General features: G+C 66.6%; 51 protein-coding genes and 1 other RNA gene (2 of these 52 cut by a window edge). 12 read left to right on the plus strand and 40 right to left on the minus strand.

Going from position 1 to position 56,841, the window contains the following annotated elements:
- The 3 genes from LGM89_RS19555 to LGM89_RS19565 all read right to left on the minus strand — a co-directional run.
- On the minus strand, positions 1-493 hold the beginning of the coding sequence (locus LGM89_RS19555; RefSeq protein WP_089494978.1) for a PHA/PHB synthase family protein. Its footprint begins 1,373 nt before the window's first position; 493 of the gene's 1,866 nt are visible here — the first part of the coding sequence; it begins with the start codon at positions 491-493; its stop codon lies off the left edge, out of view.
- Between the two features lie 360 nt (positions 494-853).
- Positions 854-1,693, minus strand: a complete 840-nt coding sequence (pgeF, locus tag LGM89_RS19560) for a peptidoglycan editing factor PgeF (RefSeq protein ID WP_089495299.1) — start codon at positions 1,691-1,693, stop codon at positions 854-856.
- Between the two features lie 6 nt (positions 1,694-1,699).
- Positions 1,700-2,908, minus strand: a complete 1,209-nt coding sequence (locus LGM89_RS19565) for an RluA family pseudouridine synthase (protein WP_089494979.1) — start codon at positions 2,906-2,908, stop codon at positions 1,700-1,702.
- Between the two features lie 41 nt (positions 2,909-2,949).
- Between LGM89_RS19565 and LGM89_RS19570 the strand changes: the two genes are divergently transcribed.
- The gene (locus LGM89_RS19570; protein ID WP_011549700.1) at positions 2,950-3,774 is read left to right on the plus strand and encodes an outer membrane protein assembly factor BamD; all 825 of its coding nucleotides are present in this window, start codon (positions 2,950-2,952) and stop codon (positions 3,772-3,774) included.
- A gap of 121 nt (positions 3,775-3,895) precedes the next feature.
- Here LGM89_RS19570 and LGM89_RS19575 read toward each other — a convergent pair whose 3' ends face one another.
- The 3 genes from LGM89_RS19575 to LGM89_RS19585 form a co-directional block, all read right to left on the minus strand.
- On the minus strand, positions 3,896-6,145 hold the full coding sequence (locus LGM89_RS19575; protein ID WP_226207692.1) for an ATP-dependent DNA helicase: 2,250 nt from the start codon (positions 6,143-6,145) through the stop codon (positions 3,896-3,898).
- A 55-nt stretch (positions 6,146-6,200) separates the two neighbouring features.
- Positions 6,201-6,416: a YdcH family protein gene (locus LGM89_RS19580; RefSeq protein WP_006478692.1), complete on the minus strand. Its 216-nt coding sequence runs from the start codon at positions 6,414-6,416 to the stop codon at positions 6,201-6,203.
- 76 nt (positions 6,417-6,492) lie between these two features.
- Positions 6,493-7,245 (minus strand): hypothetical protein, encoded by a 753-nt coding sequence (locus LGM89_RS19585; RefSeq protein ID WP_226273708.1) that lies wholly within the window; start codon positions 7,243-7,245, stop codon positions 6,493-6,495.
- Between the two features lie 160 nt (positions 7,246-7,405).
- Between LGM89_RS19585 and LGM89_RS19590 the strand changes: the two genes are divergently transcribed.
- Entirely contained in the window at positions 7,406-9,730 is a 2,325-nt protein-coding gene (locus LGM89_RS19590) for a Tex family protein (protein ID WP_226273709.1), read from the plus strand.
- A 100-nt stretch (positions 9,731-9,830) separates the two neighbouring features.
- Here the strand turns inward: LGM89_RS19590 and LGM89_RS19595 are convergent, their stop codons facing one another.
- The 17 genes from LGM89_RS19595 to ndk form a co-directional block, all read right to left on the minus strand.
- Positions 9,831-11,747: a potassium transporter Kup gene (locus LGM89_RS19595; protein ID WP_069248096.1), complete on the minus strand. Its 1,917-nt coding sequence runs from the start codon at positions 11,745-11,747 to the stop codon at positions 9,831-9,833.
- A gap of 276 nt (positions 11,748-12,023) precedes the next feature.
- Complete coding sequence (locus tag LGM89_RS19600; RefSeq protein WP_011352251.1) at positions 12,024-12,620, minus strand: phosphoribosyltransferase; 597 nt, start codon at positions 12,618-12,620, stop codon at positions 12,024-12,026.
- Between the two features lie 7 nt (positions 12,621-12,627).
- Complete coding sequence (locus tag LGM89_RS19605; protein WP_011352252.1) at positions 12,628-13,974, minus strand: adenylosuccinate synthase; 1,347 nt, start codon at positions 13,972-13,974, stop codon at positions 12,628-12,630.
- A gap of 113 nt (positions 13,975-14,087) precedes the next feature.
- Complete coding sequence (locus LGM89_RS19610) at positions 14,088-15,236, minus strand: ATP phosphoribosyltransferase regulatory subunit (RefSeq protein ID WP_089472995.1); 1,149 nt, start codon at positions 15,234-15,236, stop codon at positions 14,088-14,090.
- A gap of 114 nt (positions 15,237-15,350) precedes the next feature.
- Complete coding sequence (locus tag LGM89_RS19615; protein WP_011352254.1) at positions 15,351-15,542, minus strand: DUF2065 domain-containing protein; 192 nt, start codon at positions 15,540-15,542, stop codon at positions 15,351-15,353.
- Positions 15,543-15,578: 36 nt separating this feature from the next.
- Positions 15,579-16,478, minus strand: coding sequence for a protease modulator HflC (hflC, locus tag LGM89_RS19620; RefSeq protein WP_089431157.1), 900 nt, complete (start codon positions 16,476-16,478; stop codon positions 15,579-15,581).
- Positions 16,479-16,493: 15 nt separating this feature from the next.
- Complete coding sequence (gene hflK / locus LGM89_RS19625; protein ID WP_089494983.1) at positions 16,494-17,834, minus strand: FtsH protease activity modulator HflK; 1,341 nt, start codon at positions 17,832-17,834, stop codon at positions 16,494-16,496.
- 47 nt (positions 17,835-17,881) lie between these two features.
- Positions 17,882-19,057, minus strand: coding sequence for a GTPase HflX (gene hflX / locus LGM89_RS19630; protein ID WP_226273710.1), 1,176 nt, complete (start codon positions 19,055-19,057; stop codon positions 17,882-17,884).
- Positions 19,058-19,129: 72 nt separating this feature from the next.
- Positions 19,130-19,369 carry an RNA chaperone Hfq gene (gene hfq / locus LGM89_RS19635; RefSeq protein ID WP_006399927.1) on the minus strand — a complete coding sequence of 80 codons (240 nt, stop codon included), beginning with the start codon at positions 19,367-19,369 and terminating at the stop codon, positions 19,130-19,132.
- Between the two features lie 154 nt (positions 19,370-19,523).
- Complete coding sequence (der, locus tag LGM89_RS19640; RefSeq protein ID WP_046545849.1) at positions 19,524-20,861, minus strand: ribosome biogenesis GTPase Der; 1,338 nt, start codon at positions 20,859-20,861, stop codon at positions 19,524-19,526.
- Between the two features lie 247 nt (positions 20,862-21,108).
- Positions 21,109-22,254 carry an outer membrane protein assembly factor BamB gene (gene bamB, locus LGM89_RS19645; protein WP_089425558.1) on the minus strand — a complete coding sequence of 382 codons (1,146 nt, stop codon included), beginning with the start codon at positions 22,252-22,254 and terminating at the stop codon, positions 21,109-21,111.
- 41 nt (positions 22,255-22,295) lie between these two features.
- Entirely contained in the window at positions 22,296-22,925 is a 630-nt protein-coding gene (locus LGM89_RS19650) for a tetratricopeptide repeat protein (protein ID WP_039360256.1), read from the minus strand.
- Positions 22,926-22,980: 55 nt separating this feature from the next.
- Positions 22,981-24,321 (minus strand): histidine--tRNA ligase, encoded by a 1,341-nt coding sequence (gene hisS, locus LGM89_RS19655; RefSeq protein WP_039360260.1) that lies wholly within the window; start codon positions 24,319-24,321, stop codon positions 22,981-22,983.
- 16 nt (positions 24,322-24,337) lie between these two features.
- On the minus strand, positions 24,338-25,642 hold the full coding sequence (ispG, locus tag LGM89_RS19660) for a flavodoxin-dependent (E)-4-hydroxy-3-methylbut-2-enyl-diphosphate synthase (protein WP_089494984.1): 1,305 nt from the start codon (positions 25,640-25,642) through the stop codon (positions 24,338-24,340).
- Positions 25,643-25,754: 112 nt separating this feature from the next.
- Positions 25,755-26,780, minus strand: coding sequence for a helix-turn-helix domain-containing protein (locus tag LGM89_RS19665; protein WP_089494985.1), 1,026 nt, complete (start codon positions 26,778-26,780; stop codon positions 25,755-25,757).
- 164 nt (positions 26,781-26,944) lie between these two features.
- The gene (gene rlmN, locus LGM89_RS19670) at positions 26,945-28,084 is read right to left on the minus strand and encodes a 23S rRNA (adenine(2503)-C(2))-methyltransferase RlmN (RefSeq protein ID WP_069248105.1); all 1,140 of its coding nucleotides are present in this window, start codon (positions 28,082-28,084) and stop codon (positions 26,945-26,947) included.
- Between the two features lie 55 nt (positions 28,085-28,139).
- The gene (gene ndk / locus LGM89_RS19675) at positions 28,140-28,565 is read right to left on the minus strand and encodes a nucleoside-diphosphate kinase (RefSeq protein ID WP_006478674.1); all 426 of its coding nucleotides are present in this window, start codon (positions 28,563-28,565) and stop codon (positions 28,140-28,142) included.
- Between the two features lie 249 nt (positions 28,566-28,814).
- Between ndk and LGM89_RS19680 the strand changes: the two genes are divergently transcribed.
- The gene (locus LGM89_RS19680) at positions 28,815-29,513 is read left to right on the plus strand and encodes a Bax inhibitor-1/YccA family protein (protein WP_006761414.1); all 699 of its coding nucleotides are present in this window, start codon (positions 28,815-28,817) and stop codon (positions 29,511-29,513) included.
- 63 nt (positions 29,514-29,576) lie between these two features.
- On the opposite strand, the gene rlmD is transcribed toward LGM89_RS19680, so the two are convergent.
- Positions 29,577-31,031: a 23S rRNA (uracil(1939)-C(5))-methyltransferase RlmD gene (gene rlmD, locus LGM89_RS19685; RefSeq protein WP_264171036.1), complete on the minus strand. Its 1,455-nt coding sequence runs from the start codon at positions 31,029-31,031 to the stop codon at positions 29,577-29,579.
- A gap of 165 nt (positions 31,032-31,196) precedes the next feature.
- Between rlmD and LGM89_RS19690 the strand changes: the two genes are divergently transcribed.
- A complete protein-coding gene (locus tag LGM89_RS19690) occupies positions 31,197-32,051 on the plus strand; it encodes an endonuclease/exonuclease/phosphatase family protein (RefSeq protein WP_226273855.1) in 855 nt (284 codons plus the stop codon).
- A 32-nt stretch (positions 32,052-32,083) separates the two neighbouring features.
- On the opposite strand, the gene LGM89_RS19695 is transcribed toward LGM89_RS19690, so the two are convergent.
- The 10 genes from LGM89_RS19695 to ffs all read right to left on the minus strand — a co-directional run bounded on the left by LGM89_RS19695 (position 32,084) and on the right by ffs (position 41,749).
- Positions 32,084-32,860 carry a 3'-5' exonuclease gene (locus tag LGM89_RS19695; RefSeq protein ID WP_039360281.1) on the minus strand — a complete coding sequence of 259 codons (777 nt, stop codon included), beginning with the start codon at positions 32,858-32,860 and terminating at the stop codon, positions 32,084-32,086.
- Positions 32,861-32,863: 3 nt separating this feature from the next.
- Positions 32,864-33,952, minus strand: coding sequence for an RNA polymerase sigma factor RpoS (rpoS, locus tag LGM89_RS19700; protein WP_089494987.1), 1,089 nt, complete (start codon positions 33,950-33,952; stop codon positions 32,864-32,866).
- An 11-nt stretch (positions 33,953-33,963) separates the two neighbouring features.
- Positions 33,964-34,851: a peptidoglycan DD-metalloendopeptidase family protein gene (locus LGM89_RS19705; protein ID WP_089494988.1), complete on the minus strand. Its 888-nt coding sequence runs from the start codon at positions 34,849-34,851 to the stop codon at positions 33,964-33,966.
- A gap of 5 nt (positions 34,852-34,856) precedes the next feature.
- The gene (locus LGM89_RS19710; RefSeq protein ID WP_089494989.1) at positions 34,857-35,789 is read right to left on the minus strand and encodes a protein-L-isoaspartate(D-aspartate) O-methyltransferase; all 933 of its coding nucleotides are present in this window, start codon (positions 35,787-35,789) and stop codon (positions 34,857-34,859) included.
- Positions 35,786-36,547 (minus strand): 5'/3'-nucleotidase SurE, encoded by a 762-nt coding sequence (gene surE / locus LGM89_RS19715; RefSeq protein ID WP_089494990.1) that lies wholly within the window; start codon positions 36,545-36,547, stop codon positions 35,786-35,788. The genes LGM89_RS19710 and surE overlap by 4 nt, the downstream gene beginning before the upstream one ends.
- A gap of 222 nt (positions 36,548-36,769) precedes the next feature.
- Positions 36,770-37,975, minus strand: a complete 1,206-nt coding sequence (locus LGM89_RS19720) for a CaiB/BaiF CoA transferase family protein (protein ID WP_089425563.1) — start codon at positions 37,973-37,975, stop codon at positions 36,770-36,772.
- A 136-nt stretch (positions 37,976-38,111) separates the two neighbouring features.
- The gene (recR, locus tag LGM89_RS19725; protein ID WP_006478665.1) at positions 38,112-38,708 is read right to left on the minus strand and encodes a recombination mediator RecR; all 597 of its coding nucleotides are present in this window, start codon (positions 38,706-38,708) and stop codon (positions 38,112-38,114) included.
- Between the two features lie 31 nt (positions 38,709-38,739).
- A complete protein-coding gene (locus LGM89_RS19730) occupies positions 38,740-39,066 on the minus strand; it encodes a YbaB/EbfC family nucleoid-associated protein (RefSeq protein ID WP_006482124.1) in 327 nt (108 codons plus the stop codon).
- A gap of 92 nt (positions 39,067-39,158) precedes the next feature.
- Positions 39,159-41,522, minus strand: coding sequence for a DNA polymerase III subunit gamma/tau (locus LGM89_RS19735; RefSeq protein WP_226273711.1), 2,364 nt, complete (start codon positions 41,520-41,522; stop codon positions 39,159-39,161).
- Positions 41,523-41,650: 128 nt separating this feature from the next.
- Positions 41,651-41,749: signal recognition particle sRNA small type (gene ffs, locus LGM89_RS19740), an RNA gene on the minus strand.
- Positions 41,750-42,153: 404 nt separating this feature from the next.
- Here ffs and trxA point away from each other — a divergent pair.
- From trxA to LGM89_RS19780, 8 genes are all read left to right on the plus strand, one after another.
- Positions 42,154-42,480: a thioredoxin TrxA gene (gene trxA, locus LGM89_RS19745; protein WP_006402348.1), complete on the plus strand. Its 327-nt coding sequence runs from the start codon at positions 42,154-42,156 to the stop codon at positions 42,478-42,480.
- A 193-nt stretch (positions 42,481-42,673) separates the two neighbouring features.
- Positions 42,674-43,936: a transcription termination factor Rho gene (rho, locus tag LGM89_RS19750; protein WP_006478662.1), complete on the plus strand. Its 1,263-nt coding sequence runs from the start codon at positions 42,674-42,676 to the stop codon at positions 43,934-43,936.
- 133 nt (positions 43,937-44,069) lie between these two features.
- Positions 44,070-44,570 (plus strand): MerR family transcriptional regulator, encoded by a 501-nt coding sequence (locus LGM89_RS19755; protein WP_226207698.1) that lies wholly within the window; start codon positions 44,070-44,072, stop codon positions 44,568-44,570.
- Positions 44,567-46,123: an MFS transporter gene (locus LGM89_RS19760; protein WP_226273712.1), complete on the plus strand. Its 1,557-nt coding sequence runs from the start codon at positions 44,567-44,569 to the stop codon at positions 46,121-46,123. Before LGM89_RS19755 ends, LGM89_RS19760 begins: the two co-directional genes overlap by 4 nt.
- A gap of 38 nt (positions 46,124-46,161) precedes the next feature.
- Positions 46,162-46,995 carry a zinc-dependent peptidase gene (locus tag LGM89_RS19765; RefSeq protein WP_226273713.1) on the plus strand — a complete coding sequence of 278 codons (834 nt, stop codon included), beginning with the start codon at positions 46,162-46,164 and terminating at the stop codon, positions 46,993-46,995.
- A gap of 157 nt (positions 46,996-47,152) precedes the next feature.
- On the plus strand, positions 47,153-47,413 hold the full coding sequence (locus LGM89_RS19770) for a type B 50S ribosomal protein L31 (RefSeq protein WP_006753671.1): 261 nt from the start codon (positions 47,153-47,155) through the stop codon (positions 47,411-47,413).
- A 144-nt stretch (positions 47,414-47,557) separates the two neighbouring features.
- The gene (locus tag LGM89_RS19775) at positions 47,558-49,390 is read left to right on the plus strand and encodes an ArnT family glycosyltransferase (protein WP_089425568.1); all 1,833 of its coding nucleotides are present in this window, start codon (positions 47,558-47,560) and stop codon (positions 49,388-49,390) included.
- A 2-nt stretch (positions 49,391-49,392) separates the two neighbouring features.
- Complete coding sequence (locus tag LGM89_RS19780; RefSeq protein WP_226273714.1) at positions 49,393-50,754, plus strand: MATE family efflux transporter; 1,362 nt, start codon at positions 49,393-49,395, stop codon at positions 50,752-50,754.
- 11 nt (positions 50,755-50,765) lie between these two features.
- Here the strand turns inward: LGM89_RS19780 and lipA are convergent, their stop codons facing one another.
- The 6 genes from lipA to LGM89_RS19810 all read right to left on the minus strand — a co-directional run.
- Positions 50,766-51,731, minus strand: coding sequence for a lipoyl synthase (gene lipA, locus LGM89_RS19785; protein ID WP_226273715.1), 966 nt, complete (start codon positions 51,729-51,731; stop codon positions 50,766-50,768).
- 2 nt (positions 51,732-51,733) lie between these two features.
- The gene (locus tag LGM89_RS19790; RefSeq protein ID WP_226273716.1) at positions 51,734-52,849 is read right to left on the minus strand and encodes an acetoin dehydrogenase dihydrolipoyllysine-residue acetyltransferase subunit; all 1,116 of its coding nucleotides are present in this window, start codon (positions 52,847-52,849) and stop codon (positions 51,734-51,736) included.
- Between the two features lie 4 nt (positions 52,850-52,853).
- Positions 52,854-53,858: an alpha-ketoacid dehydrogenase subunit beta gene (locus tag LGM89_RS19795; protein ID WP_089440244.1), complete on the minus strand. Its 1,005-nt coding sequence runs from the start codon at positions 53,856-53,858 to the stop codon at positions 52,854-52,856.
- 54 nt (positions 53,859-53,912) lie between these two features.
- On the minus strand, positions 53,913-54,896 hold the full coding sequence (locus LGM89_RS19800) for a thiamine pyrophosphate-dependent dehydrogenase E1 component subunit alpha (protein ID WP_089440245.1): 984 nt from the start codon (positions 54,894-54,896) through the stop codon (positions 53,913-53,915).
- Positions 54,897-54,973: 77 nt separating this feature from the next.
- Positions 54,974-55,750 carry an SDR family NAD(P)-dependent oxidoreductase gene (locus tag LGM89_RS19805; RefSeq protein WP_089456336.1) on the minus strand — a complete coding sequence of 259 codons (777 nt, stop codon included), beginning with the start codon at positions 55,748-55,750 and terminating at the stop codon, positions 54,974-54,976.
- Between the two features lie 58 nt (positions 55,751-55,808).
- On the minus strand, positions 55,809-56,841 hold the 3' portion of the coding sequence (locus tag LGM89_RS19810; protein WP_226207704.1) for an ATP-NAD kinase family protein. It continues 26 nt past the right edge of the window; 1,033 of the gene's 1,059 nt are visible here — the last part of the coding sequence; its start codon lies beyond the right edge, outside the window; the stop codon is at positions 55,809-55,811.

The following is a 56,841-nucleotide window of genomic DNA, read 5'->3' on the forward strand; positions in this document are numbered from 1 at the left end:
GCGCATCGGCCAGTTCCTGCAGATAGCGCGCGTTGAGCAGATACCAGGCCGCCGCGAACGCATGCGCCGGCGACGCCTTCCACGCATCGCCGCTGAAACGGCGGTCCTTCAGCTCGGGCGACTCCAGCTTCGCCGCGGCCGCCTGCTGCATCAGCGCCATGCAATCGCGCGCGTAGTCGGCCTGCAACGCCTGCAGCCGCTCGGGCGGAATCGCGGCGGCCGGCAGCTTCAACCCGGCGAACGGCGACGCCATCGCGCCGAAATCGGGCATCGACGGCATCTGGAACGGGAACGATGTCGGAAACTGGAATGTGGCGAACGGATTCACGGTGGCCGACGCAGTCGCGGCGCGTGCCGGATCCGCAAAACCGCGCCACGCGTTCAACCACGACTCGAACATCTGCTGCATCGGCTGGGCGGCCGGATCGAAACCAATGCTGCCCGGGGAAGTGCCCGCCTGAGCGGACGTCGACGATTTTTTCGATGCTGTCATTACCTGCCTTACCGGTGATTCGTGAGCGTCTATCGTGAAATCCTGCTCGCGCGCGGCATGCCGGCTGCGAGCCGGGCCGTCATGCTCTGGAGAGGCGTCTCCAGATTCTGCCGCAGTGCGGTATTTTTATCATTATCGTTTTCCCCATGTGAAGCGCCATGTCAAACCACTGAACATTTCCGTACGGAGATAATCCTCGCACAACAGACGGGACAAGGGTTCCGGCGAAACATAAAACATTTTGGTTGACTTGACTTCGGGATTTTTCATTCAATCGCGCATGCAGCGCGGCATCGCGGCCGAAATATCGAGATAACCCGATTTTGCGGCGCAATAAACTCCACGCGCATGCGCATGCCGTCAATCGGCCAGCCAGATCGCAGCTGCCATGCGGCCCGTCACGCGATCGCGCCGGTACGAATAGAACCGTGTCTGTTCGGTGACCGTGCAGGCCGTCCCACCGCTCACGTGCGCAACGCCAGCACGAGCGAGACGCAGGCGCGCGAGCGCATAAAGATCGGCGAGAAACTTGCCGGGCGCGCCATCGATCGCGACGAACGCAAGCCGGGTTTCATCATGCTCCGACTGCGGGGCCGTGTCGAGAAACGCGTCACGCACGTCAGCGCCGACCTCGAACGCCCGCGGGCCGATCGCCGGCCCGAGGTATGCATGAAGCGTGTCCGTCGCACCGCCCGCGAGTGCCGCGACACGCGCCGCGGCCTGCTCGACGATGCCGGCCGCCAGCCCGCGCCAGCCCGCATGGGCGGCGCCGACGGCGCGGCCCTGCGTGTCGCACAGCAGCACGGGCAGGCAATCCGCGACCATCACGACACAGACGGCACCCGCCCGGTCGGTGACGCTCGCGTCGGCCTGCACCGGCGCCGTCGCCATCGGCGCCGTCGCGATCACCTCGTCCGCACGCACGATCTTCGCGCCGTGAACCTGCTCGAGCCACGCAGCGCTCGACTGGCCTGCCAGCGCCAGCAAGCGTACGCGATTCCCTGCCACATGGGCCGGGTCGTCACCGGTATGCAGACCGAGATTCATCCCGCCCGGCAGCGCGTCTCCGCGCTGCCAACGCCCGTACGGGCCTTCGCTCACCCCGCCGTCGCGCGTCGTGATCAGCGCGCGCACGCGCGGCGACACCTGCCAGTCGGGCTGTATGCAGTCCTGCCACGTCAACGGCGCCAGGTTCGTCATCGGCACTCACTCCTCCTCATCGTCCAGGTCCGGCTCGTCGTCGTGATACTCGCCGCCGAAATCGTCATCGTCGTAGACACCGTCATCGTCGTCGAATTCCTCGTCGCCCTGCCCGAAGCCGAGCGCCGCGACGAGTGTGTTCAGGTCGTCCGGCAGCGGGCAACGCCACTGCATCGCCTTGCCCGTGACCGGATGCACGAGGCCGAGCCGCCACGCATGCAGCGCCTGTCGCGCGAACCCGTCCGGCAGCGGCGTGACCGAGCGCTTGCCGCGCGCACGTCCGTACACGGGATCGCCGAGCAGCGGATGCCCGGCGTGCGCGCAGTGCACGCGGATCTGGTGCGTGCGACCGGTCTCGAGATCGCACTGGATCGCTGAAACCGGCTGACGTTGCCACAGGCATGTGTCAACCGTGCGGAAATGCGTGCGCGCGGGCTTGCCCGATGCGCCCGTGACGACGGCCATGCGCGTGCGTTCGCGCGGATCGCGGCCGATAGGCGCGTCGATCGTGCCTTCCTCGGGCATCGTGCCCCACACGAGCGCGAAATAGCGGCGCTTCACCGTGCGCGCCTGCAACTGGCGTACGAGGTCCGTCTGCGCGGCCAGCGTGCGCGCCACCACCATCAGGCCCGACGTTTCCTTGTCGAGCCGGTGGACGATCCCCGCGCGCGGCAGGCCGGCCGCCGCGTCGCCGTAGCGATGCAGCAGCCCGTTGAGGATCGTGCCGCTCCAGTTGCCGGCGGCCGGATGCACGACGAGGCCGGCCGGCTTGTTGATGACGACGAGCGCGTCGTCCTCGTAGATCACGTCGAGCGGCACCGGCTCCGGCGTAAAGGCGAGCTGCTCGGGGAGCAGATCGGGCACGAGCTCGATCTTCGCGCCGAGCGGCACCGGCTGGCGGATCTTCGCCGGCGCGCCGTCGACGAGCACGCGCTTCGCCTCGATCCAGCTCTGCAGGCGGCTGCGCGAGAATTCGGGGAACAGTTGGGCGAGCGCCTTGTCGAGGCGTTCGCCCGCGAGCGACATCGGCACTTCGACGATGCGCGGCGCTTCATCGACCGCCGCGGACGGCACGACGGGCGGCTGCATTGCGTCGCCGGTCAGATCGTCATCGAGGGAATCCCCCGAGGCGGCGTCGGCGGGCCGATCGCTTGGGCTATAATCTTCGCGATTTGGTGTGCCCGGCTGGGCATTCTGCGAACTTGAACGGGTCATTTAGACTGGGTCACCGAGACTTGAAGCTAGGACATGCGAGCATGATGAATTCGACCAAACGCACGGCCAGAACCGTCGCCGCCCGGGCTGCGGCGGTAGCGGCCGCGGCCCTCATCGCCGGCTGCCACGGCTTGCCGCAGAAGCAGGACGAGACGGCTACCTGGTCGAACAACAAATTATACTCAGAGGCCCAGGACGCACTGTCCGGCGGCGACTGGGGCAAGTGCGCGAAATATTTCGAATCGCTGCAAGGTCGCGATCCGTTCGGCCATTTCGCGCAGCAGGCGCAGATCAACGTTGCATACTGCAACTGGAAGGATAACGAAGCGGCCGCCGCCGACCAGGCCGTCGACCGCTTCATCCAGCTCCACCCCGATCATCCGGATATCCCGTACGCGTACTACCTGAAGGGGATGATCCACTTCAACGACGATCTTGGCCTGTTCGGCCGCTTCTCTGGCCAGGACATGAGCGAGCGCGATCCGCAGGCACTGCGCGAATCGTACGATGCGTTCAAGGTCGTCGTCGACCGCTTCCCGAAGAGCAAGTACGCGCCCGACGCCGCCGCGCGGATGCGCTACATCGTCAACGCGCTCGCATCGCACGAAGTGCACGCGGCCGACTACTACTACCGGCGCGGCGCCTACGTCGCGGCCATCAACCGTGCGCAGCTCGCGATCAAGGACTACAAGGGCGCCCCGGCGATCGAGGACGCACTGCACATCATGATCCTGTCGTACGGCAAGCTGAACCAGCCGGAACTCGCCGAGGACACGAAGCGCGTGCTCGCCGGCACGTTCCCCGACAGCCCGTACGTCACGGGCCACTCGCGCCCCGGCGCGAAGAAGTCGTGGTGGCAGTTCTGACGACAGCACCGTGCGGCACGCGCTGCACGCACAAAAAACCCGGCCATCGAGCCGGGTTTTTTTATGGGCGCCACATTCAGGCGGCGCCGGTGCGATCGCGCGACGATCGCCGCACGCACCGTCACGTGCGCTTTGCCGAACGGTGCTCGTCGAAGAAGTCCTGGACGACCGCGATCTCGCGGGTCCGCTTGAACGGCGGCAGGCTCTGCCAGATCCGGCGCCCGTAGGGCTTGTCGACGAGCCGCGTGTCGCAGATCATCAGCACGCCGCGATCCGTCTCCGCACGAATCAGCCGGCCCGCGCCCTGCTTCAGCGTGATCACGGCCTGCGGCAACTGGTGCACGGCGAACGGGCTCAGCCCCTTCTTCGTCAGCGCGTCGAGCCGCGCGGCCAGCACCGGATCGTCCGGCGGCGCGAACGGCAGCTTGTCGATCACGACGAGCGACAGCGCGTCACCGCGCACGTCGACGCCTTCCCAGAAACTCTGGCTGCCGACCAGGATCGCGTTGCCATACGCACGGAAACGGTCGAGCAGTTCGGTGCGGCTTGCATCGCCCTGCACGAGCAGCGGCATGTTCCAGCCGCGCGATTCGATCACGTCGCGCAGCTTCGACGCGATCCGGTCGACCGCGCGCAGCGTCGTGCACAGCATGAACACGCCGCCGCCGGACGCCTCGATCGCCGGCAGCGCGGCATCGAAGACGGCATCGGTAAACGCCGGCGAAGACGGTTGCGGCAGGTTGCGCGGCACGTACAGCAGCCCTTGCGACTGGTAATCGAACGGGCTCGCGAGCGTCATCGAGCGACGCGAGCTGAGGCCCATTTGCGCCGCATAGTGCGTGAAGTCGCCGCGCACCGACAGCGTGGCCGACGTGAACACCCAGGCACGCGGCACGCCCGCGCGCTGCTTGGCAAAGATCGGCGCGACCGACAGCGGCGTTTCGTGCAGCTGGACCGTATGCGCGAACACTTCGACCCAGCGCACCTTCTCGTTCGGATCGCCGTCGGCGGCCGCCTTGTCGCCGGCCGCCGTTGCGTCGGCCTTCGCCGCCGCTTCCGTCGCGCCGGGTGCGACCCAGCCGGCCAGCAGGTCCTGCAGCTCGCGTGCGCGCCGCAGGCATGCGCCGAGCGATTCCGCCCGTTCGGCCTGGCTGGCAAGCGCCGACGCCAGCGCGTCGAGCGCAGCCTCGAGCGCGTCGAGCGCACCGAACATCGGGTGATCGTCGCCGAGCTGGGCGAGCGACATGCGGACGATCTGGTCGTTCGCGAACGCCAGGCGCAAGTCGCGCGCCGCGCGCTCGAGATCGCCGCCGAGCTTCACCCACTCGACCGCGTCGCGTGCATGGCTCAGGCCTTCCGCCACCGTGTCGCGGGCGAGCTCGAGAATCTGCGTCGTCGACAGCGTTTCGCCGAAGAACAGCGTCGCCGTTTCCGGCAACTGATGCGCTTCGTCGAAGATGACCGTGTTCGCGTTCGGCAGCAGCTCGGCCATCCCCGTATCGCGCAGCATGATGTCCGCGAAGAACAGGTGGTGGTTGACGACGACGACGTCGGCCTGCTGCGCCTCGCGCCGCGCCTGCATCACGAAGCAATCCTTGTAATGCGGGCATTCCTGGCCGAGGCAGTTGTCGCGCGTCGACGTGACCATCGACCACACGGGTGCCGTTTCCGGCACGCTCGCGAGCTCGGCCTTGTCGCCGCTCTTCGTGATCTTCGCGAAGCGGACGATTTCCTGCAGATACGCCGTATCCTGCCGCGACGGCAACCGGCCGTTGTCGGCCGTGCGCTGCAGGTAGTAGTGGCACAGGTAGTTGGCGCGGCCCTTCAGCATCGCGACCGACACCGGCACCGCCAGCGCGTTGCGCACGGTCGGGATGTCGCGCGCGAACAATTGGTCCTGCAGGTGTTTCGTGCCGGTCGACACGATCACTTTGCCGCCCCACAGCATCGCAGGCACGAGGTACGCATAGGTCTTGCCGGTACCCGTACCGGCCTCGACGATCAGCGTGTTGTCGCCGGCATCGCCGTCGACTTCGGCTGCCGCGGCGGCGTCCGCGCCCGTTTCGGCCGCCTTGTCGCCGTCGCCGAGGCGACGCGCCGGCCGCTTGCGGGTTTCGAAGATCTCGGGTTCGGGCATCCGGCGCGCGGACGCTTCCATCGCGGACGCGACGGCACGTGCCATCTCGATCTGCGACTGTCGCGGCCGATAGCCGTCGAGCGCACGCGCCAGCAACCCGCCTTCGCCGAAGATCGTGTCGAGTTCGTCGACGCGCTTGCGGCTCAGCTCAAAGGTGCCTTCGGGCGCACGAGCGCGCCCGGCGGGCGACACGTCGCGCCGGGCATCGGGGGTGGCTTCAAGCGGTGAATTCAAGGCAAGCGTTCCTGTGTCCAGCGCCCGGGCGGCGCCGGCGCTTGCCAGGCCGCGCTCAGGCGCGCTTATCCGGTTCCAGCTGCGATTGCAGCAAAATGATTTTGTCCTTGGCCGCCAGCTTTTCCTTCTTCAGCCGGTGCAGCGTGATGTCGTCGATGTCGGAGTGCCCTTCCTTCAGCTCGATCTCCCGAGCGAGCTGCTGGTGCTGCTCCTGCAATGCAGCCAAACGGTTGTGCAACTCCTGCTGCTGTTCCGTGTGACGGTTTTGCATACTTGCCTCCTCATCGAAGCAGCGCGCCGACTGGCGTGCCAGCGCGCCCGAGACTGATCTCGATCAATCCAACACGTTACTGCCCCTGCTGTTGCTTCTGCCGCGCCTTCTCGGCCGCTTCCTTCTGACGCTGCTCGACATCGGCCTTGTGCTGCACGGCTTCCTTCTGCTTCTGCTCGTAGCGCGCGGCGTTGTCCGCCCGCTCCTGCGCCTTCTGCGCGGCCTGCTGATGCGCCTGGTCGAGCTTGCGCTGGAAGTCGCCCTGCTTCTGGTCGTATGCCTGCTTGTTCGCCGCGCGCTGTGGCCCTTCCGCACCACGCTGCGCCTGCTTCAGCGCATTCTGCTCCTGCTTGTCGCGGAACGCAGCCGCGTTTGCCGCGTCGTTCGCCGCGCGCTGCGGTGCTTCCGCCGCGTTCTGCGCCGCCTTCAGCGCCTGCTGCTGGTCGCGCTGCTGCGCATGCACCGCCCGCTGCTCGTCGTTGAGCGCGAGTTGCTCCTGGCGGATGCTCGCCCGCTCGTCGCGCATCTGTTCACGCGCCTTGCCGAGACAGTGATTGACGAAGAACTTGCTGTAGCAATCGTGCTCGGCCACCGCATAACGATAATCGTTTTCTGCGGAGCGTTGATTGAGCACTTTTTGACGGGCGTCGAAATCCGGTGCGGCCGTGGCCGTCACGGGCGCAGCCGCGGCGGCGGCCGGCGCGGTGGCGTCCGACGCTTGCGCGAACGCGCCGGAAGGCCCTGCAGACAAAGCCGCGGCGAGCGCTGCGCCGAGCGCGACGAGAGAAATTCGGGAAGTTGGCAACGTCGTAGGAAAGCTGCGGGACATGTGTCAAATTCTATCACCCCCGGCTGGGCGCTCCGCCATTTATGGCAAAATGCCCCGCTTCACTCACCCGCGGCATCCGGCCCGTCGGGCCCGCCACGCAGCCCGCCGCCTCGGGCCTGCCGGCCCCCGCCGCGATTTCAGCAGGCAGATCATCCACGACATGACGGAAACCGTAGCACTCAAGATCGTACAGCGCATCGCCACCGAACTGTCCGTCCAGCCGCGCCAGGTCGCGGCGGCCGTGCAACTCCTCGACGAAGGCTCGACCGTTCCGTTCATTGCCCGGTACCGCAAGGAAGTGACCGGCAACCTGGACGACACGCAGTTGCGCCAGCTCGAGGAACGCCTCCTGTATCTGCGCGAACTCGAGGATCGCCGTGCGTCGATCCTGTCGAGCATCGACGAACAGGGCAAGCTGACCGACGAACTGCGCGCCGCGATCGACGCGGCCGACAGCAAGCAGGTGCTCGAAGACCTTTATCTGCCGTACAAGCCGAAGCGCCGCACGCGTGCGCAGATCGCCCGCGAAGCCGGCCTGGAGCCGCTTGCCCAGGCGCTCCTCGCGAACCCGCTGCTCGACCCGCAGGCCGAGGCAGCCGCGTACGTCGACGCCGAGAAGGGCGTGGCCGACGTAAGGGCCGCGCTCGACGGCGCGCGCGACATCCTGTCCGAGCAGTTCGGCGAGACGGCCGAGCTGCTCGGCAAGCTGCGCGACTATCTGCACAACCAGGGCGTCGTGTCGTCGGCCGTCGTCGAGGGCAAGGAAAACGAGGAAGGCGAGAAATTCCGCGACTATTACGACTACGCGGAAACGATCAAGACCGTGCCGTCGCACCGCGCCCTCGCGCTGTTCCGCGGCCGCAACGCGGGCGTGCTGACGATCAAGCTCGGCCTCGGCGAAGAACTCGACGCGCAGGTGCCGCATCCCGGCGAGGCGATGATCGCGCGCCATTTCGGCATCGCGAACCAGAACCGCCCGGCCGACAAGTGGCTGTCCGACGTATGCCGCTGGTGCTGGCGCGTGAAGGTGCAGCCGCACATCGAAAACGAGCTGCTCACGCAATTGCGCGAAACGGCCGAAACGGAAGCGATCCGCGTGTTCGCGCGCAACCTGAACGACCTGCTGCTGGCCGCGCCGGCCGGCCCGAAGGCCGTGATCGGTCTCGACCCCGGCCTGCGCACGGGTGTGAAGGTCGCGGTCGTCGACCGCACCGGCAAGGTGCTCGCGACCGACACGATCTACCCGCACGAGCCGCGCCGCGACTGGGATGGCTCGATCGCGAAACTCGCACGCATCGCCGCACAGACGCAGGCCGAGCTGATCAGCATCGGCAACGGCACGGCGTCACGTGAAACCGACAAGCTCGCGGGCGAACTGATCGCGAAGCACCCGGAGCTGCGCCTGCAGAAGATCGTCGTGTCGGAAGCCGGCGCTTCGGTCTATTCGGCATCCGAGCTGGCCGCGAAGGAATTCCCGGAGCTCGACGTGTCGCTGCGCGGTGCCGTCTCGATTGCACGCCGGCTGCAGGATCCGCTCGCCGAGCTCGTGAAGATCGAGCCTAAAGCCATCGGCGTCGGCCAGTACCAGCACGACGTGAACCAGCGCGAACTCGCCCGCTCGCTCGACGCGGTCGTCGAGGACTGCGTGAACGCGGTCGGCGTCGACGCGAACACCGCGTCGGCCCCGCTGCTCGCCCGCGTATCGGGCCTGAACGCGACGCTCGCGCGCAACATCGTCGACTACCGCGATGCGAACGGCCCGTTCCCGTCGCGCGAGCACCTGCGCAAGGTGCCGCGCCTCGGTGACAAGACCTTCGAACAGGCCGCGGGCTTCCTGCGCATCAACGGCGGCGAGAATCCGCTCGACCGCTCGTCGGTGCACCCGGAAGCGTATCCGGTCGTCGAGCGGATGCTCGCGAAGATCAGCAAGCGCATCGACGACGTGCTCGGCAACCGGGAAGCGCTGTCGGGCCTGTCCCCGACGGAATTTGTTGACGAACGTTTCGGCCTGCCCACCGTGCGCGACATCCTGTCCGAACTGGAGAAGCCGGGCCGCGATCCGCGCCCCGAATTCAAGACCGCGACGTTCCGCGAAGGCGTCGAGAAAGTGTCGGATCTCGTGCCCGGCATGACGCTCGAAGGCGTCGTGACGAACGTCGCCGCGTTCGGCGCGTTCGTGGACATCGGCGTCCACCAGGACGGCCTCGTCCACGTATCCGCGATGTCGACCAAGTTCATCAAGGATCCGCACGAAGTCGTGAAGGCCGGCCAGGTCGTCAAGGTGAAGGTGCTCGACGTCGACGTGAAGCGCCAGCGCATTGCGCTGACGATGCGCCTCGACGACGACGCGGCGGCACCCGGCACGTCGTCGCGCGGCGGCCAGGATCGCGGCAGCGCGGCGCGCGGCGCGGCCCGCCCGCAACGTTCGCGCGAGCCGGAACCGGCAGGCGCGATGGCCGCGGCGTTCGCGAAGCTGAAGCGCTGAGCACCCGCAAGCTTTCGTGACAGACAAAAAAGCCCGCCGAAAGGCGGGCTTTTTAACGACTACAGCAAACAGGCGCGCAGCCCGCGCGCCACACCTTGTGTCAGATCTCGATCTTCGTCCCGAGCTCGACCACGCGGTTTGCGGGAATCGAGAAGAAGTCGGTCGGCTTCGCGGCATTCTGGTGCATCCATGCGAACACACGCTCGCGCCAGATCGACATCCCGGGCAGATGCGTCGGCACGACCGTTTCGCGCGCGAGGAAGAACGACGTATCCATCAGCTCGAACGTCATGTCGTGCGTGCGGCCGAATTCCTCGAGCACGGCCTTCACGTCCGGCGTCTCGTTGAAGCCGTACTCGGCCTTGACGATATACAGCCCGCCGCCCGCATCACGCGAGGACTGACGCTTGTCGTCGCGCACGTAAGGAAAGTCGCGCGTGACGAACGTGAGGAAAATGGTGCGCTCGTGCAGCACCTTGTTGTGCTTCAGGTTGTGCAGCAGGCTGACGGGCACGAGCTTGTCGTTGCCGGTCAGGTAGATCGCGGTACCCGACACGCGATGCGGCGGATGCGCGAGCAGCCCCTGCAGGAACGGCTCGAGCGGGATACCGTCGGCCGCCGTGCGCTCCTTGACGATGTGACGCCCCTTGTACCAGGTCATCAGCAGGAAGAACAGCAGCGCGCCGATGCCGAGCGGCAACCAGCCGCCCTGCGCGACCTTCAGCAGGTTCGCGCCGAAGAAGCCAAGGTCGACTGCGAGGAACACCGCGATGATCGCGCCGACCAGCAGCCGGTTCCAGTTCCACACCTTCACCATCACGACCGCGGCGAGTACGGTCGTGATCACCATCGTCGCCGTCACCGCGATACCGTACGCGGCCGCGAGGTTGTCGGAGCTCTTGAAGCCGATGACGATGCAGAGGATCACGAACAGCAGCAGCCAGTTCACGACCGGCACGTAGATCTGGCCGATCGCGAGTTCCGACGTGTGCAGCACCTTCATGCGCGGCACGTAGCCGAGCTGGATGGCCTGCGACGTCAGCGAATACGCGCCCGAGATCACCGCCTGCGACGCGATCACGGTCGCGACCGTCGACAGCACGACGAGCGGCAGCAGCCCCCATTCGGGCGCCAGCAGGAAGAACGGGTTCTCGATCGCCTTCGGGTTCTGGATCAGCAGCGCGCCCTGGCCGAAGTAGTTCAGCACGAGCGACGGCATCACGAGCCCGTAAGCAGCGATGCGGATCGGCTTCGCGCCGAAGTGGCCCATGTCCGCGTAGAGCGCTTCCGCACCGGTCAGCACCAGCACGACCGAGCCGAGCACGACGTACGCCTGCAGCAGGTGATCGGCCATGAACGACGCCGCGTAATACGGGTTGATGGCGGCCATGATGCCCGGCACGCGCACGATGTGGTAAACGCCGAGCGCTGCGATCACGACGAACCACAGCACCATGATCGGGCCGAACAGCTTGCCGACCAGCGCGGTCCCGTGACGCTGGATCCAGAACAGCGCGATCAGGATCACGATCGTGATCGGCAGCACGAGATGGGACAGGTGTGGTGTCGCGATTTCGAGACCTTCGACCGCCGACATCACCGAGATCGCCGGCGTGATCACCGCGTCCCCGTAGAACATGCACGCGCCGAAGATCCCGAGCGCCATCAGCGCGCCCGCGACGCGGGTCTTCGAGTCGAGCGGCCGCAACGACAGCGCCATCAGCGCGAGCACGCCGCCTTCGCCGTTGTTGTCCGCGCGCATCACGAACAGCAGGTACTTGATGCCGACCACCAGGATGATTGCCCAGAACAGCAGCGAGATCACGCCGAGAATCGATCCTTCGGTGAGCGGAATGCCGTGTGCGGGGCTGAACGCCTCTTTGAGCGAATACAGCGGGCTGGTGCCGATGTCGCCGAACACGACGCCGATGGCTGCTATCGCTAGCGCCCGCATCGAATGTTGTTGCGTCGAATGCGGCGCGTGTGCTGCGTCGGTCGCGTGGATCGTGTCGTTCATATGAAGCGTAATAATCGGGTCCGGGTCGGACAAAACGAGCGCTATTCTACTCGCGCCCCCGTGAAACGCCGCCCTGCTCTGTTGCCTTGTCACCACGTGATCCACGCTGCGCATGCAATCCGGCGCAAGCTGTGGCAGGGCTGCCAATCATAGCCGGGGCAGCGCCGTCTGCCTACCCGAGCCACGGGACGCGCGGCGCCAGCGCGTATGACGCCCCAATGAAAAACGGCGCCGCAAGCGGCGCCGTACAAGGCTTTCCTTCGATTGGCCAGCCGCTTACGCGCCCGAGCCGTCGCGCTGTGCGCGACCGCGCTTGATCCACGCCTCGAGGTTGTGCGGGCGAACCGTGTCCCACTCTTCGAACGGCTGATGAATCCACGGATTCGTCGGCAGGAACTGCGTGTGATAGTCGGGCTTGACCTTCGAGCAACCCTTGTACCAGAGTACCGCCGAGCGCACGGCGGTCACCGACGGATAGCGCTCCTTCAGGTGCTCCTGCACGCGCGCAAGCGTGACGCCCGAATCGACGAGATCGTCGACCAGCAGCACGTTGCCCGCCAAGTTGCCGCGCGTCATCGTGATGTACTGCGCGATGTCGAGGTCGCCCTGCTCCGTGCCGGCCGCTTCGCGGTACGAACTCGTCGCGAGAATCGCGAGTGGCACGTCGTAGATGCGCGACAGTTGATCGCCGACGCGCAGGCCACCGCGCGCGAGGCACAGGATCTGGTCGAACTTCCAGCCCGATGCATGCACCTGGAGCGCGAGCAGCTCGATGAGACGGTGATACTCGTCCCAGCCTACCCACAGGTTCTTGTCGTCGTTGCGCGGATCGGTCATCAAGTCTGCCGCCGTCATCGTGATTTGCTGCGTCATCTGAAAATTACACCTTGAACGGATGGCGGAGCAGGATCGTTTCGTCGCGGTCCGGACCCGTCGACACCATGTCGACCGGCACGCCAGCCACTTCCTGGACGCGGGTCAGGTAAGCCTGCGCATTCGCCGGCAGTGCTTCCCACGTCTTGATGCCGACCGTGCTTTCCTTCCAGCCGGCAAACGTCTCGTAAACAGGCTCGCAACGGGCCACATCAGCGGCGCCGCGCGGCAGGATGTCCGCATCCTTGCCGTCAATCTTGTAGCCGACGCACAGCTTGACTTCGTCGAGGCCGTCGAGCACGTCGAGCTTCGTCATGCACAGGCCCGACACGCCGTTAATCTGGATCGAGCGGCGCAGCGCGGCTGCGTCGAGCCAGCCGGTGCGGCGCGGACGGCCGGTGACCGAACCGAATTCCTTGCCGACGTTCGCGAGCGTGACGCCAACCTGGTCCTGACGCTGCGGATTGTCCGCATCGTACAGTTCGCTCGGGAACGGGCCCGAGCCGACGCGCGTGCAATACGCCTTCGTGATGCCGAGGATGTAGTTGAGCTTCTGCGGACCCACGCCCGCGCCAGCCGACGCCGCACCTGCCACGCAGTTGCTCGACGTGACGAACGGATAGGTGCCGTGGTCGATATCGAGCAGCGTGCCTTGTGCGCCTTCGAACAGCAGGTTCTGGCCCGCATTGTTCGCGTCGTACAGGCGGCGCGACACGTCGGCCACCATCGGCTTCAGGCGGTCGGCATAACCAAGCATCGTGTCGAGCGTGGCCTGGAAATCGACAGCCGCGCCGCCCAGGTACTGGGTCAGCACGAAGTTGTGGAAATCGAGGTTTTCGCGCAGGCGGTCGGCGAAGGTCTTCGCGTCGAACAGATCCTGCACGCGCAGCGCGCGGCGGCCCACCTTGTCTTCGTACGCGGGGCCGATGCCGCGGCCGGTCGTACCGATCTTGCCCGCGCCCTTGCGCGCTTCACGCGCCTGGTCGATCGCGATGTGGTACGGCAGGATCAGCGTCGTGGCTTCGGAAATGAACAGGCGGTCGCGCACGTTCACGCCCGCTTCTTCCAGCTCGCCGATTTCCTTGAACAGTGCTTCGGGGGACAGGACGACGCCGTTGCCGATGTAGCAGGCGACGCCTTCACGCATGATGCCCGACGGAATGAGGCGCAAGATCGTTTTCTTGCCGCCGATGATGAGGGTGTGGCCGGCGTTGTGACCGCCCTGGAAACGCACGACGCCCTGAGCGTGGTCCGTCAGCCAGTCGACGATCTTGCCCTTGCCTTCATCACCCCATTGCGTTCCCACGACGACGACATTGCGCCCGGGAGTCACGTTCACTGCGCTGGCAGACATGTTGATTCGTTAGCTGGTTAAAAACGTATTCTACCTATGTTCGCGGGCGATTCCGAATTTTTCCGTTTCGCTTCAACGATATGCACGCCGAAGCACGTCCCGCGAACGCCTGTTTATCGGGGTTCGACCACCCATGCGCCGTTGCGCTCGACGAGCGAACGGTCGCATGCGAACTCGTCGAGCACATGATCGTGGCCCGGCAGCGCCTGGATCACGACCTCGCCCGCATCACGCAGCGCCGCGACGGCCGCGTTCAGCGCATCGTCCTGCGCCCACGGCGCGAGAATCGCGGTGCCGCGCGCCTCGACCGGCGAAATCCGCGCGAGCTCGCGCAGGTCGAGCGAGAAGCCCGTAGCGGGACGGGCGCGGCCGTACGCCTGGCCGACGTGGTCGTAGCGGCCGCCCCGCGCGATCGCGTTCGGCACGCCGTCGATGTAGGCGCTGAACATCGCGCCGCTGTGATATGCATAGCCACGCAGGTCGCCGAGATCGATCGCCACTTCGGCACCTTTCGCCTGTGCCGCGAGCTGTGCCAGATCGTCGAGCGCCCGCGTGATTTCGGGCAGCACCGGCAAGCGTGTGCGCGCCTCCGCGAGCACGCTTGCGTCGCCATAGAGATGCGGCAGCGCGCGCAGCGCGGCGCGCGTATCGGCGCCGAGATCGTCGGTGAGTTCGTTCAGCAGCGGCACGTCCTTGCCCGACAGCGCGTCGTACAGCGACTCGCCGCGCTCGGCGGCCTGCGCATCGCGCGCCAGCAGCGCCGCGAGCACGCCCGCATGGCCGAGGTCGAGACGGATGCGCGACAGGCCTGCGAGATGCAGCGCGTCGAGCATCAGTTGCTGGATCTCGAGGTCGGCTTCCAGTCCGGCATGCCCGTAGATTTCGGCGCCGATCTGGATCTGCTCGCGCGTCGCGTGCAGACCGCGCGGACGCGTATGCATCACGTGGCCCGCATAGCAGAGGCGCGTCACGCCCTGGCGGTTCAACAGGTGCGCGTCGATCCGCGCGACCTGCGGCGTGATGTCCGCACGCAGGCCGAGGGTGCGACCCGACAGCTGGTCGACCAGCTTGAAGGTGCGCAGGCGCAGGTCTGCACCGCCGCTCGTCAGCAGCGATTCGAGATACTCGAGCAGCGGTGGCATCACCATTTCGTAGCCATACGAACGGAAGCGGTCGAGCAGCCTGCGGCGCAGCTCCTCGATCTTGCGCGCTTCCGACGGCAATACGTCGGCGATATTCTCGGGAAGTAACCAGGTCGACATCGGTACGGTCCTACGACGGGAAACAGCGCGCGACACGCGCGCCGCGATGTGAATCGGAAATTCTGAATTCGGGCGGGACGAACGGCGGATGAGCCGTCCGGATCAGGTCTCCGGTCAGGTGGCGAGCAGCAGCAGTATGAGCCCGAGCACCATCACGATCAGCCCGCCGATCCGGATATGATGCGGCGGCCGCTCAGCTATTCTACGAAACGTGTCGCGCCAGGCGACGGGAAACACGAAGGGGAACGCCCCCTCGATGATCAGCATCAGCGCTACTGCGAGCAACAACGAGCCAGCCAGGTCCATGCGAGCGACGGCGCCGCTCGACGCGGCGCCCCAAGGTCAGTGTTTGCGGGGAGCAGGCGCCGCCGGTGCGGCACCGCCCGTCGGGCTGCGCATGAAGCGGAAGAACTCGCTGTCGGGATCGACGACGATGATGTCGTTGCGCTTGAACGTGTTCCGGTAAGCCTGCAGGCTCGCGTAGAACTGGTAGAACTGCGGATCGCGGCCGAACGCGTCGGCGGCAATCGTCGCGGCCTTCGCGTCGCCCTCGCCCTTGATCGTCTGTGCGGACTTGTACGCGTTCGCGAGCACGGCCTGCTGTTCGCGTTCGGCGTCCGCCTTGATCTGCTCGACGTCGGCCGCGCCTTGCGCACGCACCTGCGCCGCCTGATCTCGCAGCGCGCCGATCATCCGCTGATAGACGGCATCGGTCTGCGCGGCCGGCAAATCGACGCGCGTCAACTGGACGTCGACCACGTCGACGCCGAAACCGGACGCCTTCGCCTTCACTTCGTCACGGGCCGCATCGGCGATCGCACGCTGGCCGCCGAGCGCGTCGTCGAGCGCGCGCTTGCCGAACGCGTCACCGAGTGCGCTCTTCAGCGCGCCGGCGAGACGATCGCCGGCTGCCGACGGGTCACCGCCCGTCGTCGTGAAATACTTCATCGGATCGCTGATCCGGTACTTCACCGCGTAGGCGACGAGCAGGTCGCGCTTGTCTTCCGTTGCCAGTTGCAGCGGATCCGACGACTCGAGCGATTGCAGGCGCGTGTCGATCAGCGTGGCCGTCTGCAGCGGCGGCGGCAATTTGAAATGGATGCCAGGGCCCGCCAATTCGGGTTGCGCGCCGTCGCGCCCCGACAGCACGGCCGCATGGCGCGGATCGACGGTAAGGACGGTCGACGATGCCGCGAAGGCAACGATCACGATTGCGACGACGAGCGCAATGATTCGGTTCATGTTCTGCGCTCCCCGTTACTTCAGATCGTCTTCGCGCGACCGGCTGCGAAACGCCTCGCGCGATCGCAGCACGTCGGTGCCCGACGCCGCCACGGCCGACGCCGCACTTGCGGGCGCCGCTGCAGCCGGCGCGGCAGCCGCCGGTGCCGACGCGGCGTCGGGTGCGGATGCGCCCGTGGACGTCGCGGCGTTTTGTCGCCCCTGCTCGACGAGCTTGTCGAGCGGCAGATACACGACGCTGTTGCCGCCCTTGTTGCCGACGAACACCTTCGTCGAATTCGAATAGATTTCCTGCATCGTCTCGAGATACATTCGCTCGCGGATCACCGCGGGCGCCTTCGAGTACTGCGCATAGACCTGCTTGAAGCGGTCGGCATCGCCTTCGGCTTCCGTGACCACGCGATCGGCATACGCCTTCGCTTCGTCGACGAGCTTCGCCGCATCGCCCTGCGCCTTCGGCAGCAGGTCGTTTGCATACGCTTGCGCGGCGCGCTTCGCGGCCTCGCGCTCGTCGCGTGCCTTCGCGACTTCACCGTACGCGGCCTGCGTCTGCTCGGGCGCCGCAACGCTCTGCATCGTGACGGCCGTCACCTCGAGCCCCGACTGGTAGCGATCGAGATCGCGCTGGATCGCGGCCGCGAGCTGCTCGCGCAGCGCGTCGCGGTCCTGGTTCAGCACGTCGGCCGCGCTGCGCGTGCCGACGATCGCACGTACCGCGGCCTGGGCGGCCTGCGAGACACTGCGCTCGGGGTCGACACTGCGGAACAGGTAATCGGTCGCGGAACGGATGCGGTACTGCACGATGAAGCGCACGTCGACGATATCGGCGTCGCGCGTCAGCATCGCCGCTTCCTTCACGTTCGCGAGACGCACGACGTTGTTGCGGCCGATTTCGATCGAGCGGACCTGCGACGTATCGACGATCTCGTGCGACGCGAACGGATACGGCGCGCGCCAGTGCACGCCCTGACCGACCGTGCCCGACAGCTTGCCGAGCTGCAGCACGACGCCCGTCTGCCCTTCCTGCACAACGAACAGCCCGCTGCCTGCGTAGACCGCGACCAGCACGCCGATCACGATGCCGACGCCGACGCGCGCGGCTCGCCCGTTGTCAGGACGGAAGCCGTTGCCGCCCTTGCCGCCGAACAGGCCGTTCAGGCGCCGGTTGAAGTTGCGCCACATCTCGTCGAGATCGGGCGGACCATCGCCGTCGCCGCCTTGCGGACGCTTCGATTCGTTCGGGCGGGGACGGGATCCGTCTTTGCCATTGCCTTCGCCGCGTCCCCAGCGGGGATCGTTGATCGACAGCAAGGCGCGCATCCGCCGCCAGGTACTCCGCTCGTTGTATTCGTTCACCAGAGTTTGTTCACCAGATTAGACGCCGACGAACCGGCCGGGACCGGTTAGCGCCCGTGTTCGGAAATCGTGTGGTCTTCGTGTGGTTCAGCGGGGGCGCCGTCGAGCGCGCCGTTGGGTAACGTCGCGCTGGAAAGGTGTTCCGCGGAGGCGATTTCGGCGATGGCGGCACGCAACGCGTCAAGACCCTGACCGGTGCGCGCGCTCAAAAAGACGCGCGAAATATTACCATACTCGTCCCGCTCGACCGCGTCGCCGCGGGCCGCCAGTTCAGGCACGGCGTCGATCTTGTTGAACACCAGCACCTGGCGGATCGTGTCCGCGCCGATCTCGTGCAACACGCCATTGACCTGCTCGATCTGTTCAAGCCTGACCGCGCTCGATGCATCGACCACGTGCAGCAGCAGATCCGCGTGGATCGTTTCCTCGAGGGTCGCGCGGAATGCGGCGACCAGCTGGTGAGGCAACTCGCGGATGAACCCGACCGTATCCGACACGACGATCTGGCCGACCTCGTCGCCGAGGTACACGCGCCGCGACGTCGTATCGAGCGTGGCGAACAGCTGGTCGGCCGCGTAGGCCTGCGCTTTCGTCAGCGCATTGAACAGCGTCGACTTGCCCGCGTTCGTATAGCCGACGAGCGACACCGACATCGTGCCGCTGCGCGCACGCTGGCGGCGTTGCGTGCTGTGTTGCCGGCGCAGCCGGTCGAGCCGCGATTTCAGCATCTTGATGCGTTCGCCGATCAGCCGACGGTCGGTTTCGAGCTGGGTTTCACCGGGGCCGCGCAGGCCGATACCACCCTTCTGCCGTTCAAGGTGGGTCCATGCGCGAATGAGCCGCGTCGACAGGTACTGAAGCTGCGCGAGCTCGACCTGCAGCTTGCCTTCATGGCTGCGGGCACGCTGGGCAAAGATGTCGAGGATGAGGCTGGTGCGATCGACCACGCGCCTGTTAAGTGCCTGCTCCAGATTACGTTGCTGGGCGGGCGCCAATGCGTGGTTGAAGATGACGATTTCGACGTTGTGCGCGTCGCAGGCGAGCCGGAGTTCTTCGGCTTTGCCGCTGCCGATGAACATCTTGGCATCGGGACTGGCACGACGCCCCGTGAGGGTGACTGCGGGACGGGCTCCCGCGCTGGAGGCGAGAAGACTGAGTTCTTCGAGGCTGGCTTCGAAATCGGTCTTGCCGAAATCGATGCCGACGAGCGCTGCGTTGATCAAATTTTCAGGTGTCAAGATAAGGCGGCTGGCATCAGTCGCTCGCGGCGACCGGATGCCGGCCGCTGCGATAGGTTAGGACGAGGCTTCCGCGTCCGGGTGGAAATTCACCGGGCGCGCCGGCACGACCGTCGAGATGGCGTGCTTGTACACCATCTGGGTCACCGTATTACGGAGCAACACGACGTACTGGTCGAACGATTCAATGTTCCCTTGAAGCTTGATGCCGTTGACGAGGTAGATCGAAACGGGAACGTGCTCTTTGCGCAGTGCGTTCAAAAACGGGTCTTGTAACAATTGCCCTTTGTTGCTCATGGCGTACTCCATCTTTTTTTGCAGGTTGATCTGGACTGGCGGCGAAGAAAAAGAGATCCGGCGCCAATCGCTACACTATAGCCGATTTTGCCTGGCCCGCCGGGGGCATAGGCCTTGCGGCCAACCCCTTGCGTGACGCGTGTAACAGACGTCTTCAGCTCTTGTCCGCGTACGGATTGTTCGACGAACGGAACTCTATGCGCAATGGAGTCCCTGTCAGCGAGAAAGTTTCGCGGAACCGGTTTTCCAGGTAACGCTTGTACGTTTCCGTCACGGCGTCGAGCGCGTTACCGTGGATGACGATGATCGGCGGATTCTGGCCGCCCTGGTGCGCGTAGCGCAGCTTCGGACGCACCGGGCCGCGACGGCGCGGCTGCTGGAATTCGACTGCCTCGATCAGCGCGCGCGTGAGCTTCGGCGTCGGCAGCTTCGCCATCGCCGCGGCGTACGCGTCGTCGACCGAGCGCATCAGCGTGCCGATGCCCGTCTTCTTCGTTGCCGAAATGAAGTGCGATTTCGCGAAGTCGAGGAATTTCAGCTTGCGGGTCAAATCCGCTTTCGCGCGATCGCGCGCATGCTCGTCGAGCCCGTCCCACTTGTTGACGCCGATCACGAGCGCGCGACCCTGTTCGACGACGAAGCCGGCGATGTGTGCGTCCTGGTCGGAAATGTCCTGCTGCGCATCCAGCAGAAGAATGACCACGTTCGCGTCTGAGATCGACTGCAGCGTCTTCACGACCGAGAACTTCTCGATCGCCTCGAACACCTTGCCGCGGCGGCGCAGGCCGGCCGTGTCGATCAGCGTGTACTTCTTGCCGTTGCGCTCGAAGTCCACGTAGATCGAATCGCGCGTCGTGCCCGGCATGTCGAACGCGATCACGCGATCCTCGCCGATCAGCGCGTTCACGAGCGTCGACTTGCCGACGTTCGGGCGGCCGACGATCGCGATCTTGATACCGCGCGAAGGATCGTTCTCGTCCTCTTCCTCCGGACGGTCCGCGTACGCGACATCCAGCGCCTCGTTGATCATGTCGGTGACGCCGTCACCGTGCGCAGCCGAGATCGCACGCGGATCGCCGAGCCCGAGCTCGTAGAAGTCCGTCGCGACCGCCGTGTACTTCATCCCCTCGGCCTTGTTGACGACCAGGAAGATCGGCCGGCCGGTCTTGCGCAGGTAGTCGGCGATCGACTTGTCCTGCGGCGCGAGCCCGTTGCGGCCGTCGACGATGAACACGACGATGTCGGCTTCCTCGACGGCCTGCCGCGTCTGGCGCGCCATCTCGTGCAGGATGCCGTCCTTCGCGACGGGCTCGAAGCCGCCCGTGTCGACGACCAGGTACGGCCGCTCGCCCACGCGCCCTTCGCCGTAATGGCGATCGCGCGTCAGGCCCGGCAAGTCGGCGACCAGCGCATCGCGCGAGCGCGTGAGCCGGTTGAACAGCGTGGATTTCCCCACATTGGGGCGCCCAACGAGGGCAATGACCGGTTTCATCTGTGTTTTCTACGGTGAAGCGCAGCAGCGGGAGGCCCGCTGCTGCGGGCGGCTGCGCTGAATGAAAATATCACGAATTCGCGCCGCGCCGGATGCGCGCGCCTGGCGCGCGCTGCGCGCCATCGTCTTTCGTCTCGAACTGCCTTTCAAATACCGAGCGGCCGGGAGCACCGGCCGCCTTCAAGTCACGCGGCCGCGGCGCACGGGACAAGCCCGTCGCGCCGCGGCCGCGCATGTTTCCTGCGCGTCAGCGCGGACGGAATCCGTACAGGCCGCCGTCCTTCGTCTGCACGACGAGCGTATTGCCCGCGAGGACCGGCGCCGCCGTAATCGCGCTGCCGTCGGTCTTCATCCGTGCGATGAAGCTGCCGTCTTCACGCGACAGGAAGTGCACGAAGCCCTTGTAGTCGCCCAACACGACCGCATGCCCGAGCAGATACGGCACGCCGACGTCACGGCTCTTCAGCTTGTCGTTGCGCCACAGCTGGTTGCCCGACGCAGCATCGTACGCGGTCACGACCGACCAGTCGTCGCCGCCGGCGACCACCGAATCGTCCTGCGCGAGGCCGCTGCGGCTCGAGAACGCCTTTTCCCACAGCGGGCGGCCCGAGTTCGCATCGAAGCAGCCAAGCTGCCCCTGGAACGTCACCGCGCAGGCTTCCGCGCCCACGAGCGTCGGCGGACCGCTGACGTCGTTGATGCGCTCGACCTCGGTCACACCCTTCGGGAACGACACCGGCGTCTGCCAGAACGGCTCGCCCGTCTGCAGGTTGATCGCGACCAGCCCGCCGCCGGGGAAGCCCGCCAGCACCGCCGCGTCACCCGCGAACGTCATGCCGGCCGACACGCGCAGGTTCAGCGGCACCGCACGGTTGCGGTAGTTCCACTTCTGCTCGCCCGTCTGCGCATTGAACGCGATCACCTGGCCGTCGATCGTGCGGACGACCACGAGGCCGTTGCCGACGAGCGGCGGCGAGAAGATCTCGCCCTGCACGGTGGTCTTCCACAGTTGCTTGCCGTCCGGGCCCAGCACGAACACACCGCCCTTCAGCGCGCCGACCGCGGTCAGGTTGCCGTCGCTGCCGACACCGGCCGACAGGTCGGAGCCGACCTTCGCGCGCCAGAGCGTCTGGCCCGTCTTCGCGTCGATCTTCTCGACCGAACCGTTTTCGCCCGCTGCATAGACGGCGTCGCCCACGGCTACCGGCGAGAACAGGTAGCGCCCGCCCTTGCCGACGCTCGCCTTCCAGACCTGTTGCACGTCCATCACGGGCTTGAACTCGGTGAGCGGCGTCGGCACGCGGCGCGCGTCCTTCGACGACGAGCAGGCCGCCAGTGCAAGGACAGCCGCCGCGCAGGCAACGGGCACAGCGTAACGTTTCAGCAAATTCATCGGTTAGCGAAGCAGAGTTAAGAGGTTGAGGGGACCGGGGTTCAGCCGCCGAGCGCGTCCAGCTTGAACTGCACGAGCTGACGCGCGGACTGGTCGTCCTTCGACAGGCCGTCGAGCGCGAGCTTGTACGCCGCGCGCGCATCGTCGGTCTTGCCTTGCGCGGCAAGCAGATCGCCGCGGCGATCGGCCACGAGGCCCTTGAATGCATCGACCGGCGTACCCGACAGCAGCGCGAGGCCCGCATCGTACGCCTTCTCGTCGAGCAGCAGCGACGCGAGACGCAGCTTCGCGATCTGCTTGTACTCGTCATCCTTGGCGTGATCGACGGCCCATTGCAGCTGCGCCTTCGCACCGGCCGAGTCGCCGGCTGCGTACAGCGTCTTCGCAGCGGAGAGTGCGGTCATCTGCGCATACGGCGTGCTGCCGAACTTGTCTTCCATGTCGGCGGCCGCGCGCGCGATCGTCGCCTTGTCGTTCGCGGCGGCGGCCTTCTGGACCTGTTCGTACAGCCCGGACGCCTCGGCAGCCTGACGGCGCTGCCAGTAGTTCCAGCCGTTGAAACCGGCCGCGACGACGAGCGCCGCGAGCACGATCCACGTGGTGAGGTTGCCCCAGCGGGCCCACCACGCCTTGACACTTTCAATCGATTCTTGTTCGTCGTGGTAACTCATCGGCGAGCGATTCCTTCCTGTTCAGGCTTTTCTTGTCGAGCGGATGCCAGCGCGATCAGTCGTCGCCGTCTTCGGCGGATGCAACCATCGCATTGATTAGGAATTCGGTCAAGCCTTCGACCGGTACGGTCTGCTGAACGTTCTTTTCCCCGTCTCCGCCCGCACCGCGCAGCGCTTTCACGCCCACCGTGCCGTTTGCAACCTCTTCTTCACCGAAGATCACCGCGAACGCGGCGCCGCTTGCGTCGGCCCGTTTCATCTGCGACTTGAAGCTTGCCGGCGCGCCGTCGGCGCTGCAGTGGAAGATCACGTCGAGGCCCGTGTCGCGCAGGCGCTCGGCCGCGATGAACGCCTGTTCACGCGCGGTCTCGCCCTGGTGCACGACGTACACGTCGACGCCTTCCTGCTCGGGTGCGAGATCCTCTTCCTTCAACAGCTCGAGGATCCGCTCGATGCCCATCGCCCAACCGCATGCGGCGGTCGGCTTGCCGCCGAGCTGCTCGATCAGCGGATCGTAGCGGCCGCCGGCTGCGACCGTCCCCTGCGCGCCGAGCTTGTCGGTGACCCACTCGAACACGGTCAGGTTGTAGTAGTCCAGGCCACGCACGAGACGCGGGTTGATCTTGAACGGAATGTTGTTCGCGAGCAGCAGGCGCTGCAGCCCTTCGAAGTGCGCGCGCGATTCGTCGCCGAGGAAGTCGATCAGCTTCGGCGCGTTCTGCGCGATTTCCTGCAGCGCGGGGTTCTTCGTGTCGAGCACGCGCAGCGGGTTCGTATACAGGCGGCGCTTCGCATCCTCGTCGAGCACGTCGGCAAACTGCTCGAGGTACTTGATCAGTTCGACGCGATGCGCGGCACGCTCTTCGGCAAGGCCGAGCGAGTTGATCTCGAGCTTGATGCCGGTCAGGCCGAGGTCGTCCCACAGGCGCTGGCACATCATGATGATCTCGGCGTCCGCATCAGGACCCGCGAAGCCGAGCGCCTCGACGCCGACCTGGTGGAACTGACGATAGCGGCCGCGCTGCGGACGCTCGTGACGGAACATCGGCCCGATGTACCACAGGCGCTTCGGGCCGTCGTACAGCATGTTGTGCTCGATCGACGCCCGCACGACGGCCGCGGTATTTTCCGGGCGCATCGTCAGGTTTTCGCCGTTCAGCGCGTCGGTGAAGCTGTACATCTCTTTTTCGACGATGTCGGTGACCTCACCGATGCCGCGCGTGAAGAGCTGCGTGTGCTCGACGATCGGCGTGCGGATGTTCTGGTAACCGTAGGCGCGCAGCAGCGATTTCACCGTAGCTTCGAAGAACTCCCAAAGGCCGGCATCCTGCGGAAGGATGTCGTTCATGCCCTTGACGCCGGTGAGCTTCTCGATCTTGCGTTTTTGTTCAGTCATCGTGTGTGTGGACGAATTAGTTCGTGGCCTCAGCGCGGCCGTAGTTGCGTTCGACGTAGTCGCTGACGATCTGCTGGAATTCCTCGGCGATCCGCTCGCCGCGCAGCGTCTTGACCTTCTCGCCGTCGATGAAGACAGGCGCGGCCGGGTTCTCGCCCGAGCCCGGCAAGCTGATACCGATGTTCGCGTGCTTCGATTCGCCCGGGCCGTTGACGATGCAGCCCATCACCGCGACGTTCATTTTCTCGACGCCCGGATACTCTTTGCGCCAGACCGGCATCTGTTCGCGCAGGTAGGTCTGGATCTGCATCGCGAGTTCCTGGAACAGCGTGCTCGTCGTACGGCCGCAGCCCGGGCACGCGATCACCATCGGTGCGAACGAGCGCAGGCCCATCGTCTGCAGGATTTCCTGGCCGACGATCACTTCGCCCGTGCGCGACGCGCCCGGTTCCGGCGTCAGCGAGATGCGGATCGTGTCGCCGATCCCTTCCTGCAGCAGCACGCCGAGTGCAGCCGTCGACGCGACGATGCCCTTCGAGCCCATGCCGGCCTCGGTCAGCCCGAGGTGCAGCGCGAAGCCGCAGCGGCGGCTGAGTTCGCGGTACACGGCGATCAGATCCTGCACGCCGCTGACCTTGCACGACAGAATGATGCGGTCGCGGCCGAGACCGAGTTCGACCGCACGCTCGGCCGAGCCGATCGCCGACTGGATCAGCGCCTCGTACATCACGCTCTGCGCATCCCACGGCTGCGAACGCGCACCGTTCTCGTCCATCATGCGCGCGAGCAGGTCCTGGTCGAGGCTGCCCCAGTTCACGCCGATCCGCACCGGCTTGTCGTACTTGGCCGCCGCCTCGATCATCTGCGCGAACTGCGTATCGCGCTTCGCGCCCTGACCGACGTTGCCCGGGTTGATCCGGTACTTCGACAGCGACTCGGCGCAGCCCGGGTAGTCGCGCAGCAGCAGGTGGCCGTTGTAGTGGAAATCGCCGACGAGCGGCACGGTCACGCCCATGCGATCGAGCTGCTCGCGGATCGCCGGCACGGCGGCCGCGGCCTCCGGCGTGTTGACCGTGATGCGCACCAGTTCGGAGCCCGCGTTCGCGAGTTCCTTGATCTGGATTGCCGTGCCGATCGCGTCGGCCGTGTCGGTATTCGTCATCGACTGCACGCGCACGGGCGCGTCGCCGCCGATCGTCACGAGCTGCCCGCCCCAGCGGACATCCACCGCATGCGATACGCGGCGCGGCTGGTGCCCGCCGAACACCGGCTCGGTTGAACAAATCTGACTGCTGCGTGGGGATTGAGCTTCGGATTGCATCGATAGATCCATTTACGCGGAATGCGCCGCGACGCGGCGCATGAATTGAAAAAGCGCCGTGCCCTCGCGGCCTGTCGATATCGACGACAGGCCTTCGCCACGGCGCTTGACGTCAGGGCAACGTGAACCGCGCCACATTACCCCGCGCTGCCGAATATTTTGCCGGATCGACAGGTTTTCCGTCGAACGCGATCGCGTCGAGGCCCGCCTTGTTGCCGATCGTGACCTTGAACGGGCCGTCGCCGGCGACCTGCTTCGCCTCGCCGCCGTGCACCAGCCCGGAGAACAGTTCCTTGCCGCTCTTGTCGCGCACGCTGAACCAGCTGTCCTGCTTGACCTTCAGTTCGATCAGCGACTGGCCGGCCGCCACCGCGACGCTCGCCGGCTGGGCCGGCACGGCGGCGCTTGTCGCCGTCGTTGCCACGACGGGCTGCGATGCGGCTGCCGTCACGACCGGTGCCACGGGCGCAGGCGCCGGAGCAGCCGACGCAACCGCCGGCGCCGGGGCTGCAGACGCAACAGCCGGGGCCGGAACCTCATTCGCGACGACGGCAGACGCACCGCTCGAGGCCGCCTCTTCGACGGAAGACGATGAGGCGGCAGGCGCGCTCGCGGCCGACGCATGCTCGGCATCGCCGCTCTTGAAGCGCGCGAGCAGGCTCGACGAATCGCCGCCAGTGTGCCACATCAGTACGGCAACCACCGCGACGACGACGATCCCCGTGCCCCAGAGCCACGGGTGATGCCGCGACGACCCGCCCAGCGGAATCGACACGCGACCGCGCGGCAGATCCGTGCCCGACGACGCGGGCATCGACAGGTCGACTTCCGGCACCCCGCGCTCGCGGCGCAACGCCTGCGCGAACGGTTCCGGATCGACGCCGAGCATCTTCGCGTAGCTGCGCACGACACCGAGCGCGAACGTCACGCCGGGCAAATGGCTGATGTCACCAGCCTCGAGTGCCCGAAGCTTCTGCGGTGCGACCTTGAGTCGCGCCGACACGTCGTCGACGGTCCAACCCCGTGTCTCCCGAAGCTGCGCCAGTCGGCTGCCGACTGCCGCAAGCGATTCCAACCCTGCCGGTGCCGGCTTCGCGCCATTCGTCTCTGCGCCGTTAGACGGCTGCGGCTCACTCATCCTTGTCCTCGCGTCGATTCTTCTTCACTGGCGGCCGCCGCCGGTTCCCGCCGGCCGGCACCCGCAACTGTCCATACCATGCGCGACGCCGAGGCGCCGCGACCGATCGCTATTCGCGTGTTGTACCGCTTAAAGACCCTGGCATCCCCGGCCAGGCATCCCTGTCAAATCGCCCGAACTTCGATGATTTTTCCTGCTGCGCCCGTCCGTTCCGCGAGGCGCGTGCGGTCCTTCACTGCGCCGGCCAGCTGACCGCACGCGGCATCGATGTCGTCGCCGCGCGTCTTGCGCACGGTCGTGACGACACCCGCGTCGATGAGGACCTGTGCAAAGCGCTTGATCTGCTCCGGCTTCGAGCGGATGAGGCCCGATTCCGGAAACGGATTGAACGGGATCAGATTGAACTTGCACGGCACGTCGCGTGTGACGGCCAGCAGTTCGCGTGCATGCGCTTCGGTGTCGTTGACGCCGTCCAGCATGCAGTATTCGAAAGTGATGAAGTCGCGCGGCGCGACTTTCAGATAACGCTGGCAAGCCGCCATCAGCTCGCGCAGCGGATACTTCTTGTTGAGCGGCACCAGCTCGTCGCGCAACGGATCGTTCGGTGCGTGCAGCGACACGGCCAGCGCAACCGGCAGCTCGGCGCCGAGGCGGTCCATCATCGGCACCACGCCGGACGTCGACAGCGTGACGCGGCGGCGCGACAGGCCGTACGCGTTGTCGTCGAGCATCAGCCGCATCGCCGGCACGACCGCGCTGTAATTCAGCAGCGGCTCGCCCATGCCCATCATCACCACGTTGGTGACGACCCGTTCGGCCTTGCCGTTCGGGCCGGGCGCGCGGCCCAGGGACGCTCGCAACGCAAATTCGGCCATCCGGAGCTGGCCGATGATTTCGGCTGTCGACAGATTGCGGGAAAAGCCCTGCTTGCCCGTCGAACAGAAGCGGCAGTTGACCGCGCACCCGGCCTGCGACGACACGCACAGCGTGCCGCGCGTCTCTTCCGGGATGAACACGGTTTCGACCGCATTGCCGTTTCCGACATCGATCAGCCACTTGCGCGTGCCGTCGGTGGAAACGTGATCGCTGGCGATCTCGGGCATGCCGATCGACGCGCGGCCCTTGAGTTTTTCTCTCAAGGACTTCGCGAGATCGGTCATGCCGTCGAAGTCGCCAGCGTTGTACTGGTGGATCCAGCGCTGCAACTGCTTGGCGCGGAACGGCTTCTCGCCGAGGCTGCCGCAGTACGCGACAAGACCCTCGGCATCGAAGTCGAGAAGATTGACGGAAGTTTCGCTCGTCATGATGTGCTGCCTTGCCGCGTGCGCTGAATCCTGCCTACTTGCTGCCAGCCAGGGCTTAGCGCGAGTAAACGTTCATTTCCGGGAAGAAGAACGCGATTTCGACCGCTGCCGTTTCAGCAGCGTCCGAGCCGTGCACGGCGTTCGCGTCGATGCTGTCGGCGAAGTCGGCGCGGATCGTGCCCTTTTCTGCCTTCTTCGGATCCGTTGCGCCCATCAGGTCGCGGTTCTTCAGGATCGCGCCTTCACCTTCCAGAACCTGGATCATCACCGGGCCCGAGATCATGAAATCGACGAGGTCCTTGAAGAACGGACGCGCTGCGTGAACCGCGTAGAACTTCTCTGCGTCAGCACGCGACAGGTGCGCCATGCGCGATGCGACGATCTTCAGGCCGGCGCCTTCGAAACGGCTGTAGATCTGGCCGATCACGTTCTTTGCCACCGCATCCGGCTTGATGATCGACAGGGTGCGCTCGATTGCCATAAAAACTCCAAAAAATTAAGAAGTTACAGGTTCAAATGAATCCGCTATTGTAGCACGATCCCGTGTATCATTGCGATTGAACCCTTACACACGTGAAAGGTTCCGAATCCATATGTTTTGTGCTGCCTGGCCATTGAAACCTCCCGGCACGGAACGTATCTTAGCCATAGCTGCTCCGGTTTGCTGCGCCGCACACCGCGTGTGCCGAACCGGCCCCGGACGCCCACGCGTTCAATGTTAGGAGAAACCATGAACGACTATCCGTACAATTTCGGCCGCGGCGGTTCCGTCAGCACCGCCGAGGTTCGCAACCGCGTGCTGCGGAACACGTACTGGCTGCTCGCGCTGTCGATGGTGCCGACCGTGCTGGGCGCCTGGGTCGGCGTCGCGACGGGCTTCTCGCTGTTCGCGGCCACGAGCCCGATGATGAGCCTGCTCGCGTTCTTCGCGATCGCGTTCGGCTTCATGTTCGCGATCGAGCGGACCAAAAACAGCGCGGCCGGCGTATTCGTGCTGCTCGGCTTCACGTTCTTCATGGGCCTGATGCTGTCGCGGCTGCTGAGCTTCATCCTCGGCTTCTCGAACGGCCCGTCGTTGATCATGCTCGCGTTCGGCGGCACCGGCATCATCTTCGCCGCGATGGCGACGATCGCCACCGTCAGCAAGCGTGACTTCTCGGGGCTCGGCAAGTGGCTGTTCATGGGCGTGATCGTGATCCTGCTCGCCTCGGTCGCGAACATCTTCCTGCAACTCCCGGCGCTGATGCTCACCGTGTCGGTACTCGCGATCGCGATCTTCTCCGCCTACATGCTGTTCGACGTCCAGCGCGTCGTGAACGGCGGCGAGACGAACTACATCTCGGCCACGCTCGCGATCTACCTCGACCTGTACAACGTGTTCACGAACCTGCTCGCGCTGCTCGGCATCTTTGGCGGCAACCGCAACTGACGTTCGCTACCCCCCATGAAAAAACCGGCCCGCGGGCCGGTTTTTTTACGTCCGCCGCCTGACTCAGTCGCGCTCGAACAGCGCGATCGATTCGACGTGCGACGTATTCGGGAACATGTTCACGACACCGGCGCCCTTCAGGCGGTAGCCGGCCTCGTGCACGAGCAGGCCCGCGTCGCGCGCCAGCGTCGACGGGTTGCACGACACGTAGACGATGCGCTTCGGCAACGGGCCTTTACCGCTCTGCGCGATCTCGGCCAGCGCCTTCGACACCGCGAGCGCGCCTTCGCGCGGCGGGTCGATCAGGAACTTGTCGAATGCGCCGAGCGCACGCATGTCGTCGCCCGTCACTTCGAACAGGTTCCGGCATGCGAACGTCGTGTGGCCGTCGACACCGTTCTCGCGCGCATTCGCCAGCGCGCGCGTCGTCAGCGTATCGCTGCCTTCGATGCCCATCACCTCGCGCGACAGCCGCGCGAGCGGCAGCGTGAAGTTGCCGATCCCGCAGAACAGGTCGAGCACGCGGTCGTCGCGCGACGGCGCGAGCAGGCGCAGCGCGCGCCCCACCAGCACGCGGTTGATTTGATGATTGACCTGCGTGAAATCGGTCGGCTTGAACGGCATGCGGATGCCGAATTCCGGCAGCGTGTAGTCGAGCGATACGTCGAGCGGATAGAACGGCGTCACCGTGTCCGGCCCTTTCGGCTGCAGCCAGAACTGCACCTTGTGCTCGTCCGCGAACGCGCGCAGCAGCGCTTCGTCGTCCGCGTTGATCGGCTCCAGCACGCGCAGCACGAGCGCCGTGACTTCTGAACCGACCGCGAGCTCGATCTGCGGCATCCGATCGCGGATCGACAACCCCTCGACCAGCCGGCGCAGCGGCACGAGCATCGCCGACACGTGCGGCGGCAGCACTTCGCAGCTCGTCATGTCGGCGACGTAGCTGCTCTTCTTCTCGTGGAACCCGACCAGCACGCCGCCCTTCTTCGCGACGTTGCGCACGGTCAGGCGCGCGCGGTAGCGATAGCCCCACGACGGGCCGTGAATCGGCGCGAACATCGTTTCCGCGCGCAGCTTCGCGAGGTGCCACAGGTTGTCTTCGAGCACGCGCTGCTTGACCGCCACCTGCGCACGCATGTCGAGATGCTGCATCGAGCAACCGCCGCAGGTGCCGAAGAACGCGCATTTCGGCTTCGTGCGCATCACGCTCGGGCGCAGAATGTCGACGACCGTCGCCTGCTCGTAGCTCGGCTTGCGGCGGAAGCTCGAATAGGTCACACGCTCGCCCGGCAGCGCGCCCTCGACGAAGATGACCTTGCCCGGCTCGCCGTCCGCGGTGATCGTGCGGCCGACACCGCGCGCTTCCATGTCGAGCGATTCGATCTCGAGGACCGGGGCGATTCCGGGCGCGACGGGCGCGTTTCTTGATTTGCGCGCAGAAGTGGGGACGGCTTCGGACACCAGCTTTTCCTGACAAACGTTGAAGAAGGCGAGATTGTAGACGACGCAGGCCCGCATCGCCCGCTTTGCATGCGCCAAGCGCCGATACTTAAGCATAGACGGCCCGGCATTGCGCCGGAACGGCCAGACAGGCGGGCCCCCGAGAGCGCCAGCGGCCACGTGGCCCGTGGCGCCGACTCAGGTAAGCCCGGGCCCGAGATCCCCCCGACAGGAGATTCGACCATGCAACTGATCGACTGGAACATCCAATGGGGTCGGGACGCGGACGGCGGCGTCGATCTTGCGCGCACCGTCGCAGCGATCCGCGCGCTCGGCGACTTCGACGTGCTGTGCCTGCAGGAAGTCACGCGCGGCTTCGGCGCACTGCCCGGCCGGCCCGGTGCCGACCAGTTCGCCGAACTCGCAGCGCTGCTGCCCGGATATACGATCGTCGAAGCGATCGGTGCCGACTTGCCGCCCATTGAAACCGGCGCACCGCGCCGCCAGTTCGGCAACGCAATCGCGACCCGGCTGCCGGTCGGGCGCGTGCTCCGCCAGTTGCTGCCGTGGCCGGCCGACGCCGGCGCGCCGTCGATGCCGCGCGTCGCGCTCGACGTCGCGTTGCAGGCGCCCTTCGGGCCACTGCGGGTGGTCACCACGCATCTGGAATATTATTCGGCGCGCCAGCGGCTCGCCCAGGTCGACGCGTTGCGCGACCGGCACCGCGAGGCGTGCGCGCACGCGGCACGACCGGCGCCCGCCGAAAACGCAGAGGGGCCGTTCAGCGCAACCGGCCAGCCATGCGATGCGATCGTCTGCGGCGACTTCAACAGCGCGTTCGGCAGCGACGCCTATTGCCGACTCCTGGAGCCGATCTCGGACGCGCCGTGCTTCATCGACGCATGGGTCGCGCGACACCCGGGCCGCATGCCACCGCCGACGGCGGGTGTCTACGATACGGTGCAATGGTCGGAGGGGCCGCTCGCGTGCGACTTCGTGTTCGTGACCGATACGCTGCTGCCGCGCGTCATGCGCTGTGAAATCGACGGCGACGTGCGCGCGTCCGATCACCAGCCGGTGCTGCTCGAACTGGCCTGATCGCGCCGCCGGCCGCAGCGCACTCGCCCTCGCTATGCGTCGAAACCGGCCAGGTATTCGGCCCAGTGCGACGCAGGCTCCTGTGCAAGCGAGTTCTTCACGAGCAGGATCTCGTCCGCATACTCGCTCGGCGTCAGGCCGCCGCGCATCAACTGGAACCGGCAGTACAGCAGGTAGGTATTGACGACGTCGGTTTCGCAATAATTGCGGATTTCCTCGATTCGCCCGGCCTGGAACGCCGGCCACACCTGGCTGCCGTCCATGCCGAGCTTGCCCGGAAAGCCGCACATCTTCGCGAGCGCGTCGAGCGGCGCATTCGCGCGCGCCTGATACATCGCGAGCACATCCATCAGGTCGGTATGCCGGGAGTGGTAACGCGAGATGTAGTTGTTCCACTTGAAATCGCGGTCATCCTCGCCGAGATCCCAGTAGCGGCTCGCGGGGATGCCGTGCACGAGCGCGCGGTAATGGAGCACCGGCAGATCGAAGCCGCCGCCGTTCCACGACACGAGCTGCGGCGTGTATTTCTCGATCACGCGGTAGAACGACTGGATCAGCGTCGCTTCGTTGTCCTGCGGCGTACCGAGCGAGCGCACACGAAAACCGTTGTTGTCGCGGAACACGCAGGAAATCGCCGCGATGCGCTGCAGGTGGTGCGGCAGGAAATCGCCGCCGGTCTTCTCGCGACGGGCGGCGAATGCATGCTCGGCCACCGCGGCATCGTCGAGCGTCGCGGGCAGGTCTTCCAGACGGCGAATGCCGTCGACATCGGGAATCGTCTCGATGTCAAACACAAGAATCGGAGTCATCAGTTACAGAACGGCGTCCTTGCGCACACCGTTGGAGGCGAAAAACCGCTTGAGGCGCACCAGCGCTTCCTGCTGGATCTGGCGCACGCGCTCGCGCGTGAGCCCCATCTCGTCGGCCAGCTCCTCGAGCGTTGCCGGTTCGATGTGGTTCAGGCCGAAGCGGCGCTCGATCACATGCCGATGCTTGTCGGACAACCGCGACAGCCACGCGCGCGTCAGCGTCTCGAGCTCGCGGTGCTGAACCTCCGCGTCGGGCGACTGGCTCTGGTCGTCAGGCAGCAGGTCGAGCAGGCTGCTCGCGGGATCGAGGTCGAGCGGCGCGTCGAGCGACGCCGTGTGCTCGTTGAGCGCAAGGATGTCGGTGACTTCCTCGGCGGTCTTGCCGGTGAGATAGGCGATGTCGTCGATGCTGGCTTCGCGGCGCTCGGCCGCCTCGCCCGTCGACATCGAGTTCTTTTCGAGGTGGCGCTTCGCGCGCAGCACCTGGTTCAGTTCGCGGATCACGTGCACCGGCAGGCGCACCGTGCGGGCCTGGTTCATGATCGCGCGCTCGATGCTCTGCCGGATCCACCACGTCGCGTAGGTCGAGAAGCGGAAGCCGCGCGTCGGGTCGAATTTCTCGATGGCATGCATCAGGCCGAGGTTGCCTTCCTCGATCAGGTCGAGCAGCGGCACGCCACGGTTCAGATATCCCTTCGCGATGCTGACGACGAGACGCAGATTGCGCTCGATCATCACCTGCCGCGCCTCGAATTCGCCGGCCTTGGCCAGACGCGAATAGCGCTGCTCCTCCTCGACGGTGAGCAGCGGCTTCACGCTGATGCGGTTCAGGTAATGCTGGATCGTGTCGGCCGTGAGCTCGGCCTGCAGCATCGTGCGGAAATCGTCGACATCGGGCGCCGCCTCGACACGGCCTTCGCGCTCGTCGTCGCCACCGTCCGCGTCGGCGTCGCGTGCCTCGAGATCACGCTCGTTGTCCGCGACGTCGTCTTCGTCGTCCGTCGAAGCACCAGCTCGCCCCACCGATGCTTGCGTGGCTCGACTGATTTTCTCAGACTCGGCTTGCGGCTCGTGGCGCTTCGATTTCGGCATGGTCGTCTCGGTTATTGAGGCGGCAAATACTTCAGCGGATCGACAGGTTTACCCTGCCGGCGAACCTCGAAATGCAGCATCACGCGGTCGGAATCGCTGTTCCCCATCTCGGCGATCTTCTGCCCCTTCGTTACCGCGTCCCCCTCTTTTACCATCAAAGCGCGATTGTGTGCATACGCCGTGAGGTAAGTTGCATCGTGCTTGATGATAATGAGGTTGCCGTAGCCGCGCAGGCCATTGCCCGAGTAGACGACGCGACCGTCGGCCGCCGCCTTCACGGTCTCGCCGGCCGACCCGCCGATATTGACGCCCTTGTTCTTCGCGTCGTCGAAACCGTTCAGCACGGGACCGCGCGCGGGCCATGCGAACGTCACGGGGCCGCTCGGCGCGGCTGCCGTATCGCTCGATGCGGCTGCCGCGGCAGGCGGCGTCGCGACCGACGACGACGTGCCGGCGGCCGGCGTTGCCGGGCCGCTGCTGAGCGGCGCGGTCGCAACAGCGGCGCCCGCGATCGGTGCGGCGACCTGCGTGCCCGTAACGGCGGCACCAGCCTGCGGCGAAACGCGCAGCAGCTGGTCGACTTCAATCTGATTCGGGTTCGCCAGGTTGTTCCACGCGGCGATGTCGCGATAGTTCTGCCCGTTTTCGAGTGCGATCCGGTACAGCGTGTCGCCCGGCTTCACCCGGTAGTAACCCGGCGGCGCCGGAGGAAGCGGCGCCGCGGGCTGCGCGGTGCCGGTCGTGCCGAGCGAACCGGAGCGATCGACGACGGGCGCGTTGTCGAGCCGCGTCGCACAGGCGGCCAGAAGCGTGGAGAACGCAGCTACGCAGATCGCCCGCTGGGCGAGCGTGAGCGGTTCCCTGGAACGGTTGTTTTGCATCGCGCGCAACATACTCATCGGTTTCAAATTACTCCGGATTTTAAAGGGACAAAGAAAACGCGATCAAGCCGTGACTCTCGCCATTGCGCGTGCGCGACGCGCTCGACGAGCGTGAGCACCTGGTGCTGCCCGCTCTGCGCGCCGACCGGCGCGACGAGCCGCCCGCCGATCGCGAGCTGCTCGAGCAGCGCCTGCGGCACGTCGAGCCCTGCCGCCGCGATCACGATCGCGTCGAACGGGGCTGCGGACGGCAAGCCGACACGCCCGTCGCCGTAGTGCAGACGGATGTTCGGCACGCGCAGCGGCCGCAGGTTCAGCTTCGCGCGCTCGTAGAGCGGCTTGATGCGTTCAATCGAATACACGTCGCGTGCCACGTGGCTCAGCACGGCGGCCTGATAGCCGCAGCCCGTGCCGATCTCGAGAACGCGCTCGAGCGTGCGGCCGGCCATCGCGAGCTCGATCATGCGCGCGACGACCGACGGCTTTGAAATGGTCTGCTGGTGGCCGATCGGCAACGCCGAATCCTCGTAGGCCTGCGTCGCGAGCCCCGGATCCACGAACATGTGTCGCGGCACCGCGGCCATCGCTTCCAGCACACGCGCGTCGGTCACACCGTTCGCGCGCAGCCGTTCGACCATCCGTTCGCGCACGCGTTCCGACGTAAGCGCGAACGCGCCGGCCGGCGCGACGCTCGGTGCGGCCGGCTTCGGCATCGCCGGCTTCAGTGCGGTCGGCTTCGGCGCGGTCGCCGGCTTCGCGGCGGCGGAGCCGGGCAACGCCGATCGCGTCGCAGCGGGCTTCACCGCAACCGGTTTCAGCACGGCCGCAGGCTTGTCGGCGGCCTTCGATGCCGCAACCGCCGCATGGCGTTCGCCGGCCCGACCTTCCGACTTGCGTGGCGCTCGCTTGAGATCTTCGAGCGCGAGCGGGAACCGCTTCGCGCGCTCGCCGCTCATGAAGCCCGCCCTCCGGCGCGCGCCCATTCGCGCGTCGCGGACAGCATCTGCGTGTGCGTGAGGTCCAGCTGCAGCGGCGTGATCGACACGAAACCGTTTGCCACTGCATGAAAATCGGTGCCGTCGCTGGCGTCCAGCGCTTCGCCCGCCGCGCCGATCCAGTAGATCGGTTCGCCGCGCGGGTCGGTCTGGCGAATCACCGGCTGCGACGGATGACGCTTGCCGAGGCGCGTGACCTTCCAGCCTTTCAGTTCGTTATACGGCAGGTTCGGAATATTGACGTTGAGCAGCGGCTGGCCCGGCAGCGGATGCGCGAGAGAGTGCTCGACGATTTCCGCGGCGACGCGCGCGGCGTCCGCCAGATGGGCCCAGCCCTTGTCGACCAGCGAGAATGCGATGGCCGGCACGCCGAACATGATGCCCTCGGTGGCGGCCGCAACTGTCCCCGAATAGAGCGTGTCCTCGCCCATGTTCTGGCCGTTGTTGATCCCGGAAACGACGAGGTCCGGCCTGGCGTCGGCCATCCCCGTCAACGCGACGTGTACCGAATCGGTCGGCGTGCCGTTCACGTAGAAGAAACCCGTACTCGCCGCGCGCTGCACCGACAGCGGCCGCGACAGCGTGAGGGAATTCGACGCGCCGCTGCAGTTCTGCTCGGGCGCGATCACCGTGAGCTCGGCCAGCGGCTGCAGCGCGTCGCTGAGCGCGGCGAGACCGGGGGCGAGATAGCCGTCGTCGTTGCTGAGTAGGATTCGCATCCGGCGATTGTAACCGAGGAAAGATGGCGCGAGAGCGACAGTCCGGCGACTGCGGAGCGACGGCTGCGGGCACCCGGACACGCTGCGCCGCCGCGTTGCGGCGCGGCGTTCCGCGTGCTCAGGAAAACGTCGCGCCGCCCCGGGTTTCCCCCCGCCAACGGAGCGCCCTGGCAGAATGCGCCGTTCCGGAAGCCCGGCGCGAAGCGACAGGCCCGAGGGTGGTCAAATCGCGCCCGCTTCGCGCAGTGCGGCAATCGCCGGCGCGTCGTAGCCGAGGCCGCGCAGCACCTCGTCCGTATGCTCGCCGAGCTCGGGCCCGAGCCAGCGCGTTTCGCCCGGCGTGTCGGACAGCTTCGGCGTGATGTTCGGCAACGGAATGTCGGTGCCGTCGGCCAGCTTGAAGCGCTGGATCATCTGCCGCGCGACGAACTGCGGATCGGTAAACATGTCGGCGGCGCTGTAGATGCGGCCGGCGGGCACGTCGGCCGCGTTGAGCACGACGAGAGCTTCTTCGATCGTGCGCGGCGCAAGCCACGCGGCAATCGCGTCGTCGATCTCCTGCGTGCGCGGCACGCGCCCGTCGTTTTGCGCGAGCGCAGGATCGTCCGCGAGGTCGTCGCGCTCGATCGCCTTCATCAGCCGCTTGAAGATCGGGTCGCTGTTGCCGCCGATCACGATGCTGCCGTCGCGGCACGCATACGTATTCGACGGCACGATGCCCGGCAGCGACGCGCCGGTGCGCTCGCGCACCATCCCGTACACGCCGTATTCGGGCACGACGCTTTCCATCATGTTGAAGACGGCTTCATACAGTGCAACGTCGACCACCTGCCCCGCCCCGCCGTTGACCTTGCGGTGATGCAGCGCCATCAGCGCGCCGATCACGCCGTGCAGCGCGGCGATCGAATCGCCGATCGAGATGCCGATGCGCGGCGGCGGCAGTTCGGGATAGCCGGTGATGTGACGCAGCCCGCCCATCGATTCGGCGATCGCGCCGAAGCCGGGCCGGTCGCGGTACGGGCCGGTCTGCCCGTAACCGGACAGGCGCACCATCACGAGGCCCGGGTTCTCGGCCGACAGCACGTCGTAGCCGAGCCCGAGCTTTTCGAGCAGGCCCGGGCGGAAATTCTCGATCACGATGTCGGCCTCGCGCGCGAGTTGCCGCGCGATCGCCTTGCCGGCGTCGGCCTTCAGGTTGAGCGTGACCGATTTCTTGTTACGCGCCTGGACGGACCACCACAGCGACGTGCCGCCCTGCTCCGGATGGAGCTTGCGCCACTTGCGCAGCGGGTCGCCACCGTTCGGATCCTCGATCTTGATCACTTCCGCGCCGAATTCGGCGAACAGCCGCGACGCGAACGGTCCCGCGATCAGCGTTCCGAATTCGAGCACTTTGACGCCCGCGAGCGGGCCCTGGCTGGTGCTCATGTGTCTCCTAGGGTCTGTTTACATATGGAACGTGCATGCGTTGCCACGAGAACGGCCGCTCGCGAGGCGCGCGACGCCGCGAATACTGACGTATCGCCAAGGAGCGCAACGCGGCGAGCGGCCGGCGGCGCCCGGCTTACATCGTGCGGCGGTCGAGCATTGCGCGGGCGATGGTGCCCGCGTCGACGTATTCGAGCTCCCCGCCCACCGGCACGCCGCGCGCGAGGCGCGTGACCGCGAGCCCGCGCGCCTTCAGCGTCTGGCCGAGGTAGTGCGCGGTGGCTTCGCCTTCGTTCGTGAAGTTGGTCGCGAGCACGACTTCCTTGACGACACCATCGGACGCGCGCCGCACGAGGCGGTCGAAATGGATTTCCTTCGGGCCGATCCCGTCGAGCGGGCTCAGCCGGCCCATCAGCACGAAATACAGCCCGCGGTAAGTCATCGTCTGCTCGAGCATGATCTGGTCGGCAGGCGTCTCGACGACGCACAGCAGCGTCGGATCACGCTCTTCGTCGCTGCAGACCTCGCAGATCTGCGCTTCGGTGAACGTGTTGCACTTTTCGCAGTGCTGCAGGTGCTCGGTCGCGAACAGCAGCGACCGGCCGAGCCGCTCCGCACCCTCCCGATCGTGCTGCATCAGGTGGACCGCCATGCGCTGGGCGGATTTCGGCCCGACGCCGGGCAGCACGCGTAACGCTTCGACGAGCGCGGACAGGGCGGACGGCTGTTTCATACGGCAGCAAAAAGTGACACGGACGCTACGCTCAGAACGGCAGCTTGAAGCCCGGGGGCAACGGCAGGCCCGACGTCATGCCGCTCATCTTTTCCTGCGACGTCGCTTCGGCCTTGCGCACGGCGTCGTTGAACGCAGCCGCGACGAGATCCTCGAGCATGTCCTTGTCGTCCGCGAGCAGGCTCGGGTCGATCGACACGCGACGCACTTCATTGCGGCACGTCATCGTCACCTTGACGAGGCCGGCGCCCGACTGCCCTTCGACTTCGATCAGCGCAAGCTGCTCCTGCATCTTCTTCATGTTTTCCTGCATTTGCTGCGCTTGCTTCATCAGTCCGGCGAGGTTGCCTTTCAACATGGGAATACTCCTTCTTGATCGTGTGAAAACCGGCACGCGGCGCGTGCCGGCCAATGTGTGGGCGTGATTGTGCCTGTCGCGGGGCGCTCAGTTCAATGCAGCGTCGGCGGCGGGCCGTCCGGCGCCGCGTCGGCGAGCGGGCGCACCGAACCCTCGACGATACGCGCACCGAAATCGCGCACGAGCTGCTGAACGAACGGATCGCCGTGAATCTCCTGCTCGGCCTCACGCTGGCGTGCCGCGCGCGCGGCCGCATCGAGCGCCGCCGCCGTACGCCGCGCGGGCCCGACTTCGACGGCCACCTCGACCGGCTTGCCGAGCGCATCGGCCAGCGCGGCCTTCAGCTTCGCCACCTGCGCGGCGTCCGCATATTGCGGCACCGGCACGGAAAGTTTCAACGTGGTCGCATCGACCGCCGTCAGTTCACTGTTGAACGCGAGCTGGTAGGCGACGCCCTTGAGCGGCAGCTGTGCGGCCAGCGCCGGCCATTCGCCGTCGAAACCGACCGGATCGAGTGCGATCGCGGGCGGCAACGGACGCGTGTCGACCGGTGCGGACGGACGGGTTTCCGCCGGCTTCGGCGTGACGCGCACGTCGTCGGGGCCGCTGTCGAACACCGGCACGAAGCCATCGTCGGGCGGGCCGCCGAACATTTCGTCGGCACTGAGCGGCACGTAGTCGTCGGGTGGAATGTCCTCCCACGGCGGCGACGCCTGGCGCGAATCGGCCGCCTGCGGCGCACGGGCCGCAGCGCGCGGCGTCGGCACCTGGACGGCGGCGGGACGCGGCACGGCCGGCTTCTCGGCGGCCGGCTGGGCTGCCGGTTTCGCGGCGGCGGCGCCTGCGCGCCCGCGATCGGACGACACGCGCATCCCCGCATTGCGCAGCACGTCGAGCGCGGCGGCGGCGCCTCCGGAACGCGCCGACGGACGCGCGGCGGGCTCAGGCGGCGCAGCGCGCGGCATCGGTTCGGCCGGCGCAGCCGGCTCGTCGCTTCGCTGCGCAACGGCGGCGGGCGGCTCGGGTTCCTTGCGGACAGGCGTCGGGTGATCGCCGGCCGGCTCCGCTTGCGGTACTGCAGCCGTCTGCGGCTGCGGCGTTTCGATGACTGGCGCGTCAACCGGGGCCGGCGCGGCTGCTTCGACGACAGCCGGTTTCACGGCCGGCCGGTCTGTTTCGTCGCCGGACTGCACCGGCGCTGCGCGCACAACGGGTGCCGCCGGCGCTGCCGGGGCAATTGCCTGCGGCCGCGCTGCTGCGGCAGGTGCAGCCGATACCGGCTTCGCCGTAGCGGCCGATGCCGCCGCCACGCGCGAGCCAGGCACCGCGCGCGGTGCGGACGGCTGGCCGACCGGCGCACTGCCGGCGGCAACCGCCGGCTCGAACGCAAGCATCCGCAGCAGCGTCATCGTGAAACCGGCGTACTCGTCCGGCGCCAGGCCGAGCTCGGCGCGACCGACCGTCGCGATCTGATAGAACAACTGGACCTGCTCGGGGCTCAGCGTCTCGGCGAAGCGGCGCAGGTCGCCCGCTTCGGGCCATTCGTCGAGCACCGAGCCCGGTGCGAACTGCGCCCACGCGATGCGATGCAGCAGGCTCGCGAGATCCTGCAGCGCGGTCGAGAACGACAGGCTGCGCAGCGACATCTCATCGGCAATCGCGAGGATTTCCGGGCCGCCGCCTGCGGCGAGCGCGTCGAGCAGACGCACCATGTAAGTCTGGTCGAGCGCGCCGAGCATGCCCGACACGGCCGACTCGGTCACCTCGTTCGCCGAATAGGCGATCGCCTGGTCGGTGAGCGACAGCGCATCGCGCATGCTGCCCTGCGCGGCGCGCGCGAGCAGGCGCAGCGCCTGCGGCTCGAACGTGATCTGCTCTTCGCCGAGGATCCGTTCGAGATGCGACACGATGTGCCCGGCCGGCATCTGCTTCAGGTTGAACTGCAGGCAGCGCGACAGCACGGTGACGGGGATCTTCTGCGGATCGGTGGTCGCGAGGATGAACTTGACGTGCGGCGGCGGCTCCTCGAGCGTCTTCAGCATCGCGTTGAACGCGTGATTCGTCAGCATGTGCACTTCGTCGATCATGTAGACCTTGAAGCGCGCATCGACGGGCGCGTACACCGCGCGCTCGAGCAGCGCGGCCATTTCGTCGACGCCGCGGTTGCTCGCGGCATCCATCTCGACGTAATCGACGAAACGCCCTTCGTCGATTTCGCGACAGGCGCGACACACGCCGCACGGCTGCGACGTGATGCCGGTTTCACAATTGAGTGCCTTGGCAAAGATCCGCGACAGCGTCGTCTTGCCGACACCGCGGGTTCCGGTAAACAGATAGGCGTGATGGAGACGCCCGCCGTCGAGCGCGTGCGTAAGCGCCCTGACGACGTGCTCCTGGCCGACGAGCGAAGCGAAATCCTTCGGACGCCACTTGCGTGCGAGAACTTGATAGGTCATCGGGAAATTGTATCAGTAACGCTGCGTCGCGCCGACACGCGAAACGGTGCGGAAGACAGGCAAACGCGCAGGTAAAACGGAGTGGGGTGCAGAAATAAAAAACGCCCGGCGAACGGGGCGAGATGGAAGGTGACGAGCCCAACCCTCGGCACTGGCGGAAAACGATTGTGGCTGCTTCGTTCCCGACCTGACCAGGTTCACCGCCCCACCATGCGAGGAGGCCCGTCACGGCATATTCTATCACCGCTTCCGGATGAATGCGACCGTTTGTTCGCATCAATGCGAATATGACCCGACAAACCGACGCGCATCGGGCCATGCAGCCCACCCGACGCGAATGACCTGCGCGTCCGCCCCTTGTAATTTGCAAGCCGGCCTCCACCTGCTGGACACAACGGTCGAACGCCGCGTCGTACCCCTACTCGCGTAGCGGCTACTATCGCCGCCCGCAGCAGATAGCAATTTAGGCTAATATGACGCCCGAACGACCCGCGAGCCGCGGCATGCAGCGCTTACACGCCTCCTTTCCGGAGAGTGGAGTGACCTGCCGCAGCGGCCGGCCCCCCAACGGCGGCCGGTACGCCGCAACGCGCAAGCAGGCAGTCCCCGAACCGTAAGAGGTATTGACCCAATGAGCGAACAGATCAAACACATCAGCGACGCATCGTTCGAACAGGACGTCGTCAAATCCGACAAGCCCGTGCTCGTCGATTTCTGGGCCGAATGGTGCGGCCCGTGCAAAATGATCGCCCCGATCCTGGATGAAGTCGCGAAGGACTACGGCGACAAGCTGCAGATCGCGAAGATCAACGTCGACGACAACCAGGCGACGCCTGCGAAGTTCGGCGTGCGCGGCATCCCGACGCTGATCCTGTTCAAGAACGGCGCGGCCGCCGCGCAGAAGGTCGGCGCGCTGTCGAAGTCGCAGCTCACCGCATTCCTGGACAGCCACCTGTAATACAGGCCGTTCCGCGGACGTGTTGTCAGCCGGCAACACGTCCGTCGACAAGCCGCCGATCGCTCGCTCAAGCGCGAATCGGCCTATGCTAGAATTAAAAAACGTCTACAAGACGCATTTAAGTCTCTGAGCGCTTCCGCTCGCCCTCCTCCCTTTATTTCTTTCGTCGTCTCCTCCCTGGCGGGTTCTCCGTATGCATTTATCCGAGCTCAAGTCTCTGCACGTCTCCGAACTGATCGAAATGGCCAATGGCCTGGAGATCGAAAACGCGAACCGCCTGCGCAAGCAGGAGTTGATGTTCGCCATTCTCAAAAAGCGCGCCAAGACGGGTGAGACGATCTTCGGCGACGGTACGCTCGAAGTGCTGCCGGACGGCTTCGGCTTCCTGCGCTCGCCGGAAATGTCGTACCTCGCGAGCACCGACGACATCTACATCAGCCCGTCGCAGATCCGCCGCTTCAACCTGCACACCGGCGACACCATCGAAGGTGAAGTCCGCACGCCGAAGGACGGCGAGCGCTACTTCGCGCTGGTGAAGGTCGACAAAGTCAACGGGCAGCCGCCCGAGGCCTCGAAACACAAGATCATGTTCGAGAACCTCACGCCGCTGCACCCGAACAAGCCGCTGTCGCTCGAACGCGAAATGCGCGGCGAGGAAAACGTCACGGGCCGCATCATCGACATGATCGCGCCGATCGGCAAGGGCCAGCGCGGCCTGCTCGTCGCGTCGCCGAAGTCGGGCAAGACCGTGATGCTCCAGCACATCGCACACGCGATCAAGCAGAACCACCCGGACGTGATCCTGTTCGTGCTGCTGATCGACGAGCGCCCTGAAGAAGTGACCGAAATGCAGCGCTCGGTCGCCGGCGAAGTGATCGCATCGACGTTCGACGAACCGGCCACGCGCCACGTCCAGGTCGCCGAAATGGTGATCGAGAAGGCCAAGCGCCTCGTCGAAATGAAGCACGACGTCGTGATTCTGCTCGACTCGATCACGCGTCTCGCACGCGCATACAACACCGTGATCCCGGCATCGGGCAAAGTGCTGACGGGTGGTGTCGACGCGAACGCACTGCAACGTCCGAAGCGCTTCTTCGGCGCGGCGCGCAACATCGAGGAAGGCGGTTCGCTGACGATCATCGGCACCGCGCTGATCGAAACCGGCAGCCGCATGGACGACGTGATCTACGAAGAGTTCAAGGGCACCGGCAACATGGAAGTGCACCTCGAGCGCCGTCTCGCGGAAAAGCGCGTGTATCCGTCGATCAATCTGAACAAGTCTGGCACGCGTCGCGAAGAAATGCTGATCAAGCCCGAGATCCTTCAGAAGATCTGGGTGCTGCGCAAGTTCATCCACGACATGGACGAAGTCGAAGCGATGGAATTCCTGCTCGACAAGATCCGCCAGACGAAGAGCAACTCCGAGTTCTTCGACCTGATGCGCCGCGGCGGCTGATCACCGTCGCTCCGCGCCCCAAAAACGGCCGCCCGCGCATCTTGCCCGGCGGCCGTTTTTCGGCGCCAACCTGAACGTGAACGTACAGGTTGATCTATAATCGCGCCATCGCTCGAACCCCATCCTCCTCCCGATGCCGAATGACACCTCCACCCCGCTGCTGACCGTGAGCGATGCGGCGTCACGGCTCGGCGTCACGCCGCGCACGCTGAAGTATTACGAAGAGCGCGGGCTCGTCACGCCGTCGCGCAGCGAAGGCCGCTACCGCCTGTACGACGAGGCCGACCTCGAGCGCTTCGCACGCATCCTGCGGCTGCGCGCGCTCGGTTTTTCGCTGCACGGCATCACCGAGATGCTGAAGCGCCCGCTGGAAGAAACGGGCGACGGCCGGCGCCGCTATTCGGACGCGTCGCTGCGCGAGATCCGCGCCGGCCTCGCCGAGCAGGTCGACACGCTCGACCGGCGGATCGCGGCCGTCCAGCGCGAACTGAAGGAAGCCGTCGCGCTGCGCAAGGAACTGCAGCACGACATCGACTACGTCGAACGGCGTCTTGCCGGCGAAAACGCCGATGCGCTGATCGCGCAGCGGCAGGCCGAAGCCGGCACGCGGCGCGCGCGCAAGGCGCGCGAGTGAGCGCGATGCCCGGTCGCTCGCCACTGTGGAGCCGCGCGAACCTGCGTGCGGACCTGTTCCCGTGGGCGCTCGCACTCGTTACCGGCATCGACTACTTCGACAACGCGATCTTCTCGTTCTTCGCGAGCTACATCGCGGGCGGCATCAACGCATCGCCCGATGAACTCGTGTGGTCGTCGAGCGCCTACGCGGTCACCGCCGTGCTCGGCATCCTGCAGCAGCAATGGTGGGTCGACCGGCTCGGCCATCGCCGCTACGTCGCCGGCTGCATGCTGATGTTCTCGTTCGGCGCGATCGCGGCCGCGCTCGCCGACACGTCGCTCGAGCTCGCGTTCGCGCGCGGCTTTCAGGGTTATTTCATCGGCCCGATGATGGGCGCGTGCCGGATCCTGATCCAGATCAGTTTCAAACCGCAGGAACGGCCGCCCGCAACGCGCGCGTTCCTGATCATGATCCTGCTCGGCAGCGCGCTCGCGCCGATCGTCGGCGGCCTGCTCGTCGCGCACTCGACGTGGCGCGCGCTGTTTGCGTGCTCGGCGCCGGCCGGCATTGCGTTCGCGATCCTCGCGCTACTCACGCTGCCCGATTCGGGCCGGACACCCGACGACGAACGCGGCTCCGGACACTTCTGGCCGTATGTCGTGTTCGCGCTCGCGCAAGGTGCGCTGCAGATCGTGCTGCAGCAGGTGCATTACCAGCTCTATAGCGGCTCGCCGATGCTGATCCTGCTGACGATCGCAGGGATCGGCGCGCTTGCGTGGTTCGCGTATCACCAGTGGCATCATCCGACGCCGCTCGTGCGCCTGCACGCGTTCCGCGAGCGGACGTTCCAGGTCGGGCTGCTGCTCTATATGTTCTATTACTACGAGTCGACGGGCTTCAGTTACCTGACGTCGCGTTTTCTCGAAAGCGGGCTCGGCTATCCGGTCGAAAACGCCGGGCGACTGGTGGGCACGATGTCGCTGATTTCGGCCACCGCGCTGTTCGCGTACCTGCGTTACGCGAAATTCGTCACGCACAAGAAGTGGTTCGTCGTGCCGGGGTTCGCGGTCGCGATCACGGCCGCGCTGTGGATGACGCGGATGACGCCGCAGGTCGGCGAAGCCGCGCTGATCGTCCCGCTGCTGCTGCGCGGATTGCTGCTGCTCTTCATCGTGCTGCCCGTGGCCAACCTGACGTTCCGGATCTTCGCGATCGACGAATATACGCACGGCTACCGGTTGAAGAACATCGTGCGGCAACTGACGATCTCGTTCGCGACGTCGTCGGTGATCATCGTCGAACAGCACCGCGTGGCCGTGCACCATACGCGGCTCGTCGAGCGTGCAAATGTGTTCGATCCGCTGTTCCAGCAGACCGTCGATGCGCTGACGCACAGCTATGCCGCCGCCGGTCATGCGCTGAGCGAGGCGCACGGCCTGGCGATCGCGTCGATCGCGCGCATGGTCGCGCAACAGGCGTCGTTCCTCGCGTCGCTCGACGGCTTTTACTTCCTGGCGGGCGTGGCGCTCGTCGGCGGCCTCTTTGCGGCATGGCAAAAAGAGATCGATTGAGTTAAAAGACAGGCTTTGGATTTCCGCGAGCCGCCTTCATGCTCTCGAAACTGACCCGCTGGTTCGACGACCGCCGCCGCGACCGCGCGCTGCGCAGCCACCCGATTCCCGACGCGCTGTGGCAGGACACCGTCGAGCGCCTGCCGTTCCTCGCGGCACTGCCTCCCGACGCGCTCGGCCGGCTGCGCGAACTGACGAGCCTGTTCGTCGCGAAGAAATCGTTCTCGACCGCGCACGGGCTCGAGTTGACCGACGCGATGATCGTCGCGATCGCCGCGCAGGCCTGCCTGCCCGTGCTGAATCTCGATCTGTCCCTGTACGACGGCTGGGTCGGCGTCGTCGTGTATCCGGGCGAATTCGTGATCCGCAAGACGGTGCAGGACGAGGACGGGGTCGTGCACGAAGTCGAGCAGGATGCGAGCGGCGAGGCCTGGGAAGGCGGCCCCGTGATCCTGTCCTGGGAAGACGCGCAGATGACGGACGGCCACGACGCGTACAACGTCGTGATCCACGAGTTCGCGCACAAGATTGACATGGTCAACGGCGCGGCCGATGGCTATCCGCCCCTATTTCGCCGCTGGCACGCGCCGCACCTCGATGCGCAGGCGTGGGCCGACGTGTTCGAGCACGCGTACGACCAGTTCTGCGCGCGCGTCGACGCGGTGCCGGACCGTGCGTGGGCGCGCTTCGAGCGGGAGTCGCTGATCGATCCCTATGCCGCAGACCACCCGTCGGAATTCTTCGCGGTATGCAGTGAAGCGCTGTTCGTCCGGCCGAAAGCGTTCGAGTCCGAATTTCCGGAGTTGTACCGGCTGCTCGCGCGTTACTACCGGCAGGATCCGGCCGGTACCGGCGCGCTCGACGCACCGTGAAAATTATTCGTCAACCATCTGATTTTCTGGCATAATCGTCGTTTTTCGACCTTAGGCAAGTGGCTCGCGCCGGGCTTGGCGTCGTCTGGTTGGCGCAATGTGCGCGTTCCGGCACGGCAAGCGGCGGGTTGGCTACCGCTCTCACCAAGGAAAGACCATGAAAGAAGGCATCCACCCGAACTACCGCGAAGTCGTCTTCCAAGACATGTCGAACGGCTTCAAGTTCATCACGCGCTCGACGATCCAGACGCGCGAAAACATCGAACTCGACGGCAAGACCTACCCGCTCGCCAAGATCGAAGTGTCGTCGGAATCGCACTCGTTCTACACGGGTCAGCAAAAGATCATGGACACGGCAGGCCGTGTCGAGAAGTTCAAGAACAAGTTCGGCGTTCGCGCCAGCGGCAAGGCGAAGTAAGCTTCGCACTGCATCCGGTGGTTGCATTGCACCGGTACCGCACAAAAGGGCAGCCCAGGCTGCCCTTTTTTGTCTCTGCTCGCCCGGCAGGCGCCAGCCGGCGCACGGGCATCGACCTGACGCGCAACAGCGGGCGCGTCTACAATGCCGGATGCTCGAAACCGGCTCGACCGCGCGCATCCGCGCCGGCCACCCGCCCATAACAAATCGCTCATCTGCATGAAGCCTGTCGTCCGTCTCACCGCCTCCGCCACGCGCGCGCTGCCGCGCTGGCTGCTGCTCACGCTCTGCTTCGTCTACGCCGCGTTCGGCCTGTTCGGCCGCGACCCGTGGAAGAACGAGGACGCGGCAGGCTTTGGCGTGATGTGGACGATGGCCAAGGGCGGCTGGCACGACTGGCTGCTGCCGAACCTGGTCGGCAAGTTCATCACGACCGACGGCCCGCTCGGCTACTGGCTCGGCGCGCTGTCGATCCGCGGCCTCGGCCCGTGGGTCGACGCGAGCAACGCGTCGCGCGTCGATACCGGCGTGCTGTTTTGCGTCGCGTGCGCATTCGTCTGGTATGCCGCCTACCTGCTCGGCCGGCGTGCCGAGGTCCAGCCGTTCAAGTACGCATTCGGCGGCGAGCCCGAGCCGCGCGACTACGGCCGCACGCTCGCCGACGGCGCGCTGCTGGTGCTCGTCGCCTGCTTCGGTCTCGCGGAGCGCGGGCACGAAACGACGCCGCAGCTTGCGCAGTTCGCGTGGATCGCGATGCTCGTCTACGGGATCGTGCGCGGCATCGACAAGCCGATGCAGGGCGCGCTGTGGTGGGGCCTCGCGATGGGCCTCGTCGCGCTGTCCGGCAATCCGGTGCTGGTGGTCGCGCTGCTCGCCGGCACGGCCGTGCTGTGGCTCGTCACGCCCGAGATGCGCAACCTGCGCCTGCCGCTGGTCGGCGTGCCGCTCGCGGCCGCGATCTTCGCGCTGTGGCCGCTGGCCGCGTTCGTCGCGGCGCCCGACGATGCCGCATGGTTCTTCAACCAGTGGATTCACGGCAGCCTGATGCGCTTTTCGGGCCCGCCGACCGCGGTGCTCGGCTATGCGGCGAAGAACCTGCCGCTGTTCACCTGGCCCGCGTGGCCGCTCGCGATCTGGGCATGGTGGAGCTGGGCCGGTATGCGCCGCCGTGCGCACGTCGCGATTCCGCTGTCGGTCGCGGTGCCGCTCGTCGCGCTCGTGATCCTGCAGAGCCAGCAGTCGAACCGCATGTACATGCTGCTGCTGCCGCCGCTCGCGGTGCTCGCGACGTTCGCGCTGCCGACCCTCAAGCGCGGCGCAATCAACGCGATCGACTGGTTCGCGGTGCTGAGCTTCACGATCCTCGGCACCTTCGTGTGGCTCGTGTGGCTCGCCTCGATCACGGGCTTCCCGCATCCGCTCGCGCGCAACCTCGCCCGCCTCGTGCCCGGCTACGAGCCGCACTTCAAGATCCTGTCGTTCATCTGCGCGGTGATCGCCACCGTATGCTGGTGCTTCCTGGTGCGCTGGCGCATCTCGCGGCAGCCGAAAGTGCTGTGGCGCAGCGTCGTGCTGTCGGGTGCGGGCACCACGCTGATGTGGGTGCTGCTGATGACGCTGTGGCTGCCGATCGTCAACTACGGCCGGACCTATCGCGACGTCGCGCAGCAGATCGCGGTGCACCTGCCGTCCGACTACGAGTGCATCTCGCCGGTGCGGCTCGGTGACGCGCAGATCGCGACCTTCGCGTATTTCGGCAACATGCGCTTCGATTTCTCCGGCGACTGCGACGTGATCCTGCGCCAGGACCGCTCGGATTTCGGCGAGCCGAGCTCGATGTCGCAATACGTGTGGCGTCTCGTGTGGGAAGGCCGCCGCGCCGCCGACCGTGACGAGCGGTTCCGCCTGTACGAGCGCATCGAACGGCCGAAGACGCCCGTCAAGCGGCGCCCGCCGCGCCGCCAGCCGGCCGATTGACGATGTTCGGCGACATCCGCCGGATCGTCGGTCTCGCGTGGCCGGTGCTTGTCGGCCAGCTCGCGATCATCGCGTTCGGCGTGATCGACACCGCGATGGTCGGGCGCTACTCGGCCGTCGATCTCGCCGCGCTCGGGCTCGGTTCGTCGATCTACATTTCGATCTATATCGGCCTGACGGGCATCCTGTCCGCACTGCAGCCGATCACCGGGCAGCTGTACGGCGCGCGCCGCTATGCCGAGATCGGCGAGGAAGTGCGCCAGGCGCTGTGGCTCGCGCTGCTGCTCGCGGTGCCCGGCTTTCTCCTGCTGCATTTTCCCGAACCGCTGCTGCGCGTCGCGCACACGCCCGCCGCGCTGCACGACCGCACCGTCGACTACCTGCGCATCCTGTCTTACGGGCTGCCCGCCAGCCTCGTCTTTCGCATCTACAACGCGCTGACCAATGCGGCCGGCAAGCCGCGCCTCGCGATGATCCTGCAGATCGGCGCGCTGCTGCTCAAGTTTCCGCTCAACGTGTGGTTCATCTTCGGCGGGTTCGGCGTGCCGGCGCTCGGCGGCCCCGGCTGCGGGCTCGCCAGCACGCTGATCAACTGGGCGCTCGCGCTGATCGGCTACACGCTGCTCGCGAAGCTCGACGTATTCGCGCCGCTCGCGATCTTCTCGCGCTTCTGCTGGCCGGTCTGGGCGCGCCAGAAGGCGATCCTGAAACTCGGCGTGCCGATGGGCCTGTCGTACCTGATCGAGGTCACGTCGTACACGTGCATGGCGCTGTTCATCGCGCAGTTCGGCACGACGACACTCGCCGGCCACCAGATCGCCGGCAACATCGGCGCGGTGCTGTACATGACGCCGCTGTCGATCGGCGTGGCGGCGTCGACGCTCGTCGCGCGCGCGCTCGGCGCCGGACGGGCCGAGGAAGCCCGCCTGCTCGGCCGGCACAGCGTGATCTTCGCGTGCGGCATTGCCGCGACCTACGGCCTGCTCGTGTTCGTGCTGCGCCCGCTGATCATCGGCGGCTATACGCCGAACCCGGCCGTCGCCGCGGCCGCGATGCCGCTCGTCGCGATCGTCGCGTGCTACCACGTGTTCGATGCGCTGCAGGTCACGTCGGCGTTCGTGCTGCGCGCCTACAAGGTCGCGGTCGTGCCGACCGTGATCTATGCGGTCGCGCTGTGGGGCGTCGGGCTCAGCGGCGGCTATGCGCTCGGTTTCGACGTGGGCGGCATCGCGCCCGCGTGGCTGACCGGCGCGCGCGGCTTCTGGTTCGCGAACACGATCAGCCTGATGCTCGCGGGCGCCGGGCTCGTGCTGTACCTGCGGCGCGTCAGTCGTGCGCATGCCGCCGCTTCCACGTCCGCCTGACGCGCCGCCCGTTACGTCTCCTCCAGCACGTCGGCCGCGTGATACGACGACCGCACCAGCGGGCCGGCGACGACTTCCCTGAAACCGAGCAACAGCGCCTCGTCGCGCCACGCGGCGAATGCGTCCGGGCTCACGTAGCGCCGCACGGGCAGATGGTGCGCGGACGGCGCGAGATACTGGCCGAGCGTCAGCACGTCGACGTCATGCGCACGCAGGTCGCGCAGCGTGTCGCGCACTTCGTCGTCGCACTCGCCAAGGCCGAGCATCAACCCCGATTTCGTCACCAGCTCAGGCCGTGCCTGCTTCGCCTGCTCAAGCAGTTCGAGCGAGCCGCGATAGTCGGCGCCCGGCCGCGCCGCGCGATACAGCGACGGCACCGTCTCGATGTTGTGGTTGAACACGTCGGGCCAGGCCGTCGACAGCGCATCGAGCGCGCGGGCCACGCGACCGCGGAAGTCCGGTGTCAGCACTTCGACGCCGATGCCCGGCACGCTCGCGCGCACCGCCGCGATGCAGGCGGCGAAATGCGCGGCGCCGCCGTCGCGCAGATCGTCGCGATCGACCGACGTGATCACGACGTAGCGCAGCCCGAGCGCCGCGGCCGCGTCGGCCAGCCGCGCGGGCTCGTCGGCGTCGAGCGGCTCGGGACGGCCGTGCGCGACGTCGCAGAACGGGCAGCGCCGCGTGCACAGGCCGCCCATGATCATGAAGGTCGCCGTGCGCTGCGCGAAGCATTCGCCGATGTTCGGGCACATCGCCTCCTCGCATACGGAATGCAGCCGATGGTCGCGCAGCACGGCCGCCATGTCGGCGACCGCCGCGCTCATCATCGGCCGCGCGCGCAGCCACGGCGGCTTCGGCAACGCCGCACCGGCCGCGGGCTCGACGCGCACCGGAATGCGCGCGAGCTTGTCACGGCTTCTCGCGCCCGGCTGGCCGAGCGCCGTGAGGCTGGGTCGTTCGAGCGCGGCGGCCATCGTCAGTCTCCGAGAAACGCGACGATCAGGCGGTTCACGTCGGCGGCCGCCTCCATCTGCACCATGTGCCCGCTGCCGGCGAGCACCTCGGCACGCACGCCGTCAGGCAAGCCCCGCGCGTGCTGCGCCGGGATCACCTGGTCGTGCTCGCCCCAGATCACGAGCGTGCGCGGCGCAAGCGTCGCGAGCCGGTCGCGGAACACGCGCCGCTGCGCGGCGCCGTCGAACGCGGCATGCGCGATCTTCTCCAGCGCGGCCTGCACGCCTTCGAGCCGCTTGTACTTGACGAGATCCTCGACGAGCTGCCGCGTGACCAGCGCGTTGTCCGCGAACAGCGCGCCAAGGTGCGGCTTCAACGTATTGCGGCTGTTGCCGGCGACGAAGCCGTCGATGTAAGCGCGGTTGATGTCGGTGCCGAGCCCCGCGCTCGCGATCAGCGTCAACGACGCGACCCGTTGCGGCGCGCGCTCGGCCGCCGCCATCGCCACCGCGCCGCCCATCGAATGGCCGATCAGGTGGGCCTGGTCGATGCCCTTCGCATCGAGCAGCGCGAGCACCGCGTCGGCCAGCTCATCGAGGCTGCCCGTCTCGACCGCCTTGCCCGACTCGCCGTGACCGGGCAGGTCGAGCGCCCACACCGGCCGGTGCGCGGCGAGATCCGCGTGATTGAACAGCCAGTTGTTGAGATCGCCGCCGAAGCCGTGGATCAGCACGGCGGGTGTGCCGCTGCCTTCGCCGAGCTTCAGGAAACGCACCGTCCGGCCGCCGATCTGCGCCTTCTCGGGCTGCGGGCCCGCGACTTCGTTGGACGCCGCGCTCGGCACGAAATCGCGCTGGAATTCGGCGATCGCCGCGTCGATGTCGGCATCGCTCGCGTCGGCGGCCGCGACAACGCCGAGCAGCGCGCCGACCGGCAGCGTCTCGCCTTCCTGCGCGACCTGCCGGCGCAGCGTGCCGTCGAACGCGCATTCGACGCCCGACGAGATCTTGTCGGTCTCGACGTCGAGCACTTCGTCGCCCTTCGTCACGCGTTCGCCGAGCGCCTTCAGCCAGCCGTTGACCTGCCCCTGCTCCATCGACAGCCCCCACTTGGGCATCGTGATCATGTGAATCGACATCGTGTCAGCTCCTCGTTTTCAGGACCGCCTGCGCAATCGCATCGGCGGACGGGATATACAGGTCTTCCAGCACGCTCGCGAACGGCGCGGGCGTATGCGGCGCGGTCACGAGCTCGATCGGCGCCTTCAGCGCATGGAACGCACGCTGCGCGACGAGTGCGGCAATATCGGTCGCGATCGAGCAGCGCGGATTCGCTTCGTCGACGACCACCACGCGCCCGGTGCGCTCCGCGCTTTCGAGGATCGTGTCCTCGTCGAGCGGCGACGTCGTGCGCAGGTCGATCACGTCGACCTGGATCCCGTCCTTCGCGAGTTTCGCGGCCGCGTCCATCGCGAGATGCACCATCCGGCCGTACGTGACGATCGTCGCGTCGTCGCCGTCGCGCATCACGTTCGCTTCGCCGAACGGAATCGCATAGGACTCCTCCGGCACGTCGCCTTCACGGGTATAGAGCAGCTTGTGTTCGAGGAAGATCACGGGATCGTTGTCGCGGATCGCCTGGATCAGCAGCCCCTTCGCGTCGTACGGCGTCGACGGGCACACGACCTTCAGCCCCGGAATGTGCGTGAACAGCGACGTCAGCATCTGCGAATGCTGCGCGGCTGCGCGCAAGCCGGCACCGTACATCGCGCGGATCACGACCGGCGTCACGGCCTTGCCGCCGAACATGTAGCGGAACTTGGCGGCCTGGTTGAAGATCTGGTCGAAGCACACGCCCATGAAATCGATGAACATCAGCTCCGCGACGGGCCGCATCCCGCACGCGGCGGCGCCGACCGCCGCGCCGATGTAGCCGCCCTCCGACAGCGGCGTATCGAGCACGCGGCCCGGAAACTTGTGGAACAGCCCCTTCGTCACGCCGAGCACGCCGCCCCACGCGTCGTCCTCGCCCGGCGCGCCCGCGCCGCCCGCATTGTCCTCGCCCATCACGATCACGCTGTCGTCGCGCGCCATTTCCTGCGCGAGCGCCTCGTTGATCGCCTGCGAATAAGTGATTTTCCTTGCCATGTCTGTCTCCTGGAATGTTCGGTTCGCCGTGTCGGCCGTGGTATCAGGCCGCGCTCACGGGTACGACACGTAGACGTCGGTCAGCAGGTCGGCGGCGTCGGGTACCGGCGCGGCCTTGGCCTGCGCGACCGCATCGTCGATCAGCGCCTTCACCTGGGCATCGACCGCGCGCAGGTCGGCGGTCGTCAGTGCTTCGGCCCGCACGACGCGCGTTTCGAAATGCTTCAGGCAGTCCTTCTCGTCGCGCAGCTTCTGCACTTCGCCGGGTGCGCGATAGGTTTGCGCATCGCCTTCGAAGTGGCCGAAATAGCGCGTGAACTTCACCTCGACGAGCGTCGGGCCGCCGCCGTTGCGCGCGCGCTCGACGGCTTCGCCGAGCGCTTCATGTACCGCGAAGAAGTCGAAGCCGTCGACGATCACGCCCGGCATCCCGAACCCGTTCGCGCGATCGGCGATGTTGTCGGTCGCGACCGACCAGCTCGACGACGTCGCTTCCGCATAGCCGTTGTTCTCGGCCACGAAGATTGCGGGCAGCCGCCACACCGACGCGAGGTTCATCGATTCGAAGATCACGCCCTGGTTCGATGCGCCGTCGCCGAAGAAGCACACGCCGACGCCGCCGGTCTTCCTGTGCTTCGCCGCGAGCGCGGCGCCGCAGACGAGCGGGCCGCCCGCGCCGACGATCCCGTTCGCGCCGAGCATCCCCATCGACAGGTCGGCGATGTGCATCGAACCGCCCTTGCCGTGGCAGACGCCCGTCTTCTTGCCGTAGATCTCGGCCATCATCCCGTGTACGTCGACGCCCTTCGCGATGCAATGGCCGTGACCGCGGTGCGTGGTCGCGACGTAGTCGTCGAGGCCGAGGTGCAGTATCGTGCCGACCGCGGACGCCTCCTCGCCCGCATAGAGGTGAACGAAGCCGGGGATCTCGCCGGTCGCGAATTCGACGTGCAGGCGCTCCTCGAATTCGCGGATCGTGCGCATCAGCCGGTAGGCGTCCAGCAGCTTGTCCCTGCTGAGCTGTGTCGAAGCGGTCATGTGTGTCTCCTGAGTAGGTCTGACTGCGAATGCCGCCGCGGCCGGGCCGCGGCGACGGATTGCACGGCCGGCGGCCGTCAGTGGAACGTGAAGCCGCCGTCGACGTTCACGGCCTGGCCCGTCACGTTGTCCATCGTCGCGAAGAACAGCGCGAGCCGGCCCATGTCCTCCGGCGTCTGCGCACGGCCCTGCGGAATCAGCGTCAACTGGTGCCGCTGCCACGATTCCTCGACCGATTCACCGTCGGTCTTCCATTCGTCGGACAGCCGGTCCCACATGTACGTCCGCACGATGCCGGGGCAGATCGCGTTGACGGTCACGCCGTCGCGCGCGACCTCCTTCGCGAGCGCGTTCGTGAAGCCGACGACCGCGAATTTCGATGCGCTGTAATGCGCGAGATTCGGAAAGCCCTCCTTGCCGGCGATCGACGCGACGTTGATGATCCGGCCGCGGCCCTGCGCCTTCAGCGGCGCCAGCGCCGCCCGGCAGCCGAGGAACGTGCCCTTCGCGTTCACGTCCATCACGAAATCCCAGTCGCGCTCGGTCAGTTCGCCGACCGGATGAATGCTGATCACGCCCGCGCAGTTCACGAGGATGTCGAGCCGGCCGAGGTCGGCGAGCGCCTGCGCAACCATCGCGTCGACCTGCGCGGCCTGCGTGACGTCGACCTTCGCCACCGCCGCCCGGCGGCCGAGCGCGCGTACTTCGCGCGCGGTGGCGTCGAGTGCGTCGTCGAGCAGGTCGGCCAGCAGGATGTCGGCACCCGCGCCGGCAAGCGTCAGGGCAATGCCGCGGCCGATGCCGCGCGCGCCGCCCGTGACGATGGCGACCTGTCCTTCGAGTGGGGCTGTCATGGCGATGTCTCCTTGATGATCGTTATGGATGTCGAAATGTCACTCGGTAAAACATTGCTCAATAGCGCCACTCGCCGGCATCGCGCAGCAGCTGGCGTGACGACGCGTAGCGCAGCGTGCGGCCGACGTCGACCGTCAACGGCCCGCGCCAGTCGAGCGAGATCTCGTAGCGATCGCCGCGCGCGACCTCGATCTCGCGCTCGCCGTCGAACGCGAGCGTGCCGTGCTCGAACGGAATCGTCTGCCATGCACCCGGCTCGAGCCGCTCGCAGCTGCGCATCACGACGCGATCCACGCGGCCCGGTGCAATCGGCGCGACGAGCGGCGTGCCGGCGGTCTTGCCTTCGGCCGCGAAGCGCATCGCGAGCCCGTGCGGCGCGCTGCGCTCGAGCGGCGCCCACGCGCCGCCGAGCGCGGACAGGCCGATCCCGTCCGGTTCCGCGAATGTCAGGTAGAGCGAATCGATGTCGTCGGACCCCGAGATCGCGCGGGCGCCGATGAAGCGCTGCCGCGCGGCGCACACGTCGACGAGTGCGATCTCCTCGCGCCCCGGCTGCGCGCCTGCCACGCAGCGCACGACGAGCCGCTTGTTGCGCGTGAACGCGACTTCGGCCGGCACGGCGCCGGTCGCGGCGAGTCCTGCCGCGACGCCGGCGACGGTGGCTTCGCGATGTTCGGGAAATGCGTTGTTGGTGCCGGTGGACAGCGCGACGAGCGGCGTCGCGCCGCAGTGCGCGGCAACCGCACGATGGGTGCCGTCGCCGCCGAGCACGACGATCAGCGCGACTTCCATCCGGTGCAGGTACGCGGCGCCGGCCTGGGTATCGGCGACGGTGTCGGTGATCGGCAGGTCGACGAATTCGACCTCGGGCCAGCGCTCGTGCGGCGCGACCGCACGGTGCGTGTCGATCGCACGCAGCAGCAGCGTCGCGATGCCGGTCCGGTCGCGCAGCGTCAGCACGCGTTCGACGCCCATCGCGCCGAGGCCGGCCAGCAGGCGCACGATCATGTTCGCCTTCTCCGCCGTCGGAAACACGGAGGCATGCGTCGTGAGGCGGCGGATGTCGCGCCCCGATGCGGGGTTCGCGATC

The organism is Burkholderia sp. AU31624, assembly GCF_020420065.1.
Taxonomy (GTDB): Bacteria; Pseudomonadota; Gammaproteobacteria; order Burkholderiales; family Burkholderiaceae; genus Burkholderia.

Excerpts from the sequence above, each read along its gene's own strand:
- surE (WP_089494990.1), bottom strand. The coding sequence starts at position 36,547 with ATGCGAATCCTACTCAGCAACGACGACGGCTATCTCGCCCCCGGTCTC.
- LGM89_RS19570 (WP_011549700.1), top strand. The coding sequence starts at position 2,950 with ATGATGAATTCGACCAAACGCACGGCCAGAACCGTCGCCGCCCGGGCT.
- LGM89_RS19690 (WP_226273855.1), top strand. The coding sequence starts at position 31,197 with ATGCAACTGATCGACTGGAACATCCAATGGGGTCGGGACGCGGACGGC.
- LGM89_RS19585 (WP_226273708.1), bottom strand. The coding sequence starts at position 7,245 with ATGTCCCGCAGCTTTCCTACGACGTTGCCAACTTCCCGAATTTCTCTC.
- LGM89_RS19590 (WP_226273709.1), top strand. The coding sequence starts at position 7,406 with ATGACGGAAACCGTAGCACTCAAGATCGTACAGCGCATCGCCACCGAA.
- rlmN (WP_069248105.1), bottom strand. The coding sequence starts at position 28,084 with ATGACGAGCGAAACTTCCGTCAATCTTCTCGACTTCGATGCCGAGGGT.
- LGM89_RS19735 (WP_226273711.1), bottom strand. The coding sequence starts at position 41,522 with ATGACCTATCAAGTTCTCGCACGCAAGTGGCGTCCGAAGGATTTCGCT.
- LGM89_RS19605 (WP_011352252.1), bottom strand. The coding sequence starts at position 13,974 with ATGTCTGCCAGCGCAGTGAACGTGACTCCCGGGCGCAATGTCGTCGTC.
- LGM89_RS19790 (WP_226273716.1), bottom strand. The coding sequence starts at position 52,849 with ATGTCGATTCACATGATCACGATGCCCAAGTGGGGGCTGTCGATGGAG.
- LGM89_RS19710 (WP_089494989.1), bottom strand. The coding sequence starts at position 35,789 with ATGAGCGGCGAGCGCGCGAAGCGGTTCCCGCTCGCGCTCGAAGATCTC.
- LGM89_RS19730 (WP_006482124.1), bottom strand. The coding sequence starts at position 39,066 with ATGTTGAAAGGCAACCTCGCCGGACTGATGAAGCAAGCGCAGCAAATG.
- LGM89_RS19770 (WP_006753671.1), top strand. The coding sequence starts at position 47,153 with ATGAAAGAAGGCATCCACCCGAACTACCGCGAAGTCGTCTTCCAAGAC.
- LGM89_RS19755 (WP_226207698.1), top strand. The coding sequence starts at position 44,070 with ATGCCGAATGACACCTCCACCCCGCTGCTGACCGTGAGCGATGCGGCG.
- LGM89_RS19580 (WP_006478692.1), bottom strand. The coding sequence starts at position 6,416 with ATGCAAAACCGTCACACGGAACAGCAGCAGGAGTTGCACAACCGTTTG.
- pgeF (WP_089495299.1), bottom strand. The coding sequence starts at position 1,693 with ATGACGAACCTGGCGCCGTTGACGTGGCAGGACTGCATACAGCCCGAC.
- trxA (WP_006402348.1), top strand. The coding sequence starts at position 42,154 with ATGAGCGAACAGATCAAACACATCAGCGACGCATCGTTCGAACAGGAC.
- LGM89_RS19615 (WP_011352254.1), bottom strand. The coding sequence starts at position 15,542 with ATGGACCTGGCTGGCTCGTTGTTGCTCGCAGTAGCGCTGATGCTGATC.
- LGM89_RS19595 (WP_069248096.1), bottom strand. The coding sequence starts at position 11,747 with ATGAACGACACGATCCACGCGACCGACGCAGCACACGCGCCGCATTCG.
- ndk (WP_006478674.1), bottom strand. The coding sequence starts at position 28,565 with ATGGCAATCGAGCGCACCCTGTCGATCATCAAGCCGGATGCGGTGGCA.
- LGM89_RS19795 (WP_089440244.1), bottom strand. The coding sequence starts at position 53,858 with ATGGCAAGGAAAATCACTTATTCGCAGGCGATCAACGAGGCGCTCGCG.
- LGM89_RS19805 (WP_089456336.1), bottom strand. The coding sequence starts at position 55,750 with ATGACAGCCCCACTCGAAGGACAGGTCGCCATCGTCACGGGCGGCGCG.
- hfq (WP_006399927.1), bottom strand. The coding sequence starts at position 19,369 with ATGAGCAACAAAGGGCAATTGTTACAAGACCCGTTTTTGAACGCACTG.
- LGM89_RS19600 (WP_011352251.1), bottom strand. The coding sequence starts at position 12,620 with ATGACGCAGCAAATCACGATGACGGCGGCAGACTTGATGACCGATCCG.
- LGM89_RS19665 (WP_089494985.1), bottom strand. The coding sequence starts at position 26,780 with ATGAGTGAGCCGCAGCCGTCTAACGGCGCAGAGACGAATGGCGCGAAG.
- LGM89_RS19680 (WP_006761414.1), top strand. The coding sequence starts at position 28,815 with ATGAACGACTATCCGTACAATTTCGGCCGCGGCGGTTCCGTCAGCACC.
- LGM89_RS19775 (WP_089425568.1), top strand. The coding sequence starts at position 47,558 with ATGCCGGATGCTCGAAACCGGCTCGACCGCGCGCATCCGCGCCGGCCA.
- hisS (WP_039360260.1), bottom strand. The coding sequence starts at position 24,321 with ATGACTGAACAAAAACGCAAGATCGAGAAGCTCACCGGCGTCAAGGGC.
- LGM89_RS19565 (WP_089494979.1), bottom strand. The coding sequence starts at position 2,908 with ATGACCCGTTCAAGTTCGCAGAATGCCCAGCCGGGCACACCAAATCGC.
- LGM89_RS19800 (WP_089440245.1), bottom strand. The coding sequence starts at position 54,896 with ATGACCGCTTCGACACAGCTCAGCAGGGACAAGCTGCTGGACGCCTAC.
- lipA (WP_226273715.1), bottom strand. The coding sequence starts at position 51,731 with ATGGCCGCCGCGCTCGAACGACCCAGCCTCACGGCGCTCGGCCAGCCG.
- LGM89_RS19610 (WP_089472995.1), bottom strand. The coding sequence starts at position 15,236 with ATGTCGACCTGGTTACTTCCCGAGAATATCGCCGACGTATTGCCGTCG.
- recR (WP_006478665.1), bottom strand. The coding sequence starts at position 38,708 with ATGAAACAGCCGTCCGCCCTGTCCGCGCTCGTCGAAGCGTTACGCGTG.
- LGM89_RS19650 (WP_039360256.1), bottom strand. The coding sequence starts at position 22,925 with ATGAGTTACCACGACGAACAAGAATCGATTGAAAGTGTCAAGGCGTGG.
- hflC (WP_089431157.1), bottom strand. The coding sequence starts at position 16,478 with ATGAACCGAATCATTGCGCTCGTCGTCGCAATCGTGATCGTTGCCTTC.
- LGM89_RS19780 (WP_226273714.1), top strand. The coding sequence starts at position 49,393 with ATGTTCGGCGACATCCGCCGGATCGTCGGTCTCGCGTGGCCGGTGCTT.
- bamB (WP_089425558.1), bottom strand. The coding sequence starts at position 22,254 with ATGAATTTGCTGAAACGTTACGCTGTGCCCGTTGCCTGCGCGGCGGCT.
- LGM89_RS19705 (WP_089494988.1), bottom strand. The coding sequence starts at position 34,851 with ATGAGTATGTTGCGCGCGATGCAAAACAACCGTTCCAGGGAACCGCTC.
- LGM89_RS19695 (WP_039360281.1), bottom strand. The coding sequence starts at position 32,860 with ATGACTCCGATTCTTGTGTTTGACATCGAGACGATTCCCGATGTCGAC.
- LGM89_RS19720 (WP_089425563.1), bottom strand. The coding sequence starts at position 37,975 with ATGAGCACCAGCCAGGGCCCGCTCGCGGGCGTCAAAGTGCTCGAATTC.
- rpoS (WP_089494987.1), bottom strand. The coding sequence starts at position 33,952 with ATGCCGAAATCGAAGCGCCACGAGCCGCAAGCCGAGTCTGAGAAAATC.
- LGM89_RS19765 (WP_226273713.1), top strand. The coding sequence starts at position 46,162 with ATGCTCTCGAAACTGACCCGCTGGTTCGACGACCGCCGCCGCGACCGC.
- rlmD (WP_264171036.1), bottom strand. The coding sequence starts at position 31,031 with ATGCGGGCCTGCGTCGTCTACAATCTCGCCTTCTTCAACGTTTGTCAG.
- ispG (WP_089494984.1), bottom strand. The coding sequence starts at position 25,642 with ATGCAATCCGAAGCTCAATCCCCACGCAGCAGTCAGATTTGTTCAACC.
- der (WP_046545849.1), bottom strand. The coding sequence starts at position 20,861 with ATGAAACCGGTCATTGCCCTCGTTGGGCGCCCCAATGTGGGGAAATCC.
- rho (WP_006478662.1), top strand. The coding sequence starts at position 42,674 with ATGCATTTATCCGAGCTCAAGTCTCTGCACGTCTCCGAACTGATCGAA.